This window comes from Pseudomonas sp. SDO5271_S396 (assembly GCF_054071795.1).
On record NZ_JBSVWB010000018.1, the window covers coordinates 1 to 55,240 of the forward strand.

55 protein-coding genes and 1 tRNA gene are annotated in these 55,240 nt (G+C 61.6%); 19 read left to right on the forward strand and 37 right to left on the reverse strand.

The annotated features are described in order from the left end of the window. Positions 1–237: 237 nt before the first annotated feature. The 11 genes from tcyJ (at position 238) to ACW9IN_RS14395 (ending at position 10,873) form a co-directional block, all read left to right on the forward strand. On the forward strand, positions 238–1,032 hold the full coding sequence (tcyJ, locus tag ACW9IN_RS14345; protein WP_457366499.1) for a cystine ABC transporter substrate-binding protein: 795 nt from the start codon (positions 238–240) through the stop codon (positions 1,030–1,032). After that, on the forward strand, positions 1,032–1,697 hold the full coding sequence (gene tcyL, locus ACW9IN_RS14350) for a cystine ABC transporter permease (protein WP_457366500.1): 666 nt from the start codon (positions 1,032–1,034) through the stop codon (positions 1,695–1,697). Before tcyJ ends, tcyL begins: the two co-directional genes overlap by 1 nt. 3 nt (positions 1,698–1,700) lie before the next feature. Further along, entirely contained in the window at positions 1,701–2,447 is a 747-nt protein-coding gene (gene tcyN / locus ACW9IN_RS14355; protein WP_457366501.1) for an L-cystine ABC transporter ATP-binding protein TcyN, read from the forward strand. A gap of 372 nt (positions 2,448–2,819) precedes the next feature. Then, a complete protein-coding gene (locus ACW9IN_RS14360; protein ID WP_457366502.1) occupies positions 2,820–3,584 on the forward strand; it encodes a hypothetical protein in 765 nt (254 codons plus the stop codon). Between the two features lie 185 nt (positions 3,585–3,769). After that, on the forward strand, positions 3,770–5,011 hold the full coding sequence (locus ACW9IN_RS14365; protein WP_457366503.1) for an SfnB family sulfur acquisition oxidoreductase: 1,242 nt from the start codon (positions 3,770–3,772) through the stop codon (positions 5,009–5,011). 24 nt (positions 5,012–5,035) lie between these two features. Then, entirely contained in the window at positions 5,036–6,229 is a 1,194-nt protein-coding gene (locus ACW9IN_RS14370; protein ID WP_457366504.1) for an SfnB family sulfur acquisition oxidoreductase, read from the forward strand. Continuing rightward, positions 6,229–7,584 (forward strand): LLM class flavin-dependent oxidoreductase, encoded by a 1,356-nt coding sequence (locus ACW9IN_RS14375; RefSeq protein ID WP_457366505.1) that lies wholly within the window; start codon positions 6,229–6,231, stop codon positions 7,582–7,584. Before ACW9IN_RS14370 ends, ACW9IN_RS14375 begins: the two co-directional genes overlap by 1 nt. Before the next feature lie 41 nt (positions 7,585–7,625). Beyond that, positions 7,626–8,441 carry a MetQ/NlpA family ABC transporter substrate-binding protein gene (locus ACW9IN_RS14380; RefSeq protein ID WP_457366506.1) on the forward strand — a complete coding sequence of 272 codons (816 nt, stop codon included), beginning with the start codon at positions 7,626–7,628 and terminating at the stop codon, positions 8,439–8,441. Continuing rightward, positions 8,438–9,553 carry a methionine ABC transporter ATP-binding protein gene (locus tag ACW9IN_RS14385; RefSeq protein WP_457366507.1) on the forward strand — a complete coding sequence of 372 codons (1,116 nt, stop codon included), beginning with the start codon at positions 8,438–8,440 and terminating at the stop codon, positions 9,551–9,553. The genes ACW9IN_RS14380 and ACW9IN_RS14385 overlap by 4 nt, the downstream gene beginning before the upstream one ends. Beyond that, complete coding sequence (locus ACW9IN_RS14390) at positions 9,543–10,187, forward strand: methionine ABC transporter permease (protein WP_457366508.1); 645 nt, start codon at positions 9,543–9,545, stop codon at positions 10,185–10,187. Before ACW9IN_RS14385 ends, ACW9IN_RS14390 begins: the two co-directional genes overlap by 11 nt. A gap of 59 nt (positions 10,188–10,246) precedes the next feature. Beyond that, the gene (locus tag ACW9IN_RS14395; protein WP_457366509.1) at positions 10,247–10,873 is read left to right on the forward strand and encodes a class I SAM-dependent methyltransferase; all 627 of its coding nucleotides are present in this window, start codon (positions 10,247–10,249) and stop codon (positions 10,871–10,873) included. 96 nt (positions 10,874–10,969) lie between these two features. On the opposite strand, the gene ACW9IN_RS14400 is transcribed toward ACW9IN_RS14395, so the two are convergent. From ACW9IN_RS14400 to ACW9IN_RS14410, 3 genes are read right to left on the reverse strand one after another with little or no spacing between them, the layout of a single operon-like run. Further along, on the reverse strand, positions 10,970–14,035 hold the full coding sequence (locus tag ACW9IN_RS14400; protein ID WP_457366510.1) for an efflux RND transporter permease subunit: 3,066 nt from the start codon (positions 14,033–14,035) through the stop codon (positions 10,970–10,972). Continuing rightward, on the reverse strand, positions 14,032–15,102 hold the full coding sequence (locus ACW9IN_RS14405) for an efflux RND transporter periplasmic adaptor subunit (RefSeq protein ID WP_457366511.1): 1,071 nt from the start codon (positions 15,100–15,102) through the stop codon (positions 14,032–14,034). Before ACW9IN_RS14405 ends, ACW9IN_RS14400 begins: the two co-directional genes overlap by 4 nt. Then, positions 15,099–16,181 (reverse strand): efflux RND transporter periplasmic adaptor subunit, encoded by a 1,083-nt coding sequence (locus ACW9IN_RS14410; protein ID WP_457366512.1) that lies wholly within the window; start codon positions 16,179–16,181, stop codon positions 15,099–15,101. The genes ACW9IN_RS14405 and ACW9IN_RS14410 overlap by 4 nt, the downstream gene beginning before the upstream one ends. A gap of 173 nt (positions 16,182–16,354) precedes the next feature. Between ACW9IN_RS14410 and ACW9IN_RS14415 the strand changes: the two genes are divergently transcribed. Next, positions 16,355–17,515: an AAA family ATPase gene (locus ACW9IN_RS14415; RefSeq protein WP_457366513.1), complete on the forward strand. Its 1,161-nt coding sequence runs from the start codon at positions 16,355–16,357 to the stop codon at positions 17,513–17,515. A gap of 64 nt (positions 17,516–17,579) precedes the next feature. Here ACW9IN_RS14415 and ACW9IN_RS14420 read toward each other — a convergent pair whose 3' ends face one another. The 13 genes from ACW9IN_RS14420 to ACW9IN_RS14480 all read right to left on the reverse strand — a co-directional run bounded on the left by ACW9IN_RS14420 (position 17,580) and on the right by ACW9IN_RS14480 (position 29,760). Then, positions 17,580–18,434, reverse strand: a complete 855-nt coding sequence (locus ACW9IN_RS14420) for a transporter substrate-binding domain-containing protein (RefSeq protein WP_457366514.1) — start codon at positions 18,432–18,434, stop codon at positions 17,580–17,582. Then, complete coding sequence (locus ACW9IN_RS14425) at positions 18,431–19,207, reverse strand: amino acid ABC transporter ATP-binding protein (RefSeq protein WP_457366515.1); 777 nt, start codon at positions 19,205–19,207, stop codon at positions 18,431–18,433. The genes ACW9IN_RS14420 and ACW9IN_RS14425 overlap by 4 nt, the downstream gene beginning before the upstream one ends. Then, on the reverse strand, positions 19,204–19,863 hold the full coding sequence (locus tag ACW9IN_RS14430) for an amino acid ABC transporter permease (protein ID WP_457366516.1): 660 nt from the start codon (positions 19,861–19,863) through the stop codon (positions 19,204–19,206). The genes ACW9IN_RS14425 and ACW9IN_RS14430 overlap by 4 nt, the downstream gene beginning before the upstream one ends. Continuing rightward, a complete protein-coding gene (locus tag ACW9IN_RS14435; RefSeq protein WP_457366517.1) occupies positions 19,844–20,509 on the reverse strand; it encodes an amino acid ABC transporter permease in 666 nt (221 codons plus the stop codon). Before ACW9IN_RS14435 ends, ACW9IN_RS14430 begins: the two co-directional genes overlap by 20 nt. Positions 20,510–20,682: 173 nt before the next feature. After that, the gene (locus ACW9IN_RS14440; protein ID WP_457366518.1) at positions 20,683–20,805 is read right to left on the reverse strand and encodes a hypothetical protein; all 123 of its coding nucleotides are present in this window, start codon (positions 20,803–20,805) and stop codon (positions 20,683–20,685) included. Between the two features lie 171 nt (positions 20,806–20,976). Continuing rightward, on the reverse strand, positions 20,977–21,759 hold the full coding sequence (locus ACW9IN_RS14445) for a MetQ/NlpA family ABC transporter substrate-binding protein (RefSeq protein WP_457366519.1): 783 nt from the start codon (positions 21,757–21,759) through the stop codon (positions 20,977–20,979). Between the two features lie 126 nt (positions 21,760–21,885). Next, positions 21,886–22,812: a sigma 54-interacting transcriptional regulator gene (locus ACW9IN_RS14450; RefSeq protein WP_457366520.1), complete on the reverse strand. Its 927-nt coding sequence runs from the start codon at positions 22,810–22,812 to the stop codon at positions 21,886–21,888. Between the two features lie 51 nt (positions 22,813–22,863). Further along, the gene (locus tag ACW9IN_RS14455) at positions 22,864–23,445 is read right to left on the reverse strand and encodes an alpha/beta hydrolase (protein ID WP_457366521.1); all 582 of its coding nucleotides are present in this window, start codon (positions 23,443–23,445) and stop codon (positions 22,864–22,866) included. Positions 23,446–23,639: 194 nt separating this feature from the next. Continuing rightward, positions 23,640–26,465, reverse strand: coding sequence for a glycosyltransferase family 32 protein (locus ACW9IN_RS14460; RefSeq protein WP_457366522.1), 2,826 nt, complete (start codon positions 26,463–26,465; stop codon positions 23,640–23,642). A 207-nt stretch (positions 26,466–26,672) separates the two neighbouring features. Further along, positions 26,673–27,074, reverse strand: a complete 402-nt coding sequence (locus ACW9IN_RS14465) for an ExbD/TolR family protein (protein ID WP_457366523.1) — start codon at positions 27,072–27,074, stop codon at positions 26,673–26,675. 1 nt (position 27,075) lies between these two features. Then, entirely contained in the window at positions 27,076–27,795 is a 720-nt protein-coding gene (locus ACW9IN_RS14470; RefSeq protein ID WP_457366524.1) for a MotA/TolQ/ExbB proton channel family protein, read from the reverse strand. Positions 27,796–27,849: 54 nt separating this feature from the next. Then, on the reverse strand, positions 27,850–28,668 hold the full coding sequence (locus ACW9IN_RS14475; protein ID WP_457366525.1) for an energy transducer TonB: 819 nt from the start codon (positions 28,666–28,668) through the stop codon (positions 27,850–27,852). A gap of 240 nt (positions 28,669–28,908) precedes the next feature. Beyond that, positions 28,909–29,760 carry a LysR family transcriptional regulator gene (locus ACW9IN_RS14480; RefSeq protein WP_457366526.1) on the reverse strand — a complete coding sequence of 284 codons (852 nt, stop codon included), beginning with the start codon at positions 29,758–29,760 and terminating at the stop codon, positions 28,909–28,911. A 105-nt stretch (positions 29,761–29,865) separates the two neighbouring features. Between ACW9IN_RS14480 and ACW9IN_RS14485 the strand changes: the two genes are divergently transcribed. The 3 genes from ACW9IN_RS14485 (at position 29,866) to ACW9IN_RS14495 (ending at position 32,537) form a co-directional block, all read left to right on the forward strand. Then, complete coding sequence (locus tag ACW9IN_RS14485; RefSeq protein ID WP_457366527.1) at positions 29,866–30,327, forward strand: nucleoside deaminase; 462 nt, start codon at positions 29,866–29,868, stop codon at positions 30,325–30,327. Continuing rightward, positions 30,314–31,483 carry a CynX/NimT family MFS transporter gene (locus ACW9IN_RS14490; protein ID WP_457366528.1) on the forward strand — a complete coding sequence of 390 codons (1,170 nt, stop codon included), beginning with the start codon at positions 30,314–30,316 and terminating at the stop codon, positions 31,481–31,483. The genes ACW9IN_RS14485 and ACW9IN_RS14490 overlap by 14 nt, the downstream gene beginning before the upstream one ends. Positions 31,484–31,580: 97 nt before the next feature. Further along, positions 31,581–32,537, forward strand: coding sequence for a LysR family transcriptional regulator (locus ACW9IN_RS14495; RefSeq protein WP_457366529.1), 957 nt, complete (start codon positions 31,581–31,583; stop codon positions 32,535–32,537). A 22-nt stretch (positions 32,538–32,559) separates the two neighbouring features. Here the strand turns inward: ACW9IN_RS14495 and ACW9IN_RS14500 are convergent, their stop codons facing one another. Then, positions 32,560–33,246 carry a Crp/Fnr family transcriptional regulator gene (locus ACW9IN_RS14500; protein WP_457366530.1) on the reverse strand — a complete coding sequence of 229 codons (687 nt, stop codon included), beginning with the start codon at positions 33,244–33,246 and terminating at the stop codon, positions 32,560–32,562. Positions 33,247–33,329: 83 nt separating this feature from the next. On the opposite strand from ACW9IN_RS14500, the gene ACW9IN_RS14505 reads away from it, so the two are divergent. Further along, entirely contained in the window at positions 33,330–33,857 is a 528-nt protein-coding gene (locus tag ACW9IN_RS14505) for an Mpo1 family 2-hydroxy fatty acid dioxygenase (RefSeq protein WP_457366531.1), read from the forward strand. A gap of 63 nt (positions 33,858–33,920) precedes the next feature. Here the strand turns inward: ACW9IN_RS14505 and ACW9IN_RS14510 are convergent, their stop codons facing one another. The 6 genes from ACW9IN_RS14510 to dibA form a co-directional block, all read right to left on the reverse strand. Further along, the gene (locus tag ACW9IN_RS14510; RefSeq protein ID WP_457366532.1) at positions 33,921–34,901 is read right to left on the reverse strand and encodes a sulfate/molybdate ABC transporter ATP-binding protein; all 981 of its coding nucleotides are present in this window, start codon (positions 34,899–34,901) and stop codon (positions 33,921–33,923) included. Between the two features lie 3 nt (positions 34,902–34,904). Further along, positions 34,905–35,777 carry a sulfate ABC transporter permease subunit CysW gene (cysW, locus tag ACW9IN_RS14515; protein ID WP_457366533.1) on the reverse strand — a complete coding sequence of 291 codons (873 nt, stop codon included), beginning with the start codon at positions 35,775–35,777 and terminating at the stop codon, positions 34,905–34,907. Between the two features lie 13 nt (positions 35,778–35,790). After that, a complete protein-coding gene (gene cysT / locus ACW9IN_RS14520; RefSeq protein ID WP_457366534.1) occupies positions 35,791–36,609 on the reverse strand; it encodes a sulfate ABC transporter permease subunit CysT in 819 nt (272 codons plus the stop codon). Between the two features lie 77 nt (positions 36,610–36,686). Further along, positions 36,687–37,697 (reverse strand): sulfate ABC transporter substrate-binding protein, encoded by a 1,011-nt coding sequence (locus ACW9IN_RS14525; protein ID WP_457366535.1) that lies wholly within the window; start codon positions 37,695–37,697, stop codon positions 36,687–36,689. Between the two features lie 67 nt (positions 37,698–37,764). After that, positions 37,765–37,947 (reverse strand): sulfur starvation response protein OscA, encoded by a 183-nt coding sequence (oscA, locus tag ACW9IN_RS14530; protein ID WP_003170956.1) that lies wholly within the window; start codon positions 37,945–37,947, stop codon positions 37,765–37,767. A 297-nt stretch (positions 37,948–38,244) separates the two neighbouring features. Further along, positions 38,245–40,161, reverse strand: coding sequence for a phosphodiesterase DibA (gene dibA, locus ACW9IN_RS14535; RefSeq protein ID WP_457366536.1), 1,917 nt, complete (start codon positions 40,159–40,161; stop codon positions 38,245–38,247). Between the two features lie 164 nt (positions 40,162–40,325). Between dibA and desA the strand changes: the two genes are divergently transcribed. Further along, positions 40,326–41,510 carry a delta-9 fatty acid desaturase DesA gene (gene desA, locus ACW9IN_RS14540; protein ID WP_457366537.1) on the forward strand — a complete coding sequence of 395 codons (1,185 nt, stop codon included), beginning with the start codon at positions 40,326–40,328 and terminating at the stop codon, positions 41,508–41,510. A 200-nt stretch (positions 41,511–41,710) separates the two neighbouring features. After that, a complete protein-coding gene (locus ACW9IN_RS14545) occupies positions 41,711–42,712 on the forward strand; it encodes a GGDEF domain-containing protein (protein WP_457366538.1) in 1,002 nt (333 codons plus the stop codon). Between the two features lie 130 nt (positions 42,713–42,842). Here the strand turns inward: ACW9IN_RS14545 and ACW9IN_RS14550 are convergent, their stop codons facing one another. The 11 genes from ACW9IN_RS14550 to ACW9IN_RS14600 form a co-directional block, all read right to left on the reverse strand. Further along, a complete protein-coding gene (locus ACW9IN_RS14550; protein ID WP_457366539.1) occupies positions 42,843–44,051 on the reverse strand; it encodes an HDOD domain-containing protein in 1,209 nt (402 codons plus the stop codon). Positions 44,052–44,188: 137 nt separating this feature from the next. Then, entirely contained in the window at positions 44,189–45,466 is a 1,278-nt protein-coding gene (gene gabT, locus ACW9IN_RS14555) for a 4-aminobutyrate--2-oxoglutarate transaminase (RefSeq protein ID WP_457366540.1), read from the reverse strand. A gap of 183 nt (positions 45,467–45,649) precedes the next feature. After that, complete coding sequence (gene gabD, locus ACW9IN_RS14560; RefSeq protein ID WP_457366541.1) at positions 45,650–47,092, reverse strand: NADP-dependent succinate-semialdehyde dehydrogenase; 1,443 nt, start codon at positions 47,090–47,092, stop codon at positions 45,650–45,652. A 295-nt stretch (positions 47,093–47,387) separates the two neighbouring features. After that, entirely contained in the window at positions 47,388–47,702 is a 315-nt protein-coding gene (locus tag ACW9IN_RS14565; protein WP_457366542.1) for a RebB family R body protein, read from the reverse strand. A 54-nt stretch (positions 47,703–47,756) separates the two neighbouring features. Further along, a complete protein-coding gene (locus ACW9IN_RS14570; RefSeq protein WP_457366543.1) occupies positions 47,757–48,071 on the reverse strand; it encodes a RebB family R body protein in 315 nt (104 codons plus the stop codon). 82 nt (positions 48,072–48,153) lie between these two features. Continuing rightward, a complete protein-coding gene (locus ACW9IN_RS14575; protein ID WP_457366544.1) occupies positions 48,154–48,606 on the reverse strand; it encodes a hypothetical protein in 453 nt (150 codons plus the stop codon). A gap of 28 nt (positions 48,607–48,634) precedes the next feature. Beyond that, positions 48,635–49,273: a hypothetical protein gene (locus ACW9IN_RS14580; RefSeq protein WP_457366545.1), complete on the reverse strand. Its 639-nt coding sequence runs from the start codon at positions 49,271–49,273 to the stop codon at positions 48,635–48,637. Between the two features lie 97 nt (positions 49,274–49,370). After that, entirely contained in the window at positions 49,371–49,943 is a 573-nt protein-coding gene (locus ACW9IN_RS14585) for a hypothetical protein (protein WP_457366546.1), read from the reverse strand. Positions 49,944–49,959: 16 nt separating this feature from the next. Then, entirely contained in the window at positions 49,960–50,187 is a 228-nt protein-coding gene (locus tag ACW9IN_RS14590) for a RebB family R body protein (RefSeq protein ID WP_457366547.1), read from the reverse strand. A gap of 103 nt (positions 50,188–50,290) precedes the next feature. Beyond that, a complete protein-coding gene (locus ACW9IN_RS14595) occupies positions 50,291–50,833 on the reverse strand; it encodes an RNA polymerase sigma factor (protein ID WP_457366548.1) in 543 nt (180 codons plus the stop codon). Positions 50,834–50,920: 87 nt separating this feature from the next. Continuing rightward, positions 50,921–51,637, reverse strand: coding sequence for a Crp/Fnr family transcriptional regulator (locus ACW9IN_RS14600; RefSeq protein WP_457366549.1), 717 nt, complete (start codon positions 51,635–51,637; stop codon positions 50,921–50,923). Between the two features lie 191 nt (positions 51,638–51,828). Here ACW9IN_RS14600 and ACW9IN_RS14605 point away from each other — a divergent pair. Next, positions 51,829–51,905 (forward strand) — tRNA-Arg (locus ACW9IN_RS14605). Between the two features lie 118 nt (positions 51,906–52,023). Here ACW9IN_RS14605 and ACW9IN_RS14610 read toward each other — a convergent pair. From ACW9IN_RS14610 to ACW9IN_RS14620, 3 genes are read right to left on the reverse strand one after another with little or no spacing between them, the layout of a single operon-like run. Then, the gene (locus ACW9IN_RS14610; protein WP_457366550.1) at positions 52,024–52,629 is read right to left on the reverse strand and encodes a hypothetical protein; all 606 of its coding nucleotides are present in this window, start codon (positions 52,627–52,629) and stop codon (positions 52,024–52,026) included. Then, positions 52,626–53,198, reverse strand: coding sequence for an RNA polymerase sigma factor (locus tag ACW9IN_RS14615; RefSeq protein ID WP_457366551.1), 573 nt, complete (start codon positions 53,196–53,198; stop codon positions 52,626–52,628). Before ACW9IN_RS14615 ends, ACW9IN_RS14610 begins: the two co-directional genes overlap by 4 nt. A 20-nt stretch (positions 53,199–53,218) precedes the next feature. Next, the gene (locus ACW9IN_RS14620) at positions 53,219–54,880 is read right to left on the reverse strand and encodes a vWA domain-containing protein (protein WP_457366552.1); all 1,662 of its coding nucleotides are present in this window, start codon (positions 54,878–54,880) and stop codon (positions 53,219–53,221) included. Positions 54,881–55,240 lie beyond the last annotated feature (360 nt).

Below are 55,240 nucleotides of genomic sequence, written 5' to 3' on the forward strand. Positions count from 1 at the left end.
GCGGTCTATCAGCGAGCAATGTACTGACTGGTCCACCGCTATCGCAGGCAAGCCAGCTCCCACATAAGACGACTATTTATTCTTTAATGGAATATCAGATTTAATTTATATTATTTTCAAGTCTTAAAAACCCGCTCTATCATCGCGCCGTAGGCGAAGACGCGCTACGCGCTTTAAGGCAGGATACGACTACCGCGTCACCTGCTTCGCTCAACATAAAAAACACAGGGGCTCTTCATGACTATTTCTGTATTGCGTCGCACATTGCTGGTTGGCACTTTAGGCCTGGCACTCGGGGCTGGCCTGATGGGCCAGGCGGTCGCAGGTGAGCAGTTGGACAGCATCAAAAAGGCAGGCGAGATCAAGATCGGCCTGGAAGGCACCTACCCACCGTTCAGCTTCGTCGACGAAAGCGGCAAGCTCAGCGGTTTCGAAGTGGAGCTGTCCGAAGCGCTGGCCAAGGAGCTGGGCGTGAAGGTCAAGCTGCAAGCCACGCCATGGGACGGCATCCTCGCCGCCCTGGAATCCAAGCGTCTGGACGCTGTGGTCAACCAAGTGACCATCTCTGAAGAGCGCAAGAAGAAGTACGACTTCTCCAAGCCCTACACCGTCTCCGGTATTCAGGCGCTGGTACTGACCAAGAATGCCGGCACCATCAAGACCGCCGACGACCTGGCCGGCAAGAAAGTCGGCGTGGGCCTGGGCACCAACTACGAGCAATGGCTCAAGGACAATCAACCTAAAGCCATCATCAAGACCTACAACGACGACCCGACCAAGTTCCAGGACCTGCGCATCGGCCGTATCGACGCCATCCTGATCGATCGTCTGGCCGCGCTGGAATACGCCAAGAAAGCCAAGGACACCTCGGTGGCCGGTGATGCCTTCTCCCGTCAGGAAGCAGGTATCGCTCTGCGCAAAGGCGAGCCGGAACTGCTCGACGCAGTGAACAAGGCCCTCGACAAACTGCGCGCCGACGGCACCTTGAAGAAGCTGTCCGAGAAGTACTTCAACGCTGACGTCACTCAATAATGGAAGCAGGTTTCCAACTCGCGCTGGACTCCGCGCCCTTTCTGCTCAAGGGCGCGTACTACACGGTGATCCTCAGCCTCGGCGGGATGTTCTTCGGTTTGCTGCTGGGCTTCGGCCTGGCCTTGATGCGCCTGTCGCGCTTCAAGTCGGTGAGCTGGCTCGCCCGAGTCTACGTGTCGTTCTTTCGCGGCACGCCCTTGCTGGTGCAGCTGTTCCTGATCTACTACGGCTTGCCGCAAGTGGGCATCGAGCTGGATCCGATCCCGGCGGCCATGATCGGCTTTTCGCTGAACATGGCCGCCTACGCCTGTGAAATCCTGCGCGCCGCCATCGGTTCCATCGAGCGCGGCCAGTGGGAAGCCGCAGCCAGTATCGGCATGACCCGCGCGCAGACCCTGCGCCGGGCCATCCTGCCGCAGGCGATGCGCACGGCGCTGCCACCGCTGGGCAACAGCTTCATTTCGCTGGTCAAGGACACGGCGCTGGCCGCCACCATCCAGGTGCCCGAACTGTTCCGCCAGGCGCAACTGGTGTCGGCGCGGACCTTCGAAATCTTCACCATGTATCTCTCTGCTGCCCTGATCTACTGGATTTTGGCGAGCATCCTGGCGCATTTGCAAAATCGTCTGGAAGACCGGGTCAACCGGCATGACCTGGAGTCTTGAAGCATGATCGTGGTTGAAAAACTGACCAAACAATTCAAGGGTCAGGTGGTGCTCAACGGCATCGACCTTGAGGTCAAGGAGGGCGAAGTCATCGCCATCATCGGCCCCAGTGGTTCCGGCAAGACCACCTTCCTACGCTGCCTGAATTTCCTCGAACAACCCACCAGTGGCCGCATCAAGGTCGGTGACATCGAGATCGACAGCAGCAAGCCACTCAACCAGCAACAGGGCCTGGTACGACGCCTGCGTCAGCACGTGGGCTTCGTGTTCCAGAACTTCAACCTGTTCCCGCACCGCACCGCGCTGGAGAACGTCATCGAAGGCCCGACCGTGGTCAAGAAGGTACCCCGCGAAGCCGCTGTGGTCCTGGGCCGCAAGCTGCTGGCGCGGGTGGGCCTGGCGGGCAAGGAAGACGCCTACCCCCGGCGTCTTTCGGGCGGTCAGCAACAACGCGTGGCGATTGCCCGGGCGCTGGCCATGGAGCCGGAAGTGATTCTGTTCGACGAACCCACCTCCGCCCTCGACCCCGAGCTGGTGGGCGAAGTGCTGGCGGCCATTCGCAGCCTGGCCGAAGAAAACCGCACCATGGTCATCGTCACACACGAGATGAGCTTTGCGCGGGACGTGGCCAATCGGGTGATCTTCTTCGACAAGGGCGTGATCGTCGAACAAGGCGAAGCCAAGGCCCTGTTCGCCAACCCGCGGGAAGAGCGCACCAGACAGTTCCTGAGCAAATTCCTCGCCCACTGACACGCTCTTTGTAGGAGCAGGCTTGCCTGCGATGCAGACACCTCGGTGTATCAGTCACACCGCATGGATGCCATCGCAGGCAAGCCAGCTCCCACACAAACGCGTTCCTACAATGAGGCCTCATTCCAGACGGTAAAACACACCGTCCCAACCACCTGAATATCCCCGCACCGGTCAGACCCTTCTGAATCTCCCCAAACCCGCCGTTTAGCCCTTTGCCGCCATTGACGCTCCCTGCCTAACGCTCTTATCTAGCGTCCAGAGGATTGGATCCTATCCCGGCTACTCACTGAATCGTTCTGTTCGGTCCGCCGCGCATACCCGCGCCAAAGCCCGGAACGATGGCTGCTGGCTGCATCAAGGAGATGACTTATGACGCCCCCCCTGCTCACCGCCCCGACCCTGCCCCAGGCCATTGGCAATGGCATCAATGCACTGGCCGCCACCCACTTGCAGGTCGACATCGCGCCGTATCCCGGCATGGATGAAGGTGACCTGATCGAACTGTTCTGGAACAACTGCTTTGCCGCCGCTCGCCGGGTGACCGCTGGCAAGATCGGCACGCCCACCCATCTGCGAGTGCCCGAGAGTTTCGTACTCGATGGTCCCGCGCAGGTCCATTACCACGTCATGCAAGTCGGCCATGGCGCGGCCTGCTCAGCCGTGACCCGAGTACGGGTGAAGACCCACTGCCCTGGCGGCCAGCCTTCGCGCCTGTACCACGACGAAAACCAGAACCTCGCCCCCGTGGGCCTGCCCGAGGCCATCCGCCGCAACGGGGTCAATGCAAGCCAGGTAAGACGCGGCGTGCCTCTGACCATCGAGCCCTACCTGAATATGGCCAGCGGCGACGCCATCACCCTGCGCTGGGGTGATGCCCGCATGGACCTGCCGAAAATCGGGCCCCGGGAGGTGGGGGTGGCGATACAGGTCTGGGTGCCCTCCACGCTGATTATCGAAGGTGGCGACGACTGTCGGCTCGAAGTGACCTACTGCATCCTGGACCGCGTCGGCAACAATTCACGCTGGGCACCCGCACGCACGCTGCGCATTGCCGCCGCTGTGCCGCCTCCGGCGCACGGGATCGCATCGACCTATCAAGCGCGCCCCCTCGGTTCACCCTGCGAGCCGGGATGAGCGCCCTTCTATGCATATTCCTATAAGTTAGTTTATTTAAAAATTTAACACGCTTAGGGTATATGCACCGGACCACCGGACATCTCTGATTTTTGTTTTTATTTCATTGAATGCGAGGTCGGTATGGTCAGAATTACCCCGGTGCATAACGCCAGGGCATTACGTGCAGCCAAGGAGCGGCGCTGATGTCTAACTTGGCTCTAACACCCCCCCAGAGTGATCTGGATATTGCTCCTCTGCTGTTGCCGGCCACCGTGCTGCGCAACGATGCAGAGGCGCTGGACGCCGCCCGCGAGCTGGCCCGGGCCGCGCGCCTGCAAGCCGCCAGGCGTGACCAGCAACGCCAATTGCCGTGGGCGCACATCGAGCAGTTCACCCGCAGCGGCCTGGGCAGTATTTCCATCCCCCGCGAATACGGCGGACCGCAGGTATCGTTCGTGACCCTGGCCGAGGTGTTCGCGATTATCAGCGCGGCAGACCCGGCCCTCGGGCAGATCCCGCAGAACCATTTCGGCATCCTGCATCTGTTGCAGGGCGCCGCCACCGAGCGCCAGAAAAAGCAGCTGTTCCAGAGCGTCCTCGACGGCTGGCGCATTGGTAATGGCGGCCCGGAACGCGGCACCAAAAACACCCTGGAGCTCAAGGCGCGCATCACGGCCGCAGGCGATGGCTATGTGATCAGCGGCCAGAAGTTCTACTCCACCGGCGCGCTGTTCGCGCATTGGGTTGCAGTCAAAGCGCTGAACGATGACGGCAAGCAGGTCATGGCGTTCGTGCGCCGTGGCACTGAAGGGCTGCGCATCGTCGATGACTGGTCCGGCTTTGGCCAACGCACCACGGCCAGCGGCACCGTGCTGCTGAACGAGGTGCCGGTGGACGCCGAACTGGTGGTCGACAACTGGCGCCTCGGCGAAACCCCGACCATCCAGGGCGCGGTCTCGCAGCTGATCCAGGCCGCCATCGACGCGGGCATCGCCCGTGGCGCCCTCGACGACACCATCGCCTTCGTGCGCGAACGCTCGCGCCCGTGGATCGACGCCAACGTCGAGCGGGCCAGCGATGACCTGTATGTGATCGCCGACATCGGCAAGCTGAAGATCGAACTGCACGCCGCCGAAGCGCTGCTGCGCAAGGCCGGCCAAGTGCTCGACCAGGTCAACGCCGCACCGATCACCGCCCAGTCCGCCGCACGTGCATCCATCGCCGTGGCCGAGGCCAAGGTGCTGACCACCGAAGTGTCGCTGCTGGTCAGCGAAAAGCTCTTCGAACTGGCCGGCAGCCGCGCCACCCTTGCCGAATTCAACCTCGACCGTCACTGGCGCAACGCCCGGGTGCACACCCTGCACGACCCGGTGCGCTGGAAGTATCACGCCATCGGCGCCTATCGATTGAACGGCACTTTACCTGCTCGTCACTCCTGGATTTAACCGACCAGACAGCTGGAGAACATCATGACTTTCTCTAACCCCGTCGCGGTCATCACCAGCGACGAACAAGCCCTTATTGTCGCCAGCGACCTGGCCGAAGACTTTCGTCGCGACAGCGCCCAGCGCGACCGCGAGCGCCGCCTGCCGCTGCCCGAACTGGAGGTATTTTCGCGCTCCGGGCTGTGGGGCATCAGTGTGCCGAAGGCCTATGGCGGCGCTGGCGTTTCCAATGTCACCCTGGCCAAGGTGATCGCACTGATCGCCCAGGCAGATGCGTCGCTGGGGCAGATTCCTCAGAACCATTTCTATGCCCTGGAAGTGCTGCGCGTGAACGGCAGCCCCGCGCAGCAGAAACGCCTGTACGCCGAGGTATTGGCCGGCCAGCGCTTCGGTAACGCCCTGGCGGAACTGGGCACCAAAACGGCCCACGACCGCGTCACCTCAATCACCCGCGACGGTGACGGGTTCCGTATCCGTGGCCGCAAGTTCTATTCCACCGGCGCGATTTACGCCCAGCGCATTCCCACCTCGGTGGTGGATGAACAGGGCGTGCAGCAACTGGCCTTCGTCCCGCGTGACAGCGAAGGCTTGAGCGTGATCGACGACTGGAGCGGCTTCGGCCAGCGCACCACCGGCAGCGGTTCGGTGGTATTCGACAACGTGTGGGTCGCCGCCCAGGACGTAATTCCGTTTCAAACGGCGTTCGAGCGCCCGACCACCGTCGGCCCTTTGGCGCAGATCCTTCACGCCGCCATCGACACGGGCATCGCCCGCGCGGCGTTCGAGGATGCGCTGCACTTCGTGCGTACCAAGACCCGCCCGTGGATCGACGCCGGCAGCGACAAGGCCACCGAAGACCCGCTGACCCTGAAGAGCTTCGGCCACCTGAGCATTCGCCTGCATGCCGCCGAGGCACTGCTGGAGCGCTCCGGCGAGGTCCTCGACCGCGCCCAGGCCGACAGCAATGCCGACACGGTAGCGGCAGCCTCCATCGCGGTCGCTGAAGTCCGCGCCTTGAGCACCGAAATTTCCCTGGCCGCCGGCAGCACCCTGTTCGAACTGGCCGGCAGCCAGGCAACCCTGGCCGAGCACGGCCTGGACCGCCACTGGCGCAACGCCCGGGTGCACACCCTGCACGACCCGGTGCGCTGGAAATATCACGCGGTGGGCAATTACTACCTCAACGATGCAAACCCGCCACTGCGGGGGACGATCTGATGAGCAAAAAGAAGATCCTGCTCAATGCCTTCAACATGAACTGCATCGGGCATATCAACCACGGCCTGTGGACGCATCCGCGGGATACCTCGACCCAGTACAAAACCCTCGAGTACTGGACCGAGCTCGCCAAGACCCTGGAGCGCGGGCTGTTCGACGGGCTGTTTATCGCCGATATCGTTGGCGTGTACGACGTCTACCAGAACTCCATCGACGTGCCGCTCCAAGAGTCGATCCAATTGCCGGTGAATGACCCGTTGCTGCTGGTCTCGGCCATGGCGGCGGTGACTGAACACCTCGGTTTCGGCCTCACCGCCAACCTCACTTACGAGCCGCCCTATCTATTCGCCCGGCGCATGTCCACGCTGGATCACCTCAGCCGTGGCCGGGTGGGCTGGAACATCGTCACCGGCTACCTCGACAGCGCCGCCAAGGCCATGGGCCTCACCGAGCAGGTCGAGCATGACCGCCGTTACGACCAGGCCGACGAGTACCTGGAGGTGCTCTACAAACTCTGGGAAGGCAGCTGGGAAGACGGCGCCGTGCTCAACGATCCGCAGGCGCGGGTGTATGCCCGGCCGGGCAAGGTGCACAAGGTCGAGCACCATGGCGAGTTCTATCAGGTCGAGGGTTATCACTTGTGCGAACCCTCGCCGCAACGCACGCCGGTGCTGTTCCAGGCCGGCAGTTCGGATCGCGGCTTGCTGTTCGCCGGGCGCCACGCCGAGTGCGTATTCATCAGCGGGCAGAACAAGGCCGCGACCAAGGTGCAGGTGGACAAGGTGCGCGCCAGCGCCGTGGCCGCCGGGCGCAACCCGGATGACATCAAGGTGTTCATGGGCCTCAACGTGATCGTCGGCGTCACCGAGGAACTGGCCTGGGCCAAACACGCCGAATACCTGAGCTACGCCAGCCCGGAAGCCGGCGTGGCGCACTTTTCGGCGTCCACCGCCATCGATTTTGCCCAGTACGAACTGGACGAACCGATCCAGTACGTGAAGAGCAACGCGATCCAGTCGGCCACCAGGAACCTGCAGAACAACGACTGGACCCGACGCAAATTGCTGGAGCAGCACGCGTTGGGGGGTCGCTATATCACCCTGGTCGGCTCACCCGAACAGGTGGCGGATGAGTTGGAGTCCTGGATCAGCGAGACCGGGCTGGATGGCTTCAACCTGACGCGCATCGTCACGCCGGAAAGCTACGTGGACTTCATCGACCTGGTGGTGCCGGAGTTGCAGCGCCGTGGTTCCTACAAAACCGCGTATGAGAGCGGGACGCTGCGTGAAAAGGTTTTCCACAACAGCGCGCGTCTGCCCGAACAACACACCGGATCCACCTACCGCCACAGTTGACCGCATTGTTCTTACCAACACCTTATGACTGGAAAAACATGATGAAAACGACCTTACTCACCCACCCAGTCAAAGCACTGGCCCTGGCCTTCGGCCTGTTCAGCTCGGCCGTATTCGCCGCCGATGCACCGTTGAAGATCGGCACCACCGCCGCCTTCGCCATTCCGTTGGAAGCCGCCGTGACCGAGGCTGGCAAACAAGGCCTGAACGTCGAGCTGGTGGAATTCACCGACTGGATCGCGCCCAACGTCAGCCTGGCCGCCGGCGATATCGACGTGAACTACTTCCAGCACATCCCCTTCCTGGAAAACGCCAAGGCCGCCGCCGGTTTTGACCTGGTGCCGTTCGCACCGGGCATCATCAACAACGTCGGCCTGTATTCGAAGAAATACAAAAGCATCAACGACCTGCCCGAGGGCGCCAGCGTGGCGATTGCCAACGACCCGATCAACAGCGGGCGCGGCCTGCAATTGCTGGCCAAGGCCGGGCTGATCACCCTCAAGCCGGGCGTGGGCTACAAGGCCACCGAAGACGACATCGTCAGCAACCCGAAGAAGATCAAGATCCTGCAAGTCGAGGCCGTCCAACTGGTGCGTGCCTATGACGATGCCGACCTGGTGCAGGGCTACCCGGCGTACATCCGTTTGTCGAAGACCTTCGATGCCGAGTCGGCGCTGCTGTTCGACGGCCTGGATCACCCGGAATACGTGATCCAGTTCGTGATACAGCCCAAAAGCAAAACCGACCCGCGCGTGATCAAGTTCGTCGATATCTACCAGCATTCGCCGGTGGTACGCGCTGCCTTGGACAAGTCCCTCGGCAAGCTCTACCAAGTCGGCTGGGAAGCCAAAAAATGACCGCCGCCAACGCCCGACTGCGCGACCTGGGCGTACTGCCAAGGGACGCCGAACAGACCGAACTGCACCCGGACCTGAACCGTGCCCATGTGCGCTTTATCAACCTGGGCAAAACCTACGACGGCAACGTGCATGCGCTGCAAGGTATCGACCTGGCGATCCAGCGCGGCGAGGTGTTCGGCATCATCGGCCGCAGCGGCGCCGGCAAGTCGTCACTGATCCGCACCATCAACCGACTGGAGCAACCCAGCAGTGGCCGGGTGCTGATCGATCAAGTGGACATCGGCGACTTCGACGAAGACCGCTTGGTGGAACTGCGTCGACGCATCGGCATGATCTTTCAACACTTCAACCTGATGTCGGCCAAAACGGTGTGGCAGAACGTCGAGCTGCCGCTGAAAGTCGCCGGCGTGCCCAAACCGCAGCGCGAGCAGAAAGTGCGTGAGTTGCTGGAGCTGGTGGGCCTCAAAGACAAACACAAGTCTTATCCGGCGCAGCTCTCCGGTGGGCAGAAACAGCGTGTGGGCATCGCCCGCGCGCTGGTGCACGACCCCGAGATTCTGCTGTGCGACGAGGCCACCTCGGCGCTCGACCCGGAGACCACCCAGTCGATCCTCAGCCTGCTGCGCGAAATCAACCAGCGCCTGGGCCTGACCATCGTGCTGATCACCCATGAAATGGCGGTGATTCGTGAAATCTGCGATCGCGTAGTGGTGCTGGAACACGGGCGCATCGTCGAGCAGGGCCCGGTATGGCAAGTATTCGGCAACCCACGGCACGCGGTCAGCAAAACCCTGTTGGCTCCGCTGCAACACGGGCTGCCGCCGGAGTTGCAAAACCGTTTGCAGGTCAGCGCGCCGTCTTCCGACGCAGCGGTGGTACTGCGCTTGCAGTTCACCGGCAGCGACACCGACGAGCCTGACCTGGCCGCACTGTTCAGCGCCCTCGGCGGACGCGTGCGTTTGCTGCAAGGCGGCGTGGAACGCATCCAGGGGCATGCGCTGGGGCAACTGCTGCTGGCGGTCAGTGGCTCGCCCCACGGCACCGAAGAATTGCGCAACCACGCCGCGAACTGGGCGCAACAGGTGGAGGTGCTGGGTTATGTGGGCTGATCGTTTACTGCAAGGCGCCATCGACACCTTGTTGATGGTCGGCGTGTCGTCGCTGATCGCGTTGCTGGCGGGAATCCCGCTGGCGGTGTTCCTGGTGACCAGCGACAAGGGCGGCATTTACCAGGCACCCGCGCTGAACCGCGTGCTGGGGGCCTTCGTCAACCTGTTCCGCTCGATTCCGTTCCTGATCCTGATGGTGGCGCTGATCCCGTTCACGCGGCTGATCGTCGGCACCACCTATGGCGTGTGGGCCGCCGTGGTCCCGCTGACCATCGCCGCCACGCCGTTTTTTGCGCGGATTGCCGAAGTCAGCCTGCGCGAGGTCGACCATGGCCTGATCGAAGCCGCTCAGGCCATGGGTTGCCGGCGCTGGCACATCATCTGGCACGTGCTGTTGCCGGAAGCGCTGCCGGGGATTGTCGGCGGGTTCACCATCACGCTGGTCACGATGATCAACTCGTCGGCCATGGCGGGAGCGATTGGCGCGGGTGGCCTGGGTGACATTGCCTATCGCTATGGCTATCAGCGCTTCGATACGCAGATCATGCTCACGGTGATCGTGCTGCTGGTGGTGCTAGTGGCGGTGATCCAGTTGGGCGGTGACCGGTTGGCACGGGTGCTCGACAAGCGCTGATCGTGGGAACGATCAGTTGGGGTATAGTCGCGGCATCTCAGCGCCCGGTATCAGTTGCCATGCCCCTCCAACCCGACGACCTCGACCAGATCACCTCCACCACCCTCGGCCACTACAACAAGGTGGCCGAGGACTTTCGCGAAGGCACCCGCGACCACGATGTGAGCCAGAACATCGACGCACTGCTGCGGCATATCCAGGGCAGCGCGCCGTTTACCGTGCTGGATTTCGGCTGCGGACCAGGGCGGGACTTGCAGACCTTCACGCGCATGGGGCACATCGCCGTGGGGCTCGATGGCTCGGAGCGGTTTGCGCAGATGGCGCGGGAAGACAGTGGCTGCGAGGTGTTGCAACAAGACTTCCTGAAGCTGGACCTGCCCGCCGAGCGCTTCGACGGGATCTTCGCCAATGCCGTGTTGTTTCATATTCCCAAGCAGGAATTGCCCCGCGTGCTCAAGCAGTTGCACGGGGCATTGAAGCCTGGGGGCGTGCTGTTCAGTTCCAATCCACGGGGTGAGAACCAGGAAGGCTGGAATGGACCGCGCTACGGCTCGTATCACGACTTGACGGCGTGGCAGGCGTTGCTCGCCGATGCCGGATTTGAAGAGCTGGAGCACTACTACCGCCCCGCTGGGCTGCCTCGTGACCAGCAGCCTTGGCTGGCCAGCGTCTGGCGCAAGTCTTAGGCTTTCGGCGCCTGGTCTGGCCTTATCGCAGGCAAGCCAGCTCCCACAGGAGATTGCATTTCACATGTGGGAGCTGGCTTGCCAGCTCCCACAGGTTTAACCGCGTTTTTCCTGTTGATCCTGCTTCGGTTCGCGGATCTTGTACCAGGCCACATACAGCGCCGGCAGGAACAGCAGGGTCAGTAGCGTGGCGATGATGATCCCGCCAATCATCGCGTACGCCATCGGCCCCCAGAACACTTCGCGGGCGATGGGGATCATGCCCAGGCTCGCTGCGGCGGCGGTGAGCAGGATCGGTCGGCGCCGGTGCTCGGTGGCTTCCACCACCGCGTCCCACGGCGTGTAGCCGGCCACTTCATATTCGTGAATCTGCGTCACCAGGATCACCGAGTTGCGGATGATGATGCCGATCAGCGCCAAAATCCCCAGAATCGCCACGAAGCCCATGGGCGTGCCCGTGGGGATCAGCGCCAGCACCACGCCGATCAGCCCCAGCGGAGCGACGCTGGCCACCAGGAACATCTTCTGCACGCTGTGCAGCTGGATCATCAGGAAGGTCGCCATCAGAAACAGCATCAACGGCACCACACTGGCAATCGGGCCCTGAGCCTTGCCGCTTTCTTCCACGGTGCCGCCGGTGGCGACCTTGTAGCCCACCGGCAAGTTGGCGCTGAATTTATCGATCTCGGGCTTGAGCTGTTTCACCAGGTCCGTCGGTTGCATCTCGTCACGCACCGAGGCCTTGATGGTGATGGTCGGTTTGCGGTCGCGACGCCAGACCAGCGGCTGCTCCAGTTCATAGCGTACGGTGGCGAAGGCCAGCAGCGGGATCGACGTGCCGTTGGGTGTGACGATCTGCAAATTCTGCAGGGTTTCCGGCGTGCCGCGCTCGGCGTCTTCGGCGCGCCCGACCACGTTGATCAGGTAGATGTCATCGTGCACCTGGGTCACCGAAGCGCCACTGACCACACTGTTCATCAATTGCGCCACGTCTTCCGACGACAGCCCCAGTTGCCGCGCCTTGTCCTGGGCGATATCCACGCGCAGCACTTTGCCGGGCTCGTTCCAGTCGTAGATGATTTCGCCCAGGTGGGTATTGTTATCCAGCAGGGTAGCCAGCTCGATAGCGTGCTTGCGCACCTGGTCGGTGTCTTTGCCCGATACGCGATATTGGATCGGCCTGCCCACCGGCGGGCCCATTTCCAGTGGCTGCACAAAGCTGCCGATACCCACGAAGTCATCACGCAGGCGTTTTTGCAGGCGCGCGATCAGCTCGCCGCGCTCTTCCAGGCCCTTGCTCACGATGACCAACTGCGCGTAGTAGGGGTTTTCCAGTTGCTGGTCGAGGGGCAGGTAGAACCGGATCGCGCCCTGACCGATATAGGTGCTCCAGCGCACGATGTCCGGATCGTCCTTGATGATCGCTTCCAGGCGATCGACCGCCTTGCGGGTTTCGTTGATCGAGGCGTTCTGCGGCAGGTTCAGGTCCACGAGGATCTCGGGCCGGTCCGAGGAGGGAAAGAACTGGTTCTGCACGAACTGCATGGAAAACACCGACGCCACGAACAGCCCCACGGTGATACCAATCGCCCACCAGCGGTTGCGCATGGCCCACAGCATGCTGCGATTGAATCCGCGGCCAATGCGCCCGGGCTCCGCGTTGTGAGCCTTCACGTTGGCGCTGAGGATGTGCACGCCGATCACCGGCGCAAACAGCACCGCCACGACCCACGACACCAACATGGCCACGGCAATCACCGCGAACAGGGTGAAGGTGTATTCGCCCGCCGAACTGGCGTTGAGACCGATGGGCACGAAGCCGGCCACGGTCACCAGCGTACCGGTGAGCATCGGGAAGGCTGTAGAGGTGTAGGCGTAGGTGGCGGCCTGTTCCTTGGTTTCGCCTTTTTCCAGGCGCGTGATCATCATCTCCACGGTGATCATCGCGTCGTCCACCAACAGGCCGAGGGCGATGATCAGCGCGCCCAACGACACCCGCTGCATGGTGATGCCGCTGTACTCCATGAACACGAACACCAGCGCCAACACCAATGGAATCGAGCAGGCCACCACCAGGCCTGCGCGCATGCCCAGGCTGATGAAGCTCACCACCAGCACGATGATCACCGCTTCGAACAGCGCGCTGGTGAAGCCGCCGACGGCCTCTTCCACCACTTCCGCCTGGTCGGATACCTTGTGCACGCCCACCCCCACCGGCAGGTCGGCGGTCAGTTCGTCCATGCGCTCGTGCAGGGCCTTGCCGAACGACTGGATATTGCCGCCTTTCTGCATGGCGATGGCCAGGCCGATTGCGGGCTTGCCGTTGAAGCGGAACAGCGGCCGCGCCGGGTCGACGTAGCCACGGCTGATCTCGGCGATGTCCGCCAGGCGATAGAAACGGTCGTTGAGCCGCAGGTTGACGTTGGCCAGGTCCTTCTCCGAGGCGAACTGCCCGGAGGTGCGCACCGAAATCCGCTCGGGCCCGGCCTCGATCACTCCGGCAGGGGTCACGGCGTTCTGCGATTGCAGGCTTTGCACCACCTGGCGCTGATCGATACCCAGGGCAGCGAGTTTGCGCGTGGAGAAGTTCAGGTAAATCACTTCGTCCTGCTGGCCGATCATCTCGACCTTGCCCAAACCCGGTACCGAGCGGATTTCAGCGCGCACCTGCTCCACATAGTCGCGCAACTGGCGCATCGACAGGCCGTCGCCGGTAAAGGCGTACACCGAACCGAACACGTCTCCGAATTCATCGTTGAACGACGGCCCCTGCAGCCCCTGGGGGAAGGTGCCGCGAATGTCGTCGATCTTCTTGCGCACCTGGTACCAGATTTCGGGAATCGCCTTGGCGCTGGTGGTGTCCTTGAGGAACACGAACACCGTCGATTCGCCGGGCCGGGTGTAGCTTTTCACATAGTCGAGGGCATCCAGCTCTTCGAGTTTTTTCTCGATGCGGTCGGTGACCTGCTTCAGCGTTTCTTCCTGGGTCGCGCCGGGCCAGCGGGTCTGGATCACCATGGTCTTGATGGTGAACGAGGGGTCCTCCTCGCGGCCCAGGTTCATGTAGGAGAACACGCCCATCAGCAGTGCGACGAACATCAGGTACCAGACGAAGGACTGATGCTTGAGGGCCCAGTCGGATAAGTTGAAGCTCCCTTTCATCGCGGGCTGTCCTCGTCGATTTTGACTTTTTGCCCGGGTTTCAGGCTGTTCACCCCGGCGGTCACCACACGCTCGCCAGGTTTGACGCCACCGTTGAGCAACGCCGTGTCGGCATCCCGGCTGATCACTGTGATGTCACGCGGTTGCACGGTCTGGCTCTGGGTATCGAGCAGCCAGATGCGGGTTTTGCCGTCAACGTCCTGCAAGGCGCTCAGGGGCAGTTCGATGCGCGGCGCAATCGCGGTGCTCAGGCTTACGCTGATGGCCGTGCCCAGGCGAAACGCCGGCGGCGTCTCGGTGAGGGTCAACCGTGCACGACGGGTGCGCGTGGCGCTTTGGGCCTGGGGTTCGATCTCGCGCACGATGGCGGTGGTGTTGACGCTCGGGTCCAATTGCCCGGCGACGAGAAACACCACGTCATGGGGCAGGCGCTCGGCCAGGCCGGCGGGCAGGTCGATCACCGCTTCCTTGATGTCCGGGCGCGCCAGCGTCACCACTTGCTGGCCGGCGCTGACCACCTGGCCGGCCTCGGCGTTCCAGGCGGTGACAATGCCGCCGTGGTCGGTGCGCAGTTCGGCGTAGTTGAGCTGGTCCTTGGCCTGGTTGACCGAGGCCTGGGCCTGGTCGAGGGACGCCTGGGTGGTTTTCAGGTCGGTCTGGGCGATATCCAACTGGGCCTGGGCGCCAACGCCACGGTTGAACAGCTCTTGCTGGCGGCGGGCATTGGCTTGGGCGTTGATGAATTGCGCCTGTACGCGAGCCAGGTCGCCCTGGGCCGCGCGCAACTGATTCTGCTGATCGGTGGGGTCGAGCACGGCCAGCAAGGCGCCCTGCTGCACTTCAGCACCCACGTCCACCGCGCGGCGGGCGATACGGCCAGGCACGCGAAAACCCAGGTTGCTCTCGTAGCGGGCCTGGATGGTACCGGCGAAACGGCCGAGGTTTTCCTGGTCTTCGGCTTTGACTTCCATGGACAGCACCGGGCGTATGGGCTCGGGCGGCGCTTCTTCCTTGGAGCAGGCCGCCAGCAGCAGGCCGGCGGCGAGCAGCAGCGTCAGGCGCTTCATGGCTGGGCTCCTGACTGGGCGATTTCGACGAGCATGCCGGGGTGCAGCAATTGCCCGCCGGCCACCACGACCTTTTCACCGCCCTTGAGGCCTTCACCGATGATGACTTTGCCGGTGAGGTAACGGGCCACGGTGACCTTGTGCAACTGCGCCTTGCCGTCGGCATCGACCAGCCACACGGCGGGCTCGTCGAGGTCCTTGGTCAGCGCCGCCCATGGCAGCTCGATGCTGGGCTTGCCCGGGCCATTGGCAGTGGCGCTGACCACCGAGCCCAGTTCCATGCCCTTGGGCAGCGCGTCCAGGGCGATCTTGACTTGCACGGTGCTGGTATTGGCCGCGACGGCGGGGGTGACTTCCCGCACTTTGCCCTGGGCCTTGATGTTCGGGTTATCCAACAGGCTGACGGTGATCGCGGCCTGCGGCGGCGGCTCCACCAGCAGTGATTCATAGACGTTGAACACCGCATCCCGCTCGCCATCCCGGGCCAGGCTGAAGATCGGCAGGGTGGCCTGCACCACCTGGCCGACTTCGGCCTGGCGCGCGGTGATCACGCCAGGCGCTTCGGCAACCAGCGCGGTGTAGCCCAGTTGTTCGCGAGCGTTGGCCAGTTGCGCCTGGGCGGCGGTCAAGGCGCTCTGGCTGCTGCGCAGCGCGGCCTGGGCCGAATCGTATTCGCTGCGGCTGGTGTAACCCTTGGGCAGGAGTTTTTCCTGACGCACGAAGGCCGCCGCCGTCTGCTTGACCCGCGCCTGCTCGGCCACGACCTGGGCCTGGGCGGAGTCGACATTGGTCTGCAGGTCCTTGGGATCGAGCTTGGCCAGCACTTGCCGGGCGCTGACGCGATCACCGACGTCGACCATGCGCTGGATGATCTTGCCGCCGACGCGGAACGACAGGTCGGTCTGGACGCGGGCCTGGATATCGCCGGTCAGCGTCACCGCCGCGGCAAAGTCCGTCGGCTGCACGGTCTGCACGAACACCCGAGAGTGGGCCTTGGGTTCGGCCTTCTCCTGACCGCATCCGCCGACCAGCGCCAACAGGCCAAATCCGAAAATGAAAGTGGAAATACGACCGCCCATGCAGGCTCCTTGTGCGTGATTCCTTATACCCGGTGTGTATGCGACTTTGAGCTTAGTTCAGGGTTCCACAGGTGCATGCTTTCCATCTATAACGCTGCACTGCGGTTATGATCCTTGTGCAGGCCGTCAGGGCCTCGCGCGGGACAAGCCCGCTCACAACAGGTGCGTGACTGATGTTGAAAACCCTCGCGGTGGCCAATTACCGTTCGATCAACAAATTGGTGGTACCTCTGGGCCGGTTGAACCTGATCACCGGCCCCAACGGCAGCGGCAAATCCAACCTGTACCGCGCGCTGCGCCTGCTGGCGGAAACCGCCCAGGGCGGCGTGATCAATGCGCTGGCGCGCGAAGGCGGGTTGGATTCGACCTTCTGGGCCGGGCCGGAGAGCATCAGTCGACGCATGCGCAACGGCGAGGTGCCGATCGAGTCCACTGTGCGCCGAGGCGTAAAGCGCCTGCGCCTGGGTTTTGCCGGGGACGATTTCAGCTATGCCATTTCCCTGGGGCTACCGGAGAAAACCCTGTCGTTTTTCTCTCTGGACCCGGAAGTGAAAAAAGAATGCATCTGGGCCGGCCACACTTACCGCCCGGCCAGCCTGCTGGTGCAGCGCTCCGGGCCGATGGTGCGCGCCCGCGACGGTCGCAACTGGGATGTACTGGCCCAGCACACGCCCAACTACCACAGCCTGTTCGATCAGGTCGGCAGCCTGCGCGGCTCGCCAGAGGTGCTGATGCTGCGCGAAAGCATTCGCGGCTGGCGCTTTTACGATCACTTTCGCAGCGATGTAGACGCACCCGTGCGCCAACCGCAGCTGGGCACACGCACGCCGGTGTTGCATCACGATGGGCGCGACCTGGCGGCGGCGTTGCAGACCATTCGTGAAATCGGCGATCCCGAGGCGTTGCAACGGGCGGTGAGCGATGCCTTCCCCGGTGCGCGCCTGAACATCCAGCCGTTGCAGGGCGGGCGCTTCGCAATCGAGTTCTTCCAGGAAGGTTTGCTGAGGCCCTTGTCGGCAGCGGAGCTGTCGGACGGCACCTTGCGTTACCTGCTGCTGATCGCAGCGCTGCTGACGCCACGGCCACCGACCATGATGGTGCTGAACGAACCTGAGACCAGCCTGCATCCGGACCTGTTGCCGGCATTGGCGCGCTTGATCATCCAGGCCTCCATGCAGTGTCAGGTGTGGGTGGTGTCCCACGCCAGCCGCTTGATTGCGGCGTTGCAGCAGGATGAGGAGTGCAATTCGATCGTGCTGGAGAAGGTGCTGGGGGAAACCCAGGTGGTGGGGCAAGGGATACTGGATGCACCGGCGTGGCATTGGCCGGAGTAGAGCGGACGCGGAGCGTCCCGGGCTACATTCCCACGCGGAGCGTGGGAACGATCAAATTAGCTGATCAACCTTGCCACTTGCCGCCTTCGACAATCACGCTCTCAGGCTTGGTGTCATCGCTCAGCTCTTTGCGCACGTATTGGTCATACAGCTTGAGCAGGAACTTCTCTTCACCCAGCTTGGCCAATTCGGCGTTCACCCAGTCACGCAGTTCGGTGTTGCCCTTCTTCACCGCCGGCGCAATCGGCGCTTCGTCGCCGAGTTTTTCATCCAGCACACGGTAGCCCGGGTTCTGCTTGGCCCAGCTGAACAGCACCAGGTTGTCCTGGGCGTAGGCATCGCCACGGCCTGCCGACAGCGCTTGCAGCGACTCGGAGTTTTTCTCGAACTTGAGCAGCTTCCAGTCCGGGTGGTTCTTGGTCAGCCAGATGTCAGCCGTGGTGCCAGTGGTAACGATGGTGGTGCGGGTGGCCAGGTCATCCAGGCTTTTGACTGCGCTGTCCTTGGGCACCAATGCCTGTACCGCGACTTTCAGGTTGGGGTTGGTAAAGTCCACCGCTTCCTTGCGCTCCGGCGTCACGGTCATGTTGGCGAGGATCAGGTCGACCTTGTCGCTTTGCAGGAACGGAATGCGGCTGGCCGGCTCGACCGCGACGAACTCGACTTTGTTTTCATCGCCCAGCAGGTCCTTGGCGAATTGGCGGCCGATGTCGGTATCGAAGCCCACGTAGCGACCCGCTTCGTTCACGAAGCCAAACGGCGGCTTGTCGGTGAACACGCCGACGATCAGCTTGTCGCGCGCCTTGATCTTGTCGAGATAGCTCGCTGCGGCAGCGGCAGGCTTGGCAGGCTCTTCGGCCTTTTTATCGCAGCCGGCCAGCAAGGCGACGGCAAACAGTGGCAGCAGTAATTTTTTCATATCGGTTCCAGTTCCTTGGGTGTCTTGGGCAGTGTTGAAACAAAGGAGAACTTCTCCAGGAACTGCTGCGCGCGTGCGGTTTGCGGGTTCGTAAAGAATGCCTCGGGGGTGTTTTGCTCGAGGATGTGACCGGCCTCCATGAACACCACGCGGTCGGCGACGGCGCGGGCAAAGGCCATTTCGTGAGTGACGATCAGCAGGGTCATGCCATCGCGGGCCAGGCCCTGGATCACTTCCAGCACCTCCTTGACCATTTCCGGATCAAGGGCGGCGGTGACTTCGTCGAAGAGCATGACCTGGGGGTTCATGCACAACGAGCGCACGATGGCGATGCGTTGCTGCTGGCCGCCAGAGAGCTGGCGCGGGAAGGCATCGCGCTTGTCGGCCAGGCCCACCCGCGCCAGCAGTTTTTCGGCCTGGGCACGGGCCTCGCCAGGGTCACGTTTTTGCACTTTCAGCGGGCCGAGCAGGATGTTGTCGAGCACGCTCATGTGCGGAAACAGGTGGTAGCTCTGGAACACCATGCCGATGTCCTGGCGCACCTGGCGCCAGTCGGTTTTTTTATCCAGCAGCTCATTGCCGGCAAACCGCAGGCTGCCGCTGTGGGCCACTTCCAAACCGTTGAGGCAACGCAGCAAGGTGCTTTTGCCGCAACCGCTGGGGCCGAGGATCACCAGCACTTCGCCGCTGTGCACCCGCAGGTCGATGCCCTTGAGCACCTGATGTTCGCCAAAAAACTTGTTGAAACCCTGGAACTCGATCAATGCGCTCATGCTTGGGCCCAGCGCCGTTCCAGCACCTTGGAGGCGGCCGACAACGGGTAGCAGATAAAGAAGAAAAACAGGAACAGCACGCCGTAGATCAACACCGACTCATAGGTGCGCTCGATGATTTGCTGGCCGACCTTGATCACGTCCACCACGCCGATCAGCACCGCCAGCGAGCTGGTCTTGATGATGCGCGTGTAGACGTTGATGGTCGGCGGCGTCATGCGCTTGAGAGCCTGGGGTAGCAGCACGTAACCGTAGAGCTGCGGATCGGACAGCCCAATCGACAACCCCGCCTCGCGCTGGCCACGGGGCAGCGAGTGCAAGGCGCCGCGCACCACTTCGCCCACTTCACTGGAACCCCACAACGACAACACCAGCACGGCGCACCAGAAGCTCGGGATGCTCAAACCGAAGAAAATCGGCAGGCCGAAGAACAGCAGGTACAGCCACACCAGCACCGGGATCGCGCGGAACAGCTCCAGGTACACCCGCAACACGGCATTGATCAACCGGTTGTTCAACGTACGCAGTACGCCATACAACACGCCGCCGACCGTGCTGAAAGCGATGCTCAGGAAGGAAATCGACAGGGTTTGCGCAGCGCCCTTGCCCAATTGCGGCAACGACACCCACAACAACTCAAGACCCGAACTGGCCATGCTGGAGCCTCCTTTCCAGGCGGCTGAGCAGCAGCGACAACGGCAGGAACAGCAGCACGCAAATCAGCGTCAGTACGGCGAGCATTTCGTAGGTCTTGTAGTAGAGCGCGATGTAGCTCTTGGTGGTGTAGAGAATTTCCGGCACCGCCACGGCGGAGACCACGGTGGTCTCCTTGAGCAGGAAGATGAAGTTGGCGAACAACGCCGGCAGGCTGAGGATGCCGGCCTGGGGCAGGATCACGTGGCGCAGCAATTGCCAATCCGACAGGCCGATGGACTTGCCCGACTCGATCTGCGCCAGCGGCACCGCCTCCACACCGGCGCGCAGCACTTCGGTGAGGTAGGCGCCTCCGAGGAACGTCATGGTGATGATCGCCGCCCAGAACCCGGAGATATTGAAACCCAGGGCCGGCAGCGCGAAGTACACGAAGAACAGTTGGATCAGCAGCGGTGTGTTGCGCGCCAACTCCACATACAGCGCCACCAGGCGCGACAGGTACGGTGTGCGAAACACCAGTAATGCAGCATTGAGCAAGGCCACCAACAGTGAGGTGGCGATGGCGATCAGGCCCACTTGCAGCGTCACCCCCACGGCGCTGAGAAACGCCGGCAAGGTGCTGAGGATAAAAGCGAAATCGAAGGTCATTGACAGTCCATGACGCCGCAGGGGTAATGCAGCGAGCGCAATCCGGGCCGACGTGGATAACGTCGGGTAGCGCGAACTTTAAAGGTATAAAAAATAAAATTTAAATACCGAAATAGCATATTGATATCACCCAAAAAGATAACCGCCGGATTCGCGGGTCGGGTCGGTGACGGCTATGGTTGAGGGGTCTGGAATTCGAGGGATTGAACGATGAACGAAGGAAAAGCGATGGACCCGCAGGAACTGGTGAAGTGGTTGATGGCGTTGCGCAGGGCGATCAATAGCCGTTGAGCCATGATCGTTCCCACGCTCCGCGTGGGAATGCAGCCGGGGGCGCTCTGCGTCCCAAAGCGTGACGCGGAGCGTCACAAGAGGCATTCCCACGCAGAGCGTGGGAACGAGAATAAAAAACGCCGATGCCAAACAAGCCATCGGCGTTGAAACCTTGAAGGGGGTTTTGGCTTACATCAGAACGCCGGCACGACCGCGCCGTTGTACTTCTTCTCGATGAAGGCTTTGACTTCCGGGCTGGTCAGGGCCTTGGACAGTTTCTGCAGGGCGTCGCTGTCCTTGTTGTCCGGACGAGCCACCAGGAAGTTCACGTACGGTGACTTCGCGTCTTCGATGATCAGCGCGTCTTTCGCTGGGTTGAGGCCAGCTTCCAGCGCGTAGTTGGTGTTGATCAGGTCCAGGTCGACCTGATCCAGCACGCGTGGCAGCAGGGCCGATTCCAGCTCCTTGAATTTCAGGTGCTTGGGGTTGTCCTTGATGTCTTTTGGCGTAGCCAGCGCATTGCTCGGGTCTTTCAGGGTGATCACACCGGCTTTTTGCAGCAGCAACAGGGCGCGGCCACTGTTGGAGCCTTCGTTCGGAATGGCTACGGTGGCGCCGTCTTTGAGTTCAGAAATGTTCTTGATCTTCTTCGAGTAGCCGCCGAAGGGTTCAACGTGCACACCGACCACAGTCACCAGGTTGGTGCCCTTGCCCTTGTTGAAGTTTTCCAGGTACGGCAGGGTCTGGAAGTAGTTGGCGTCCAGACGCTTCTCGGCCACTTGCACGTTCGGTTGCACGTAGTCGGTGAAGACTTTGATTTCCAGATCCACGCCTTCTTTGGCCAGGGTCGGCTTGACCAGTTCGAGGATCTCGGCGTGCGGGATCGGCGTGGCGGCCACCACCAGTTTCTCGTTGGCCTGGGCGAAGCTTGCAGTCAGGGCAGCCGCCAGTGCGGTGAACAACAGAACCTTTTTCATGCAGTGTCCTTATCGAAATTCCGGGGCGTCTCTGACGACCGTTTTTATAGGGGGTGCCAGCGAAATGCTATCGCGGCATGGGGGTGACAATACCTAGATTTTTTATTCCCGAACAATATCTTTTCTTCACGTTGATATTCCATTTTCTTCAAGCAGGAATTTCCGCAACAGCGCCTGCTCGGTCGGGCTGGCACGCTGAAAAATCCGCTGTACCTGCTCCAGGGGTGAACCCGCCACCGGCAAATTCAAATGCTCGGGCAAAATCTCGTCGCCGCTGCTCACCAGCAATGCGAAGTGAATGACGTTTTCCAACTCGCGGGTATTACCCGGCCAGCTGTGCTGCTCCAGCACCTGCTGGGCGGTTTCGCTGATCAACGGCACCGGCAGGTCCAGGCGCTGGCTGTAGATGCCGAGGAAATATTCAGCCAAGGACAGGATGTCGCCCACACGCTCGCGCAACGCCGGCAATTCCAACTGGCCCTCGCTCAGGTAATGGAACAACCGCTCGTGAAACTTGCCCGCCGCCACCGCCTGGGCCAGGTCGATGCTGGTGGCCGCCACCAAACGTACATCCACCGGGCTGGGCTGATGGGCACCGACCCGGGTGACTTCATGATTTTCCAGCGCGGCAAGCAACTTGACCTGGATCGGCAACGGCAAGTCGCCAATCTCATCCAGGTATAGGGTGCCGCCATTGGCCGAACCAAACCACCCGGCGCGGCTGCTGGCTGCGCCGCTGTGGGCCCCGGCGGCATAGCCGAACAGTTCGGCATCGGCATACGTGGGGCTGATCGCGCCGCAATTGACCGAGACAAACAAACCGGTGCGGTCGCTGCCCCGGTGGATGTGCCGCGCCAGCAATTCCTTGCCGCTGCCGGTTTCGCCACGAATCAATACGGGCAAGGCACGGGGCGCAAGGTTTTCCAGGTCTTCACGCAGTTGACGGGAACGGGGGTCGACGAACACCAAGGCCTTGGCGCGAATGCTCAGCGGGCTTTTTTCGGCGTCGGGGAAGGTCAGCAAGGGCTGGCCGTAGGTTTCATGCAGACTCATGGCAGGCTCCCGCCCCAGATCCACTCAAGGGACGGGGCGTTGAAAGATGTTTTAGGCACTGCGCCGAGCGTGGTGCTCGAGGCGATTTTGCAGGCGATAGAGGTAGGCGAAGCCCTGCTCCCAGCGCTGGTGGCCGGATTTCACATTGATATGGCCGGCGCCTGCGAGGATGCCGGCTTCAGCGCCCCAGTTACGCGCCAGTTCCAGGGCCCGGGGGGCACTGACGGCGCTGTCGTTATCGGAACTGACCACCTGACTGGGAAACGGCAACAGGTCAGTGGGAATCGGCGCAAAGTTGCGCAGGGCGGGGGCACAGGCCGGGCGTTCGACATCGGCGGGCGCCACCAGCAAGGCACCGCGCACCTGACGCAGAAACTGCACCGGCGCGGTGGCGGCCCAGTGCGCCACCGTGATGCAACCCAGGCTATGGGCGATGAGAATCACAGGGGTGCTGTCGGCCGCGATGGCCTCGGCCAGCGCCGCAACCCAGTCTTCGCGACGGGGCGTCAGCCAATCGGCCTGCTCGACGCGGGCGCTGTTGGGCAGGCTGTTCTGCCAATGGCTTTGCCAATGATCTTCTGGCGATCCTTGCCAGCCCGGCACGATCAGATAACGAATCGACTTGCTGTGCATGGGTGTGCCCTCCTGCAGCGTTTAACGTTGCTGACCAGTATAGGGACGGGGTTTATATTCGTTAAGGAATAAGAAGCTATTTATTAATAACCAAAAACCCAATCTTCTTTACTCACTCCGCCACCCACTGGTGCAGCTTGCGCGAACCCGGCACCTGAGTGCTGGAGGCAAAAATCCCGAAGATGCACGCCGACTCAACGGGAATGGCGCATGGAATGCTCTGCTCCGATATCGACTCCAAATTTCCGATCCATGGGCAGGTAGTATTCCTGTGCTTGCTGCAGCTTTCGGATGTAGCCATCGGGCGCTATAAGCCGCCCACTCAGTACCTCAGACAAATCGTCGAGAACAGGGAGAAGCCCATATTTTTCTTGTTTGAGGACGTCATTGAACATGACAGGACCTGTCACCTCAAAAATTTTCTTCTCATATGCCTTGTACGCATCCAACTCGGCCTCAGTCGGATTTTCTCCGATGAAGGGCCGATTGGCATCCAACCAAATTTTATTGGCTTTAAAACGCCGATCGATTTCCTCGAGTATTTTGTCAAAGACAGAATTATTCGCGTGGCTCGCAAAGTTGCTGGTATTTAGCCCGGAAAAATCAGCCTGTGCGTAAGTAACAGGAGAACTTAACAAAACATCATTGGGTGTAGCTGAGAGAGCGATTTCACCTACGCCATGGGTGAGTGCATCGTCCGTATCCAAATAAATACCACCGTAGCGTTTTATCAATACCGCACGCATGACATCTGACGACGCGGCCAGATTCTGCCCTTGCCCTGATCGAAAATATTGATACAGCTCAGCATATTTCCCGGCGTTTAACTCACGAAAAACTTCATCGGCTTTCATGTCGTGCACTTCAAGACCACCCACCTTGTGATCGAGGGCGTCTTTCACCGCGGAAAAAACACTTTGATTATTGGCATCGACATGCACAATTGATTTGTAACCCGGACTTTTACGAGCGTTCTCCATTATATTTTTCACGAGGTGATCGGGCATTTCATTTCCGGCCCAAAAATAATGTATTACCTTGGGTATTTCCGTAGAGCTCGACGGCACTGACGGCAACACAGGCAACGTTACAACTTTTTTCTTAACCGACGGCAGCCTCTTCTCGGCATTGGCCAACATCTGCGCTTTTGTACCCGACGTCCATTCTCCCTTGACTTCTCGCCAATAAAAAATATCCGCCGCATTACCGTCTAAATCGACACCTCGCCATGCGCCGGCCTCCAAGTCATAAATCGCGGGTGCCAAGTACCCATTTACAGCCACCGAGTACGTTGCCAATGGTGAAACCATCACATCATCCATTGGTATATCAAAGCTTTTAAATAAAGCAGGTGCTTCAACAGGCCCCATCGGATAGCCAATCTGACCGTTGACACGTTGTGGCGCCCTGAGAAATGGCTGCGCCGTTTCATCGATGGGGATTGAATGGGCAACCGCCGTGCTTTCCGGTTTCAATGCCCTGGCAAGCGCGCCGCCTCCATGCGCCACCACTGGTGGTACCGCGTTCAATACGCCAAACACAATACGGTCGGCTCCCGTGGATTTACCCTTGGCTACATCGTCAATGCCAATAGTTGTTTCGGTGATACCCGCCCCCAGGTAGAACGCATCCATCGCCAGCGCAACCTCCGGCATGGCGAGCGCCAATGGCGTCATGAAAAGCGCCACTTTCGCGGCTTCCTCCAAGCCTTGGGTTATCTTCGCCTTTGTATAGTCGCTGTCACTCACAATCGCATTGTCTGCGTCCGAGAAAGACCGCGCCTTTTGCAGAGTCATCACCTCCTGAAACGGGTCGCCGCTCAACGGAGAAACGTTGATGTATTGTTCGGGCAACCAAGCATTGATCTTGGAAGGGCTGAACGCTTGCGCTTCCTGCGCCGTGGACCAGGCACCTAAGCCTTGCAAAGACTGATGCACGCCATCGGAAAAAGTCTTGTCTGCCTGGTCTTCAAGGGAGAAGTGCGTCATGAGCGCAACGCGCTTGTTCGGGTCGGCGGCTTGCTTGGCCAACCACACCCCCATTTGCTGAGGATTATCAAAACGGTGCAGGGGCGAAGAGTTGCCGGGCACATACAACAATGTCAGCTGTGTTTTCTTGTCCGTCACACACAGCAAATCTGTCGACTTCATACCGTTTACGCTGACAAGGCCGATATCCAGGTCCGGGTCCTGCAACGTGCGTTTCTCAAAGTCTTGAACACTCAGTTCAGTCCATGGCTTCTTGGCAAAGGGCCCTATTGCACGCTGGGCCAGTTCTACCGCCTCCGGCCCCAGGCTCCCCTCCAGACTCTGAAATTTGATGGCCTTGACGAAAGCCATCCGACTCAGGGTCGTATAGGCGTCGGATTGCTTCTCCCAAAAAGTGGTGAGCGCATTTTTGTATAGCTGGGGCCGGTCTGTATCCCATACCAGGGTTTTAAAGTCGGCGACAGGTATGTCGACACGCGTGGACTCGCTGTAGGGCTGAACCGCTGCAGATGCCGGGTCATGATAGATGCCTTGTTCGGCGCGCGCAGATTCAACCACCTCCTCCACTTTATTGTAAGCAAATATCAGGGGTGAAACGTATTGGCCAAACTTCTGAAGCCAGTTCTTATTATCTTCGACCGGAACCCCCTGGAGATTTTTCAACGCTGCCTGAGTCAACGTCACTTTTTCTACAACATTTTTCTCAGTACGCGCTGAATCCTCGAATGTCACCAGGTATGTTTTATCCGGATCAGTATTTAAACCCCAACGTTGATTTATTTTACTTGCCAGGATTTTTGAAACTTCGCTTTCTGGTGTTATTTGCCTGAAAGCATGCGACTTCAGATAAGACTCGATTTGGTCGTTTTTCCCCAACAGCGGTTGGTCGGGCACTGTCGAGAAGGATATCTGACCGGGCGCTTCAGAAGAGGGGATCGCATCTTCATGGCTGGGGGGATTGTTGGTTTTTTTGTCTTCAATGACGGGCTTGTTCAATATACTGACAAGATCAACGGGAAACCGAATGGCCATCTGATTTATCCTTCTATGAAATCACTATTTACTCCTCCGAAAAATAATAAAACCTCCGACAATTAGCACGCTCGGAAACACTAAAAAACAACAGTAAATTTTACAGACATCACAGTATCTACATACATCCATACATACATTTCGAGAATAAAAAAAGGCCGCACCCTGCCAAGGAGACGGCCAAAAAATTGTCGAGGCATTTGCAACTCAACGTGCGGTAATCACCGACAGCTTGGTAATGCCCGCGCGCTCGATAGACGCCATGGCTCGCGCCACTTCGCCGTAGTTCGCTCCATCGTCAGCCTGCAGTTGCACCCGCACATCGGGGTCCTTGGCCTTGGCCGCCTGCAGGTTGAATTCCAGCAGGTCCGGCTGGATTTCGTCCTTGTTGATAAACAGTTTGCCGGCGCCGTCGATGCTCACCACCAGCGGGTCTTTCTGCTCCACCGGGGCCACGGCCTGGGTCTTGGGCAGGTTGATCGGTATGGCGTTGGTCAGCAGCGGCGCGGTGACGATAAACACCACCAGCAGCACCAGCATCACGTCCACCAGGGGCGTCACGTTGATCTCGCTCAGCACCTCATCGCTGTCTTGCGTGGAGAAGGCCATCTCAGGACGCCTCCTTCACTTTTTGCGGGTTGCCGGCAGTTGCCTTGCTCAAGGTTGGGTGCAGCAGCACGCGGAACGAGTTTTTCTGCGCCAGGCTGTAGAAGTCGTGGGCGAAGTCATCCAGGTCGGCGGCGGTCAGCTTCAGGCGGCGCAGGAAGTAGTTGTAGACCAGCACCGCAGGCACGGCGACAGCGATGCCCACGCCAGTGGCAACCAATGCGGCACCAATCGGGCCGGCCACGGTTTCCAGGCTGGCGGAACCGGCGGCGCTGATCCCCTTCAGCGCTTCCATGATGCCCCACACGGTGCCGAACAGACCGATGAACGGCGAGGTGCTGCCGATACTGGCGACCACGGCCAGGCCGGTTTCCAAAGAGCGACGTTCACGCACGATCTGCTGGCGCAGGGCACGTTCGAGACGGTCCTGGTGATTGATGGCCTGGCTCAAATCCGCAGCATGTGGCGCTTCACCCACCTGGATCGCGGCGTATCCGGCCTGGGCCACGCGGGCCGCCGCACCGGGCTGGGTTTCGGCCAGCTCGGCGGCAGAGTCCAGGCTGGACGCCGCCCAGAACTGTTTATGGAACTTGCGATCCTGCGCCTTGAGGCGACCGAACTGCACGCCCTTGAGCAGGGCCAGGCCCCAGGTGGCGACCGAAAAAGCCACCAGCAGCCAGATCACCGCGCTTTCGATGGATTCAAGTGGAGATGCTAATGCCATGATGTTTTCCCTCTGTGCAGGTCGCGGCGTGTGCAACACACCGCAGCCGAATAGTTAGTGAATCTTGAAGTCGATCGGCACGCTGACCCAGCCGTCCTGGGCTACGTCGCCCTGCTTGGCCGGCACGAAACTCCAGCGCTTCACGGCGGCCAGTGCGGCGTCGTCGAGCTGTTGGCGACCACTGCTTTTCTGGATCTGGATCTCACCCGGCTTGCCGCTGGCCAACACATGCACCCTGAGCAACACCGTGCCTTCCCAACCCCGGCGCTGGGCCAGTGACGGGTATTCCGGCGCCGGGTTCTTCAGGTACGCGGCGTTGGCCGAAGCCGGTGTCACAGGGGCCGGCGACGGCGGTGCGGCCGGCGCAGGTGGAGCCGGTGGCGCTGGCGTCGGCGACGCAGGAGGCTGCTCGACCGGTTTCGGCGCGGGCTTGGGCTCAGGTTTCGGCACTGGCTTCGGCTTGGGTTTGGGAATCGGTTTGGGCGCAGGTTTGGCGGCCAATTCGTCCACCACCGGCGGCGGAGGCTCGATCACGGGCGGCGGCGGTGGTGGCGGTACCGGCGGTGGCGGCTCAACCACAGGCGGCGCCGGTTGGGAGAATTCGATGGTCATCGGCGGGATTTCCGGCGGCACCACGGGCAACACCGGGGTCGGCTTCTGGCTCACCCAATAGATCACCGCGCCGTGCAAGGCCAGCACCAGCAGCCCCAGCAGCAGCCCTTCGCGCCGGCTCGAAAAACGCTTGGGGGTTTTCTGCAAGCGCAACTGCCCCAACGGCGCGCGGTGCGGCCGGCCAAGGTCGACCAACTCACCACCCGGTGCCTGGCGCCACGGCGCCTCGTGTGCACTGGCGGCGGTCTGGACATTGCCCATTGATTCACTCCCTACGGTTTTGAAACAAAAAAACCGACAGGCCTGCGTGGGAGGCCGTCGAGGGCTGAATCATCGGGGCCAGACGCTTATCTCTTAAAGTAATCTTTAAAGTTATACATAGATTAAAAACGAATAAATGGTATATCCCGAAACACCAAAGCCACGTCCTCCGCGGCCTGGCGCGCAGGTGCTATTTTTCGATGCTTTTACGGCATAAAAAATATTCGGCAAAGGCATCGCTCAGGCCGGGCTGTTTGCGCACAAATCGAGCAATTGGCGTTGCAAGGTCTGTCCCGCCGGGCCCAGGCCACTGCGGGCATACAGGGCCAGTCGCACGCCCTGTACGGCGGGCAAACCGCTGTCTGGCCCCAGCACCACATGCCCCGCCTGCACGACCCTTTCGGGCAGCAGGCTGATGCCCAGCCCTGCGGCCACCGCCGAACACACGCTGGCCAGGCTGGCGCTGGAATAGCCGATACGCCACCGCCAGCCGCCCACTTCCAGGTGTTGCAGCATTTCGTTGCGGTACAGCCCCCCCACTGGAAACGCCACCAACGGCAACGGGTCGCGCCCCAGGGACGGCGTGCTGCGGCTATCGACCCAGCACAAGGGTTCCGGCCAGGACGCAAGGCAGTCATCGCTCTCCCCCATCTGCTTCACCAACAGCACATCGAATTCACCGCCACGGTACTGGCGCTGCAGTTCCGGCCCCAAGCCACTGGTGACCTCCAGGCGCACCCGGGGATGCGCGACCACAAACGCCGACAGCAACGGCATCAGGCGTTCGGCCGCGAAGTCCTCCGGTACTCCCAGGCGCAACACGCCGTCGCTCTGCTGATTGATCAACACGTCGGCGGCCTCTTCATGCAGCGCCAGGATGCGTCGCGCGTAAGCCAGCAAGCGTTCCCCTTCGGCGGTGGCGACCACCCGGCGCTGGTCGCGGTCGAGCAGTTGGCACGCCACGGCGTCCTCCAGACGGCGGATCTGCTGGCTGACGGTGGACTGGGTCAAATGCAGGCGCTCGGCGGCGCGGGTGAAATTGCCGCAGTCCACAACGGCGACAAAGCTGCGCAGCAACACGGGATCGAACATGGGTATCACCATTCCATTTGCCACTGATTGGCATGGTTATATTTAATTTCAGAATACCTTCAGGGCTACCCATACTGCACCTTTGATCCTGCCCGGGAGGCTTCCATGACCGACGATCTCCAGCACTTGCAACGCGCTGTCGCCTTGGCCCACGCCAACGTCGCCGACGGCGGCCGACCGTTTGGCGCGGTACTCACACATAACGGCAACGTGCTGGTGGAAGCCGTGAATGAAATCCACCTGACCCAGGACCCCACCGCCCACGCCGAGCTGTTGGCGATCCGCGCCGCCAGCCGGCAACTCGGCACACGTCTGGAAGGCTGTGTGATCTACGCCAGCGGTCAACCCTGCCCGATGTGCCTGAGCGCCCTGTACCTGTGCGGCGTGGAGCGGGTGGTGTTTGCGGCCAGCAACGCCATGGCCGAGCCGTTCGGCTTGTCGACGGCGGCAATTGGGCAACAGGTCGGCTTGCCGCTGGAGGAGCAACGCCTGCCGATCCGGCACCTGCCAGACCCGGCCATGACCACCCTCTACCATCAGTGGAAAACCCTGCATGCCCCTCACTAAATCCTTCGCCGGCTGGGGACTGCTGGTGGTGCTGGGGCTGAATCTGCGGCCGATTCTCAGCTCCATCAGCCCGCTGCTGGGCGAGATCCGCCTGGCCACCGGCTTGAGTTTCCAGAGCAGCGCCCTGCTCACCAGCCTGCCCGTGGTGTGCATGGGGCTGGTGGCCCTGGTCGGTGTGCGCGTGGAAGCCCGATTGGGCGAGCGGCGCGGTATCGCCCTGGGCTTGATGATGATTCTGCTGGCGTGCCTGGCGCGCTGGCTGATGGGCCAGGGCTCGGCGCTGCTGGTCACGGCCCTGCTGGGGGGCGCCGGGGTGGCGCTGATCCAGGCGTTGGTGCCGGCGATGATCAAGCGCGAGTTTCATCACCGCGTGCCGGTGGCGATGGGCGTGTACTCGGCGTCGCTGATGGCCGGCGGCGGGCTGGCCGCCTTGCTCAGCCCGGTGGTGGCCACGCACTTCCAGCAGTGGCAGGCGGGGCTCGGGATCTGGCTGTTGCCGGCGCTGGCCGCATTGCTGCTCTGGGCGTTCGTGCCGCTGGGTGCGCCCAGAAGCGCCTCTGTGATGCCTGCCTTCAAGGGCTTGCGCAACCGCCGCGCATGGCTGCTGGCGCTGTATTTCGGCCTGGTGAATTGCGGCTACATGAGCATGGTGGCGTGGCTGCCCGCGTACTACCAGCAACTGGGCTGGGGCGTGTTGCCGAGCGGTTCGCTGCTGGCGTTCATGACCATCTTCCAGGTGATCGCGGCGTTGCTGATGCCGGTGCTGGCCCAGCGCGGCGTCGACCGTCGCCCCTTGCTCGGCATCAGCCTGCTGGCGCAGACCGTGGGTTACCTCGGCTTGCTGATGGCCCCCCAACAGCTCCCCCACCTGTGGGTTGCGTTGATCGGCTTCGGCCTGGGCGCGTGTTTCGCCCTGAGCCTGCTGTTGACCCTCGACCACCATCGCGACCCGCGCCAAGCCGGGCAACTGGCGGCGTTCGTGCAGGGCGTGGGCTTTTTGATCAATGCGGTTTCGCCGTGGATGACCGGCTGGTTGCGTGAGCTGACCGGCAGCTTTGTCAGCGCCTGGGCGGTGTTGACGGTGACCGTGGTGGCCATGCTGCTGGTGACGCGGGTTTTCAGCCCGGCCACCTACCGCACGGTGCCTGCTCTATAGATATGCATTTAAGGTCTAGATAAAACAAACAAGCTTCATTGACGGAATAAGCAAGCCCCTTAAAATCCCGGTTTCCCTCTTGGACGCCGGGCGCCCCATGGATCTCCGTCAGCTGCGTTATTTCATTGCGCTCAACGAGCACCGCAGTTTTGTGCGCGCCGCCGACGCCATGGGCATCACGCAGCCGGCATTCAGCCGCAGTATCCAGGGCCTGGAACAGGAATTCGGCTGCGTACTGGTGGACCGCGCCCACAAGGACCTGCGGCCCACCCCCGAAGGCCAGGTGGTGCTGCAACATGCCTTGAGCCTGGTCCAGGGCGCCGCGCTGCTGAGCCATGAGGTCACGCGCATGACCAAGCTCGACGCCGGCGAAGTGCGTCTGGGCAGCGACGCCGTGGCGGCCGTCAACCTGGTGCCCCAGGCGATGGCGCGGTTCGTCACCACCTATCCCAAAGTGCGCACCGCGTTGCAGGTGGATAACTGGGAAAAACTCGGGCGCAGCCTGAGCCGCGAAGAGATCGAATTCTTTATCGCTGACGTGCGCCACTTCGAGGCCGATCCCAACTTCCAGATCCAGGCCCTGACGCCCCGGCGCAGCGTATTTTTCTGCCGGGTCGGGCACCCGCTGCTGGCCAAGGACAGCCTGTCCACCAACGACCTGTTCGGCTTCCCGCTGGCCACGCCGCTGATTGCACCGGGCATTCGCAAACTGCTCGCCAACCTCAGCGGGCGTATCGATTTTGCGCCTGCCATCGAGCTTGAGCAGTTTTCGACGCTGGCCACCATCGTGCGCCAGTCCGACGCCATTGGCCTGGGCGCCGAAGAAGCCTTTGTCGATGAGCTGGCCAGCGGTGCGCTGAAGGTGCTGCACTGGCGCAACGTGCCCCACAGCCTGGACAGCCTGAACAACCGCTGCGGGATCATCAGCCGGACGGGGTTTCGGCTGTCACCTGCGGCGAAGGCGATGATCGAGACACTGTTGGCGGTGGAAAACCAGGCCGATTGGCATTGGAAGGGAATGACGCCGGAGCAGTCCAGCGACGGGCTGCGCTAGAGTCTGTATGAGTCGGGCCCCTTCAGGTGTGCGCCGCCCCACGCAACCGTTGCAGATCCAGCACTTCAATCTCACCGTAGCCCAGACGCACGATGCCCTGGGCCTGCAAATCCTTGAGCAAGGCGTTGGTGGTCTGGCGCGACAGGCTCAACATCGCCGCCAGGTCTTCCTGGGGCAGTTGCAGTACCTTGCGTGAGTGCTCCATGTCGCCATAGCCCTCACTGATCATCAACAGGCGATGGGCCAGGCGGACGGAAGCGGGCATCAGGCTGAGCTGTTCAAGGCCGATGAAACTCAGGCGCAGTTTCTGGCTCATCAACAGCGCCAGGTCACGCCAGTACCGGGGCGTTTCATCCAGCAGCTTGAGCATCGCCTGTTGCGGCACCTGCAACAGCGTGCACGGCCCGACCGCGCAGGCGTCGTGAGTGCGGGGCAGACCGTCGAACAGGCAGATTTCGCCAAACCAGTACGGCAACTCCACCAGGCTCAACACCGCTTCTTTGCCCTGCTCATTCACCGCGCTGATGCGCAGCGTGCCTTCCAGCACCGCATACAGCCCGCAGGGCGGGTCGCCGCGCTTGAACAGGTATTGCCCCGCCGTCAGCTGCCGCAACCGGGCGCTGGCCAGCAAACTATGCTGAAACGGAACAGGCAAGTGGCTGAACCAGTAACCGGTGGCCAGCCGGGGCAGCCATTTCTCTGTGTCCATGAGAACTCCGAAGATTGTCGCCCAGCTGACAGTTGCTCAAAGGCTGACAGGGCATGATCAAACATCCTACAGGAGGAACAACAATGAAAAGCCTCGTCGACCACCTCAGTCAATACGCCGCCTACCACCGCGACCCGCGCAATATCGCCAGCCACTTTATCGGCATTCCGCTGATTGTCGTCGCGGTGGCCGTGCTGTTGTCACGTCCCGAATGGGTGGTGGGCGGCCTGTGGATTTCACCAGCGGTGATTGTCGCGCTGATGGCGGCGTGGTTTTACCTGCGCCTGGAACTGGCGCTGGGCGTGCTGATGAGCGCGCTGATGGCTCTGTCGGTGTGGGCCGGACACGCGCTGGCGGCGCAAAGCACGATGGTGTGGCTTGGCAGCGGCATCGGGATGTTTGTGGTGGGCTGGGTGATTCAGTTTGTCGGGCACTATTACGAAGGCAGGAAGCCGGCGTTCGTGGATGACGTCTCGGGACTGATCGTCGGGCCGTTGTTTGTAGTGGCGGAACTGGCGTTTCTGGTGGGGTTGCGCCATGACCTGAAGCAGCAGATCGAGGAGCGCTCGGGGCCTGTGACCCGCCGTGATCTGAAGCCGAGCAAGATCTGAATGTGGGAGCTGGCTTGCCAGCTCCCACACAAGCCCAGCTCCCTCAGGGTGTATGGGCTGGGCTTAGGCTTTCTGCCAGACCTTGGGTTTGAAGAACAACGTTTCGCCACGCGCCAGACCGGTGAGGCTGTCGTGGTCTTTCACCACTTCGGCTTCGATCAGCTCGCTCTGGCCTTCCACTTTCAACGTCACGCGGGTGGTCGCGCCCAATGGGCGGATGTCGCGTACTTCGGCGGCGTGATGGTCTTCCAGTTCATGGCGCGACAGCGACACTTCGTGGGGGCGGAACAGCACGTGGTTGTCTTCGCCCAGGTGCAGGCGGTTGGAGTCACCGAGGAAGTGGTAAACGAAATCGCTGGCCGGGTTTTCATAGACTTCGCCCGGTGAGCCGATCTGCTCGATCACACCCTTGTTCATCACCACGATGCGGTCGGCGACTTCCATGGCTTCTTCCTGGTCGTGGGTCACGAACACCGAGGTCAGGTTGATGTCTTCGTGCAGGCGCGCCAGCCAGCGGCGCAGCTCTTTACGCACCTTGGCGTCGAGGGCGCCGAAAGGCTCATCCAGCAGCAGCACTTTCGGTTCCACCGCCAGGGCACGGGCCAGAGCGATACGCTGGCGCTGGCCACCGGAGAGTTGTTCCGGGTAGCGGTCCGACAGCCAATCCAATTGCACCATGTTCAGCAGCTCATGCACCTTGCTGGCGATCTGGCTTTCGCTCGGGCGCTGGTTCTTTGGCTTCATGCGCAGGCCGAACGCGACGTTATCGAACACGGTCATGTGGCGGAACAACGCATAGTGCTGGAACACGAACCCGACGTTGCGATCACGCACGTCGTGACCGGACACGTCTTCACCGTGGAACACGATGTTGCCGTCATCCGGGGTTTCGAGACCGGCGATGATGCGCAACAAGGTGGTCTTGCCGCAGCCGGACGGGCCAAGCAACGCCACCAGCTCGCCACTCTGGATGTCCAGATTGATGCTGTTCAGGGCCTTGAAGGCGTTGAAGTTCTTGCTGACATTACGGACTTCGATCGACATGACTTATTCCTCACCGGCACTTTTGCGCAGGCGGTTGATACGGTTCTCGCTCCACTGCTTGAGCAGCAGGATGAAGAGCGCCAGGATCAGCAGCAGGCTGGCCACCGCAAACGCGGCGACATGGTTGTATTCGTTATAGAGAATCTCGACGTGCAGCGGCAGGGTATTGGTTACGCCACGGATGTGGCCGGACACCACCGACACCGCACCGAACTCACCCATGGCCCGCGCGGTACACAGCACCACGCCGTAGATCAGGCCCCATTTGATGTTCGGTACGGTCACGTGCCAGAACATCTGCCAGCCGTTGGCCCCCAGCAGGCGCGCGGCTTCTTCTTCCTGGGTGCCCTGCTCCTGCATCAGCGGGATCAGCTCACGGGCCACGAACGGCACGGTGACGAAGATGGTCGCCAGCACGATGCCCGGCAGGGCGAACACGATCTGGATGTCATGGTCGGCAAGCCAGGGCCCGAAAAAGCCCTGGGCACCGAACATCAACACGTAGACCAGGCCCGCGATCACCGGCGACACCGAGAACGGCAGGTCGATCAGCGTCACCAGGATGCTCTTGCCACGGAACGAGTATTTGCTCACGCACCAGGCGGCGCTGACGCCGAACACCACGTTGAGCGGCACCGAAATCACCACGGCGATCACCGTGAGTTTCAGCGCCGACAGCGCGTCCGGCTCAAGGATCGCGGTGAAGAACGCGCCGAGGCCGTTCTTCAAGCCCTGGGTCACCACGATCAACAGCGGCAACAGCAGGAACAGTGCGAACACCAGCCAGCCAAGGCCGATCAGGATACGTCGCGATGCGGCGCTGCCACGGCGGGCAGCATTGGCCGAAGACGCGGCGGAAATAGACGATTGGGACATGTTCCGCGCCTCCTTATGGACGTTCGATGCGCCGCTGCAACAAGTTGATCAGCAGCAGCAGGACAAAGGAAACCACCAGCATCAGCACACCGATGGAGGTGGCACCGCGGTAGTCGTATTGATCGAGCTTGACCATGATCAGCAACGGCAGGATCTCGGTCTTCATCGGCATGTTGCCGGCGATGAAGATCACCGAACCGTACTCACCCACGCCACGGGCGAACGCCAACGCGAAACCGGTCAACCAGGCAGGCAGCAACGCCGGCACGAGGATATGACGGAACACTTGCAGCGGCTTGGCGCCCAGGCAGGCGGCGGCTTCTTCGACTTCCCGCGGAATGTCGGCCAGCACCGGCTGCACGGTACGCACCACGAACGGCAGCGTGACGAAGGTCAGCGCCAGCGTAATGCCCAGCGGTGTGTAGGCGATCTTGAAGCCCAGGTCAGCCGCGAACTGGCCGACGAAACCGTTGGGTGTGTACAGCGCAGTCAGCGCGATACCGGCCACGGCCGTGGGCAGCGCGAACGGCAGGTCGATCATCGCGTCGATGACCTTGCGCCCGGGGAAGGTGTAGCGCACCAGCACCCAGGCGAGCAGCGTGCCGATCACGCCATTGATCAACGCGGCATACAGCGCGGTGCTGAAGCTCAGTTGCAACGCCGCCAGCACGCGCGGTGCGGAGATGATGTTCCAGAACTGATCCCAGGTGAGTTGAGCGGCATGTACGAACATCGCCGCAAGGGGGATGAGTACGATCAGGCTGAGGTACACCACGGTGTAGCCCAGCGTCAGCCCGAAGCCGGGTATGACGGGGGAGATACGACGCGACATAAGAGTCCTTGGTCAAGGGAACTGACACACAAAACCCGCAGGTGAATGCGGGCTCTGTGGGCGGGTTGTTGCTCGGCTTACTGCGCGGTGTAAATCTGGTCGAACACGCCGCCGTCGTTAAAGAATTTCGGTTGGGCAGTTTTCCAGCCGCCGAAGTCTTTGTCGATAGTCACCAGGTCCAGTTTCGGGAACTGCTGGGCGTATTTGGCGGCCACTTTTTCATCACGCGGGCGGTAGAAGTTCTTCGCCGCAATTTCCTGGCCAGCCGGGCTGTACAGGTGCTTCAGGTATTCGGTGGCGATTTCGGTGTTGCCCTTTTTCTCGGCGTTCTTGTCGACCACGGCCACCGGCGGTTCGGCGAGGATCGACAGCGAAGGCACGACGATATCGAACTTGTCGGCACCGCCGTCTTCTTTCAGCGCCAGGAAGGCTTCGTTTTCCCACGCCAGCAACACGTCGCCCTGACCGTTGTTGACGAAGGTGATGGTCGAACCGCGAGCGCCGGTGTCCAGCACAGGCACGTGCTTGAACAACTCTTTCACGTACTCCTGGGCCTTGGCTTCGCTACCGCCGGATTTGAGGCCGTAGGCCCATGCGGCGAGGAAGTTCCAGCGGGCACCGCCGGAGGTTTTCGGGTTGGGCGTGATCACGGACACGTCTTTCTTGATCAGGTCGCCCCAATCCTTGATGCCTTTAGGGTTGCCCTTGCGCACCAGGAACACGATGGTCGAGGTGTACGGGGTGCTGGCTTCCGGCAGGCGGGTTTGCCAGTTTTCCGGCAGGGTCTTGCCCAATTTGGCGATTTCGTCGATGTCACCGGCCAGGGCCAGGGTGACCACGTCGGCGCGCAAGCCGTCGATCACGGCGCGGCCTTGCTTGCCCGAGCCACCGTGGGATTGCTGGATCTTGACGTTGTCGCCCGGGTGGGACTGTTTCCAGAACGTGGTGAACTCAGCGTTGTAGTCCTGGTACAGCTCACGCGTAGGGTCGTACGAGACGTTGAGCAACTCGTAGTCCTTGGCCACGGCAGAACCTGCAAACACGGCGCTGGCCAGGGCGGCCAGGGCGTAACGGCGAATCGACGACATAGAAGCTCCTGAAAATTCTGGGGTGTTGGCTTTTTTCTTATGGTTGCGGGTCTATCGCCGTGGCTGCTTAGCTCGGTTTGTTGCCCGGGTTCTGCAGACGGAATTTTTCCTTGCGTTCAATCTGTACCACTTGAGCGTTGTGCACAGTGATTTCCACCGCGCCAAACCGCAGATCGCGCAACGCGCTCTGGATCTCACGCAAAATGGCTGCTTCGTCCTGGCCGTCGACGCTACGTAGAGATGCGCTCATGGTCTCGCTCCTGAAATGAATAGTGCCCGGCAGTGGCGGCACTGCTTGCGGCGTGAGGGCGATAGTAGATAAGCGCGGATATTCTTAAAAATACTATTTAAGAATGTTTATATAACTGGAAAGAATTTTCTGACGGGGCGTGGGGTTGCAAGGGTTTCAAGCATGAAAATACTGTTGTCAGGACGCTGCTGAACCCTGTGGGAGCCGGGCTTGCCCGCGATAGAGTTGTGTCAGGCCCCCAATATTTCGAATGCAAGACCGCCATCGCGGGCAAGCCCGGCTCCCACATTGACCGCGTTATGCCTGCCGAATTGCGGGGGCTCGCAGCCAATCAACGTCCCCTGCCGGCACCGGCCGACCAAACCAGTACCCCTGCCCCATGTCGCAGCCGTGGTCCAGCAGGAACAGTGCCTGCTCCCGCTGTTCGATGCCTTCGGCGTGCACCTGCATGCCCATGCTTTTGGCCAGGGCGATGACTACGCGCACGATGGCGGCATCGTCTTCATCCCACGGCAACCCGGCCACGAACCCCTGGTCGATCTTGAGTTTCTGCACCGGCAGGCGTTTGAGGCGCAACAAGGACGAATAGCCGGTGCCAAAGTCATCGATGGCCAGGCGCAAGCCCAGCTCGCGCAGGCGGTGCAGTTGCTCCAGCGCCACCTCGGGGTCATCCATTACCGCACTTTCGGTGACTTCCAGTTCCAGAAACGCAGGGTCCAGGCCGGTGTCATGCAGCACCTGCGCCACTTGCTCGTACAATTCGCGCCGAGCGAACAGGCGGCTGGAAACATTCACCGCGATAAAGCTCAACGACACACCCTCCGCCAGCCACCGGACCATCTGACGGCAGGCCTGGTCCATGACCCAGGCGTCGATATCGGCGATCAGCCCGGTACGTTCGGCGATGGGGATAAATTCGCCGGGCGGCACCAGCCCGCGTTCCGGGTGCTGCCAACGCACCAACGCTTCGACACCGATCAGACAGCTGCCCTCCAGGCCGTACACGGGCTGGTAATGAAGGCGCAGCTCATGCTGGTCGAGGGCGCGGCGCAGTTCACTGGCGATTTCCACGCGATGCTGGGCGTGGGCGGTAAGTTCTTCGGTGTACAGCGCGTAGCCTTCGCGACCGGCGCTCTTGGCTTTGAACAGCGCGGAGTCGGCGTTGCGCAACAATTGCTCGGCACTCAGGGCATCGCTGGGGAACAGGCTGATGCCAATGCTGGCGCTGATAAATAGCTGGTGGCCATCAAACACGAACGGCTGCTTCATCGCCTCCAGAATGCGCTGGGCCAGAGCCGCGGCTTGCGCCACCTGCGAACAGCTTTCCGCCAGCACGGCGAACTCATCACCCCCCAAACGCGCCAGGGTCATGCCGGGACCGAACAGGCCCTTGAGCCGCTCACCCACGACCTTGAGCAATTGGTCGCCGACGTTATGGCCCAGGCTGTCGTTGATGATCTTGAAATGGTCCAGGTCCAGCAGCAGCAGGGCACAACCGCGCTTGTGCACTTGCGCGGAAGCCAGTGCCTGCTCGGCGCGGTCGCTGAACAACAGACGGTTGGGCAAGTCAGTCAGTGGGTCGTGATGGGCCAGGCGAGCCAGTTCATGTTCGGAGTCCTTGATGGCGCTGATGTCGGAAAATACGGCGACGTAGTGGCTGATCTGCCCCTGATCGTCCCGGATCGCGCGAATGGTTTGCCACTGCGGGTAAATTTCGCCGCTTTTACGCCGGTTCCAGATCTCGCCGCTCCACTCGCCCTCGCGCGCGAGGGTCTGGAACATCTGCTGGTAAAAATGCGACGAATGGCGCCCGGATTTGAACAGGCTCGGCTGCTCGCCCATGACGTCTTCACGCCGATAGCCGGTGATCGCCATAAAGGCCCGGTTGACATGCACGATCAGGCCGTTGGCGTCCGTGACCAACACCCCTTCGCGGGTGCAGTCGAACACGGCGGCGGCCTGACGCAAACGCTCGCGGTTTTCCTTCAGGGGTTGCTGCAACCGAGTGGTCCGCGCAGAACGGGCGCAAATCAGGTAAATGAACGCAGCGCTCAAGACCACCCAGGCATAGCTGCTTACCTGCAGCCAGCGGTTCAGTTGAGCCGGGTCATCGAGAAACTTGATCAATACGTGATCAGTGAGCCCGATCCAGGCACTCGAAACCAGCAGGTATACCAGCCCCGCACACAGGGCACCTCGGTACGAAAACAGCATACGGTCAGTAATCCTTACCAAAAACACAGAATCGCCCTACAAAGGCTGCGGATTATAGATTAAGAAACATCCAGTCACTCCTATCTGAAACGTCGGCTGGTTTTCTGTGTGTGCTGAGTGATAATGCGTGCGTTGTTTTTCTTTATCTGAGGGCCATACAGCCTATGTGGTACAACGGTTTTCTTGACTTGTCGGCCTGGCAACTGGTGGCAGTCACTCTGTTGATGACCCACGTGACCATCGTTTCGGTCACGGTTTATCTGCATCGTTATTCGGCCCACCGCTCCCTGGAGCTCAACGGTGGCCTCAAACACGTCTTCCGCTTCTGGCTGTGGTTGACCACTGGCCAGAACACCCGCGAATGGACCGCCATCCATCGTAAACACCACGCCAAGTGCGAAACCATCGACGACCCGCACAGCCCGGTGATCAAGGGCCTCTCCACAGTCATGCGCAAGGGCGCCGAACTGTACCGCGCCGAGGCCGAGAACCCGGAAACCCTGCGCATCTACGGCAAGAACTGCCCCGAAGACTGGATCGAGCGCAAACTCTATACGCCCTACCCGCTGCTGGGCGTGGCGATCATGGGCGTGATCGACCTGCTGCTGTTCGGCACCATCGGCATCACCATCTGGGCCATCCAGATGATGTGGATTCCGTTCTGGGCCGCCGGCGTGATCAACGGCCTGGGGCATGCGTTCGGCTATCGCAATTTCGAATGCCGTGACGCGGCGACCAACCTGATCCCGTGGGGCATCATCGTTGGCGGCGAAGAGCTGCATAACAACCATCACACCTACCCCAACTCCGCCAAGCTGTCGGTGAAAAAATGGGAGTTCGACATGGGCTGGGCGTGGATCAAGGTGTTCAGTTTCCTGCGCCTGGCCAAGGTGCAGCGTGTGGCGCCGATTGCCCACCGCGTCGAAGGCAAGGGCCATCTGGACATGGACACCGCCATGGCGATTCTCAACAACCGCTTCCAGATCATGGCCCAGTACCGCAAGCTGGTGATCGGCCCGCTGGTCAAGCAGGAGCTGGAGAAAGTCGATCACTCGGTGCGCCACCAGTTCCATCGCGCCAAGCGCTTGCTGTCGCGGGAAACCAGCCTGCTGGATGACCGTCACCATGTGCGCATCCAGGGCATGCTGGAACACAGCCAGGCCCTGAAAGTAATCTACGAAAAGCGCCTGGCCCTGCAACAGATCTGGCTCAAGACCAGTGCCAACGGCCATGACATGCTGGCGGCCATCAAGGAATGGGTGCACGAAGCGGAGGCCAGCGGCATTCAGTCCCTGCGGGATTTTGCCCACCAATTGAAGACCTATTCGCTGCGCCCTGCGGCGGTCTGATACAGCTGTGCGGGCGTGCTTCGGCAAGTCCGCATACCCTCGAATTTTCCCTGTCTCCGCTTTCTGACGTCATTTCTTAGTCGGCCCGTCGACGGAACTTCACCGCGATTCCTCTCTCTCAAAGAACACTTCGCCATCATGGTGGCCCCTTGTAGCGACCGCTGTTCCATCCTGCGGCGCGCCCAGAGAGAGTTGTGCCGATGGTCCATGACACCCCCTATTCAGCCGAACCCCCTGCCGTGGGGCATCCTCGCCCGGCAGCGGCGGCCACCCTGCTGGCGCTGATGCATGCCCAGGGTGAAGTCGAGCGCCTGAGTGAGCGTGAGCAACTGCTGAGTTCGCTGCTGGTTAGTGTGAACGCCGTGCTCTGGGCCATCGATTGGGATACACGTCGCGTGCTATACGTCAGCCCGGCTTACGAGCGGGTGTTCGGACGCCCCGCCGGCCTGTTGCTGGCAGACCATCGCGAATGGCGCAACAGCATCCATCCCGAAGACCTCGACTACGCCGAGCACAGCCTGGCCCGCGTGCTGGAACAAGGCGCAGTGGAAGACCGCGAGTACCGCATCATCACTGCCAACGGACAGATCCGCTGGCTGAGCGACAAGTGCTACATCAACCAACAGGCCTCACCCGGTGAGCCGGTGATCGTGGTGGGCATGGCCGAGGACATCACCGAGAAAAAAGCCCTTGAGCTTGAGCTACAACGCCTGGCCACCACCGACGCGCTGACCCAGAGCAGTAACCGCCGCCATTTTTTCGAGTGCGCCAACCAGGCGTTCGATACCGCCTGCGCCCAGGGCGCGCCGTTGGCCTTCCTGCTGCTAGACATCGATGACTTCAAAGACATCAACGACTCCTACGGCCATCTGGAGGGCGACCAGGTGCTGCGACGCATCGCCGAGAGCGGTCGAGGGGTTTTGCGCCGTGGCGATCTGTTCGGGCGCATTGGCGGCGAAGAATTCGCCGCCGTACTGCCAGGCTGCGTGCCGGAAATGGCTTTGCAGGTAGCCGAACGCCTGGGCAGGGAGATTCAGGAACTGGGTTTCAGCTACGAAGGCCAGGCGTTCACCGTGACGGTCAGCCAGGGCCTGGCAAGCCTGCGTGAAGAGGACTCGACCCTGGACAGCCTGTTCGCACGGGCGGACGCCGCGATGTACGAAGCCAAGCGCCAGGGCAAGAACCGCGTCATAGCGGGCTGAAATCTGCCGCAAACCATAAACCATGTGGGAGCGGGCTTGCCCGCGAAAGCAGTGGCTGAGCGACACATGTATCGACTGACACGGCGCTTTCGCGGGCAAGCCCGCTCCCACATTTGGACGTTGTCGCTTTCTAGGCCTTGCGCACCCGCGTGAGCTCCGACAAGCCCACCTTGAGCAGTCGCGCCGTCTTGCCCGCCGCCAGCGCCTCCAGCCCCTCATGCTCGGTCAAACGCGCCATCTGCGCGGCCAGGTTCACCACCAGCGCATCCCGCGCATACACGCCGCCCTCCAGGGAATAGATCGCTGCGATCAACTGACGCAGCTCCAACGGCAGACGCCAACGCGCACGCAACGCTGAACCGTAGGCGGCGCCAAAGGTGTAGAGGGATTCGCCGATCGTTTCGTCATCCAGCGCCCCGCCGCCCTGGCGCCAGTCCTCCAGGCAACGCAGCAGCGCCAGGTCGCCCAGCCGATGCAGGATGCCGGCGCTGTAGCAGCGCTCGTGGTCCAGATCCAGCATGCGTGCCAGGCGCTGCGCGTAGTCGGCGGTGTCCTGGGACACCTGCCAGTGACGCTCGGCATAGGCCACCAGGGCCGGATCGCCCAAGACCACGTTGTGTTTCAGCGCCAGGCCGAGGATCAGGTTCATGCTTTGCCCGGCGGCGAGCTTGTGCAACGCCTGCGTCAGGGTCTGGACCGGTGTGCCGTGATGGCCGGCGCTGTTGGCGGCGGCAATCAGCACCGCGGTGATTTGCGGGTCCATGCGCACCTGGTCTTCGAGGCGCTTGAGGTCCAGGCCCTCGGCCCCCAGGCTGTGTTGCACGGCGGCTTTCACATCGACCCGCAACGGTGCGCCATCGGAGGCCTCGCGGCGGCGCTCGAGGAACACCGGCAGGGTTATGCCGGGCGCCAGCGGCGGCACTTCGCAATACACGGTCTCGCCTTCGTTGAGCAGCAGGTCTTGCAGCCGCTGGGTCAGGCCTTCCATGTTCAAGGGTTTGGTGAGATACGCCGTGGGCGCCAGGGGCAAGGCTTCGCGCACGCTGGCGCTGTCGTTGCGACTGCTCAACAGAATGAACGGCAGCGCGGGGGAGCGACGCTGCTGGCGCAGGGTGCGCAGCAGGTTCAGGCCATCGATGCCCGGCAGTTCCCAGTCCGCGAGGATCAGGTCGTAGGTCTTGGCTTTCAACAGCGTGGCCGCCTGGTGCCCATCGGCACACACATCCAGCCGCGCATCACAGCGCACATTCAACAACACTTGCTTGAGCAGATCCCGCGACCAAGGGTCCGCCTCGGCAATCAACACTCTGGGTACAGCCGGCAAATCAACAGCAGTCATCCTGCACGCTCCATCGGGCAATGCTTGCAACCTTAGACAATGCGGCTGGCTACGTACAATGAACAACGCTGGAAAGTGCTGCAGCGCCCATAAAAAAACCCGCCGAAGCGGGTTTTTCCGTCGATACACCAGCCCGCTTACAGCTCTGCGAAGCACTCTTCGATGATCGCCAGGCCTTTGTCCAGTTGCTCGTCCGGCGAGGTCAGCGGGACCAGCACGCGCAATACGTTGCCGTAGGTGCCGCAGCTCAGCAGGATCAGGCCCTTCTCACGCGCCTTGGCCACCACGGAGGCAACGGCCGCCGCGTTCGGCTTGTGGGTGTCGCCGTCGTCGAACAGCTCGACTGCGATCATTGCGCCCAGGGCACGCACTTCGCCGATGATCGGGTACTTGGCCTGGATGGCCTTGAGGCCAGTCACGAGACGCTCGCCAACCGCCTTGCAGCGGTCCAGCAGGTGCTCTTCTTCGAACACTTCCATCACCGCCAGCGCGGCTGCGCAAGCGATCGGGCTACCGGCATAGGTGCCGCCCAGGCCGCCCGGAGCAATGGCGTCCATGTACTCGGCCTTGCCGCACACACCGGCCAGCGGGAAGCCGCCTGCGATGGATTTGGCGAAGGTGGTCAGGTCGGCGGCAACGCCCATCTGTTCCATGGCGAAGAAGGTGCCGGTACGGCCCGCACCGGTTTGCACTTCGTCGGCGATCAGCAGGATGCCGTGCTTGTCGCACAGTTCGCGCAGGCGCTTCATGAAGGCTTTGGGCGCGACGTAGAAACCGCCTTCACCCTGCACCGGCTCGATGATGATGGCGGCGATGTCACGCGGCTCGGCATCGTTCTTGAAGATGCGTTCGATGCTGGCGATGGAGTCGTCGATGCTCACACCGTGCAGTTCGTTCGGGTACAGCGCGCGGAACACGCCGCCGGGCATCAGGCCCATGCCGGCCGAGTAAGGCACGACTTTACCGGTGAGGCCCAGGGTCATCATGGTGCGACCGTGATAAGCGCCGGTAAAGGCGATCACACCAGCACGGCCAGTGGCGGCGCGGGCGATCTTCACGGCGTTTTCAACGGCTTCGGAGCCGGTGGTGACCAGCAAGGTCTTCTTGGCGAAGTCGCCAGGGACCTTGGCGTTCACTTTTTCGCACAGTTCCACGTAAGGCTCGTAGGCCAGGACCTGGAAGCAAGTGTGGGTCAGCTTGTTCAGTTGCTCGGTCACGGCCGCGATGATTTTCGGGTGCACGTGGCCGGTGTTCAGCACCGCGATGCCGCCGGCGAAGTCGATGAACTCGCGACCTTCAACGTCGGTCACGGTGGCGTTCTTCGCGCTGTCGGCGAAGATCGGGTGAATTTGGCCAACACCGCGGGGTACAGCGGCTTCGCGGCGTTTCATCAGGGAAGCGTTGGTCTTGCTCATAAAGTCCTCATTCGCCACTCATCGGGTGGCGTTGCTCAAGGAATACGTGGCGGGGAGGCAACTACGGCAGCATGCGATGATCGACTGCCACAGCTTTCCCGGCCACTGCGAATAACGAACGTAAAACACGCAAAGGGTCAGCGCTCTCGTGCCCTTTGCGTTTACCGCCTGCTCCGCCGGACCTTAGATGCCCAGGCAGAGGTATTTGATTTCCAGGTAATCCTCGATCCCGTACTTGGAGCCTTCACGGCCCAGGCCCGAGGCCTTGATACCGCCGAACGGCGCCACTTCGTTGGAGATCAGCCCGGTGTTGACGCCGACCATACCGTATTCCAGGGCCTCGGCCACACGGAACACACGGCCCAGGTCGCGCGCATAGAAGTACGAGGCCAGACCGAATTCGGTGTCGTTGGACATGGCGATCACTTCGGCTTCGTCTTTGAAGCGAAACAGCGGCGCCAGCGGGCCGAACGTTTCTTCCTTGGCCACGGCGGCGTCTTTGGGTACGTCCACCAGGATAGTCGGTTCGAAGAAGTTGCCCTCGATGAGCTTGCCGCCGGTCAGCAGCTTGGCGCCCTTGTTCACCGCGTCGTTGATGTGCTCCTGGACCTTGGCCACGGCTTTTTCGTCGATCAGCGGGCCGGTGGTGGTGCCTTCTTCCAGACCGTTGCCGATCTTGAGCTTGGCCACCGCCACCTTGAGTTTTTCGGCGAATGCGTCGTACACCGAGTCCTGGATGTACAAACGGTTGGCGCAGACGCAGGTCTGGCCGTTGTTGCGGTACTTGGAGATGATCGCGCCTTCGACGGCCTTATCCAGATCGGCGTCGTCGAACACGATGAACGGCGCGTTGCCGCCCAGTTCCAGGGAGACTTTCTTGATGTCCTTGGCGCATTCGGCCATCAGCTGACGACCGATTTCGGTGGAGCCGGTGAAGGACAATTTGCGCACGGTCGGGTTGCTGGTCAGCTCGCCGCCGATGTCGCCGGCGCTGCCGGTGACCACGCTCAGCACGCCTTTCGGGATACCGGCACGGTGAGCCAGCTCAACCAGGGCCAGGGCCGAGAACGGGGTTTGCGAGGCCGGCTTGATGACCATGGTGCAACCGGCGGCCAGGGCCGGGCCGGCCTTGCGGGTGATCATCGCCGCAGGGAAGTTCCACGGGGTGATGGCGGCGGTCACGCCGATGGGCTGCTTGATCACGATCAGGCGCTTGTCGGGCTGATGGCCGGGGATCACGTCACCGTAGATGCGCTTGGCTTCTTCGGCGAACCATTCGATGAAGGAGGCGGCGTAAGCGATTTCGCCCTTGGCTTCGGCCAGCGGCTTGCCTTGTTCGAGGGTCATCAGGCGGCCGAGGTCGTCCTGGTTTTCGATCAGCAGTTCGAACCAGCGGCGCAGCTTGGTGGCGCGTTCTTTGGCAGTCAGCGCGCGCCAGGCCGGCAGGGCCTTGTCGGCGGCTTCGATGGCGCGGCGGGTTTCGGCAGCGCCCATCTTCGGCACGGTGCCGAGAATTTCGCCCGTGGCCGGGTTGTTGACCTTGATGGTCTGACCATTGTCTGCATCGACCCAAGCGCCATCGATAAAGGCTTGCTGGCGGAACAACTGGGTATCTTTGAGCTGCATGTCGGGTTTCCTTAACAGCACCGCGCGCACGCGGAGCGAATTAGAGTTGTTGAAAGGCGCCTTGTGGGCTGCCGTCAGGGAAATCAGCCCCAGCACGCGAAAGACGATAAATAGCGCGCGGGAGACAGAGCGTTTGAAATCTCAAACGAATCCTAGGATCAATGGGGGGGCAGGGCAATAGTCTGTTCGAAAAAAAGAACGAAAACGGCGCATTTGTCTGGTCTTTCGGATCAACGTACAAACGACAACACCCCCGGCGCCGGGTGGGCGACGGGGGTGTTGGGGGACCTGCGGGTTACGACTGGAACGATTTGAGGATGGTCAACAGGCTGGTCAGGTTGTCGGCCACGCCGCCTTGGGCGACTTTCTCGGTGGCGGCGGCACCGGCGGTGGTGTCGACGCTGTAGATCTGCATTACGCCCTGGTTGGTCGCGGCCTGGGCCAGGGTGTTTTGCTGTTGCTGGGCCGAAACCGCGTTCTGGAACAGAATCGCCGTGGCCTGGCCAAGGGACTGGTAGATCGTCCCCATGGCAATGGCCGGAGCTTCGGCGACCACTTTGACGTTGGATTGGGTGACTGCGTCGGTGATTTGCGGGCTGACTGTACTCATGGTTGGAACTCCTGGTTTTCGATAAAAGAACAACATCCGTCAACGCTCAGCCGATCAAGGCTGGAACGACTTCAGCACGGTCAACAGGCTGGTGAGGTTGTCCGAGACGCCGCCCTGGGCGACCTTCTCGGTAGCGGCGGCACCCGCGGTGGTGTCGACGCTGTAGATCTGCATCACGCCCTGGTTGGTCGCGGCCTGGGCCAGCGTGTTTTGTTGCTGCTGGGCCGAAACCGCGTTCTGGAACAGGATCGCCGTAGCCTGGGCCATCGACTGATAGATGGTGCTCATCGCCATGGCGGGCGATTCGGCCACTACCTTGACGTTGGTCTGGGTGACCGCGTCCGTGATTTGCTCGTTTACAGTTGCCATGATCAATTTCCTTATTTGGTACACGGAGCATTCCGTGTTCATCAATGAACGTAGCAGCCGGCGGGCTGTGAACAACGACCGCTCAACCGCCGTTGCCACTACCGCCCGGCTGGCCCAGCGCCGCCTCGATCTTTGCGATCAGCCCGTTGAGCTGCTCGTCGATCGCCGCCTTGACCTCCGTCTGGATCAACGTCTTCACATCAGTCGACACCCCCGGCGCTTGCGGTTGCGCTTGCTGTGCCTTGAGCCATTGCTGGATCAGGGCTTCGCGCTGCGCGGCGCTTTGTTTCAGTGCGTTTTCACTGGCCTTGGCCTGGTCCAGTACCTCATTGGCCCGCGTACGCTCCTGATCGATCAGTTGGCGAGTCTGCTCACGCGCCTGGTCGATAACCGCCTGTGTGGTACCGGAAATACCGTGCGGCTGGCTGCGCAGCAGGGCTTCCAGGACTTGGCGGTCGCCGGGGGAAAGCGGCAGGTTGAGGGCTTCGGCCAGGCGATAGATATCCGCCACGGGGTTTTGCTCGGGTTGGGCCATGTCGGTCTCCTGATCCATGGACGGGCCGCTAAAGCCGCACCTCGGCACTGTCCTGCCAAAAGCCGGCGAAGAAGAACTTGCCGTCGCCGTCGCAGAACGAAGCAAGATCCCAGGGCGTGGTCGCCGTCGGGCGAATGTCGAATACCGGCGGTGGCGGCGGTACCAGATTGGCGTCGGTGTACAGGTTGCCGACTTCGTAGGCATTGGCCACGAACTGCGAGCAGAACGACGAATTGCCGATGGACACCGATTCGTTGATCCGGGCTTGCAAGCCCGGCGAATAGCTGGAGCGGCGGAACAGCGACAGAAACGCCTTCCAGACGCTGTAGCTGCCCTTGATATCGGTGCCCACCACATCCCTGTTGAACTGCGCGGCAGCCGTGGCGGCACCTTCGGCCAGCAAGGCGTCGTCGCAGGAAAACACGATGGCGACCCGTGGCGGAGTCTCCGTGGAAAGGTCCGTCACCTGGATGCCGCTGCCGACACTCTCGATGACACGGTTCTCATCGATGGCGATCGCGGCGTGTACCACCGGGACGTTGGGTGAAGCCTCCGCGAACGCCTTGGCCTTGACGTATTGCCCGGCACGAATGAACGCACGGGGAACACTGGTGGATAACGGATCGGTCCCTTGTGCCACTGAAAAAACAATATCTCCAGGCTGCATGATGTCGCTCCTCAATAAAGAAAAGTTGCTTTCCGGTTGCTCTTGCACAGCGCCAGGCGGCCCTGGCGCTCGATGCTCATGGCCGTGAGGCGTGAACTCAGGCGGCGGGCGCCGCGCGATTGGCCAGGGTGCTGCTGTACTTGGCGATGCTCTGGTCGATCTTGTCGATGGCCACGCTTGCGGCCTCGGCCTCCATCGCCCCGGCAGCGGCGGCAACGGCAGCGGCTGCTCCCACCAGCAAGTCGGTGGCCAGTGCGCCCAAGGCGTCTTCGGCCGCCTGTACGGGCTTGTCGGCGACGATGTTTTTGGTCATCTGCTCCAGCAATACCGCCTGCGCGGCCAGGGCGATCTTGCTGACGCCGTCGAAGTAGCTCGCCGCCGACTGCGCCACAAGACCGGCGGCCTGGCTGATCATCATGTCGGCGGGCACGGCGATCTGGGACGGCGCGTAGGACGCGGTCTGGGCATTGGTAAATTGCACGGCCTGCACGATCTGGCTGTTGAGTGCATCCGTGCTGTCGGTGGGTGGCGTACTGGCCTGGGCCAGCACATGCTCGTTCATCCGCTCCATGATCGACGGCCGGGCGGGCGCCGCCGGGCTGGCCGCAGCGGTGGGAGCATCGTCGGCGGCGGGCGGAGTAGCGGGTTTCTTTTTACTGAACCACGACATGGTCTATCCCCCGGAATCAGCCCTTCTCGCCGATCTGCATGATCAGGCTGACGGCCTTGGAGATCACGGCGTTGGAAATCTGATTCATCGCCTGCTGACTGCTGACCGCGTTCTGCAACGACAGGCCGGCGGAGCTGCTGGCCACCTGGTACAGCGACGCAATGGCCTGGGCCGGCGCTTCCGCAACCACCTTGACGTTGGTTTGGGTGACCGCGTCGGTGATCTGGCTGTTGACCTCTGTCATACATCTCTCCTTGATGAAGTGCACCCGGACGTGGGCGTATTGAGTGGCGGCGTGGCGTGCTCATAGAACTTGAACGCCCCCCGCCGACCGTTGTGAATAAAGTTCAGCGCAAGGCAATCCGCAGCAATTGCACACGCTTGCGCACCAACGGCAGTTTCACCTGCAACTCAGCGGCGATTTGCGGGTAAGGCAGCTCATCCACAAAGCGCATTTCGAACAGGCGCTGCTGTGAAACCGGCAACTGCGCCAGGTGCGCCTCGATCTGCTCCAATCGCTCATAACGCTCCACGCGCTCCAGCACCGAGGCGCAGGGAGCCGCGAGTTCGGCCAAGTGATCGTGCTCAAGCACCACCGAATCATCGAACACCCGCCCTTCGCGCTTGCTGCGCCGCAAGCTGTCAAAGAACACGTGGTCGAGTACCAGAAACAGAAACCCCTGGGGATCACGGATACGCTCCGGCGAACGCCGAAAAAACAGCAGGGCCTTGATGGCCGTCGCCGACAGCCATTCCTGGCCCTGATCCTGGTTCCCCTTGGCCCGCCGCAAGGCCCGGCGCTTGAGTTCCCCCTGTACCGCACGCCAACTCGCTTCGAACAACTGGTCGTCGGCCACAGCTACTTTATTGAACGGAAAAGTCATCCCCATCACGCGCACTCCCTTGCATTTTTGATGAGGGGCCAGTCTGAGAGGATTCAACGAAGCAACGCTGTTACCTGGGGAACACAGCACGAACTAATTCAACGAAAACGCCTTGCGCCGCAGATGCTCGAGGTCATTGATCACCATCCGCTCCAGGTTGCCGCTGATCAGGCCACTGCGGCGCCACAGTTGCAGTTGCACGTTCAGCTTGGGGCGACTGGTGTTGAGCATGGACGCCAGCACCCCCTGGCTGGCCGGCAACGACACGCTGGGCATGGCCAGGGCCAGGTCGATGTCGTCCATGTTCGCCAACAGAAACCGTGCCAGCCGCGACTCCAGCCGATGCAGGCTGACCAACTCCAGCAGCTCGATGACTTGCAGCAGACGCATCATCATCAACATCAGCAGGCGCCGCAGAAACACCGGCTCCTCGAACAACGCAGCAAAATGGCGGCTGCCCAACTGCAACAACCGCGTCTGGCCGCTGGCAAAGGTCGATGACTCGCGCCCGTGCCCCTTGATCAAGGCAGTCTCCCCCACCACCTGCCCGGCACCGACGCTGCCGATAATCTGCTCCCGGCCATCGGGGCCCTGCATCACCGAATAAATCCGCCCCTCCACCACCAGCGCGATGAATTCGAGGGTGTCGTCCTTGAAATAGAGCATTTCACGATCATCCAGCGTGCGCTCCACCATATGGGTCGCGACGTGGTGCAACAGGTGTTCCGGCATACCCCGAAACAAATCGGAACGGGCCAGCAGGGTTTGTCGCAACGGGAGATCGAGCATCACGGTTCCTTTGGAATGCATGCGTTCACCTGGTCTGACGGGAAAATGCTGCGCGCACGGCGCAGAGAGGCGCTTTAAAGCCAACGGAGCAAAGCAAACAAAGGGACGTCCGGCCGGCGGACTTGTGAATGCAGGGAAAACGCCAGCATTGGCGACACAAAACACCAGCGTGGACGCCTTGAACCGACATGGGTATGATGTCGCCCGCACAAGCATCCGTAGCTCAGCTGGATAGAGTACTGCCCTCCGAAGGCAGGGGTCGTGGGTTCGAATCCCGCCGGGTGCACCAGATACACACAAAAACGCCCCAAGTCGAAAGACTTGGGGCGTTTTGTTTGCGTGTGGGTAACGCAGAGCCTCCCCGGCGGCATTCCCACACGGAGCGTGGGAATGATCAGCGCGCGGGGTCAGGGTTTGTGCAAGGCTTCCAGCAGTGCGGGCAAGTCTTCCTGCGGGAAGCGTTTGTACAACGCCAGCAGTTGCTCATCCGCCTGTCGGGCCTGGCCGGCTTCCCGCAGCCTCACAATCTCCTGCAACCCCTGCTCCAGCGAAGGCAGTATCGGTGGGGCGCGTTTGCTGGCTTTGGCGGCGGACTCGTCCGCCAGCGACCCCATGATCTGCGCCTGGGCCGGTGCTCTTTCGGCCTTGGGTGCGATGGCCAGCCGGGCGACCGGGGCGGGGGCGGACATTGGGGGTGGAGCGGGCCGGGCGACGTCTTCGCGCAGCGCGGAGAAGGTCGCGGTGGAGATTTCCGGTTGTGGCACGGGCGAGCGCATGACCACGCCGATCATCAGCGCCAGGCCGGCCACGGTGGCGAATGCCATTTGCCAGCGCGGGCGCTGACAGGCGTGCAGCCAGCGTTGCCACAGGCTGGGTTGCGGCGCCGGGGCTTCGCGGCGGGCGGTAGCCAGGATAAAGGCGTCGAGGGACGCGGGCGGCTCGCCGGTGCTGTGTTGACGGAAATGCTCGATCAGCAAGTCGTCGGCATCGGGGATGTGTCGGGAGTCGGTCATGCGGGTATCTCCTCGGCCAGCAGGCGGCGCAGTTTCTGCTGGGCGTAACGCAGGCGGCTTTTGACGGTTTCCAGCGGGGCGCCGGTGAGCGCCGCGATTTGCGGGACTTCAAGGTCGCCGTGCAAGCGCAACAGGAAGACTTCGCGCTGGTCCTCGGGCAAGTCCTGCAGCGCGGCCTCGAGCCGCGCCTGATCGCGGCTCAGGCTCAGTTGCTGTTCGGGGCCCGCCGTGTCGTCGGCCTGGGCGTGCAGGTGCTCATCGTAGCTGTCGTGCAGCGGGTTATGCACGCCATGCTTGCGCCAGTGATCGATCAGACGGTTGCGGGCAATCTGGAACAACCATGTGCGAAAACTCGCGCGCCCCTGTGGCTGAGTGCTGCTGCGGATCAGGCTGAGCCAGGTTTCCTGATACACCTCCTCCGCCAGTTCGGCCTTGTTGCTCAAGGACACCAGAAACCGGTACAGGCCCTGGCGATGCCGCGCATACAAGGCTTCGAACGCAGCACCGTCGCCGGTTCGGTAGCGGGCCAGCAACGCCTCGTCGCTGGGTGAAACGTCTGGAGCGAGCATATCGATGGCAAACTCCTTGTTCAGTGTGTGGCCGGTGTCTTGAGACTCTGCGCCAGCTCCACCAGTTGCACGAACTCATTGCGCAGCCCGAACGGGTCATCCCCACGGGCCGAGCGCGCCAGCGCGGCGGTGTCTTGCAAGGTCATGCTGCCAGTGTAGCGGCCATCCCCCTTGAGCTGCTGGGCAAACGCGGCCACCGCGGCAGAGAAACGCAAGTCGTCGCTGGCCCGGGCGACGGCATTGCCGATGGGGCGCTCGATCAAGCGACTGTCCCCGCCCGCCGCAGGTTTGTAGCGCACACGCAACAGGGCCAGCTCATTGACCTTGCTGTCCGCTGAAGGTGCCGTGGCATAACGCAGCGGCTCCAGCCAGCCCGGCTCGCCTTTCGGAACAATTTCGTACAGCGCCGTCACCGTATGGCCCGCGCCGATTTCACCGGCGTCGACCTTGTCGTTGTTGAAATCCTCACGCTTCAAGGCGCGGTTTTCATAGCCGAGCAAACGGTACTCGCTGACCTGGGCGGGGTTGAATTCCACCTGCAACTTTACATCCCGCGCCACCACCGCCAGGGTCGAACTCAACTGGTCCACCAGCACTTTGCGCGCCTCACGCAGGTTGTCGATGTAGGCGTAGTTGCCGTCCCCTGCGTCGGCCAGTTGCTCCATCAGGTGTTCGTTGTAGTTGTCCACGCCAAACCCGAGGGTGGTCAGGGAAACCCCGCTTTTGCGCTGCCGGGCGGCCATCTGCTTGAGGCTGTCGAAGTCGCTGACCCCCACGTTGAAGTCGCCGTCGGTGGCCAGCAGAATGCGGTTGATACCCTTGTCGATAAACCCTTCGCGCGCCATCTGATAGGCCAGTTCGATACCGGACGCACCCGCTGTGGAACCGCCGGCGGTCAGTTGATCGATGGCGTTGCGGATCACGGCCTTTTCGCGACCCGAGGTGGGTTTGAGCACTACCCGCGATTCGCCGGCATACACCACCAGCGACACGCGGTCCTGGTCGCGCAGTTGATCCACCAGCAATTTCAGGGTGCTTTTCACCAGCGGCAAGCCTTCGCGACGATCCATGGAGCCGGACACATCCACCAGGAACACCAGATTGGCCGGTGCCAGGTCGGCCACGGCACGGTCGGAAGCCTTGATGCCAATGCGCAGCAGCCGGGTGTGCGGGTTCCAGGGCGTGGCGGCGACTTCGGTGGTCACGCCAAAGGGCGAGCCGTCGGTGGGCAATGCGTAGTGGTAGGGAAAGTAGTTGACCATTTCCTCCAGTCGCACAGCACCGTCAGGCGGCAGGCTGCCTTGGTTGAGGAAGCGTCTGACGTTGGCGTAGCTGCCGGTGTCGACATCCACGCTGAAGGTCGACACCGGCGTTTCGGCAACGCGATGAACCGGGTTGTCCGGCAGGTTTTCGTATTGCTCGCGAGGTTCGCTGCGATAGTCCATCGCCACCGAGTCCTGCGCCATCAGGCGCGCGGTCATCGGTGCAGGCATCGCCGTGCGCTTGGCCAGTGCGCCTTGCACTGGCACGCTGCTGAGTTCGTAGAGAGGCGCGGCAGGGGCCGGTTCGGCGGGCTTGGCTACATCGCGGGAAGATGACAGCCCGCAACCGGTGAGCGCCACGAGCAAACTAACGGCAAAGCCCTGGACGGCAGGACGCAGGAAGAGCAAGGAACGGGACATGGGCTGAACCTCGTGAATGAAGAGTCTGTTCATGGGTTCAGACGGAGGACGCTAAGACGGCGGGTTAACCGCGTGGATTTTTTCTGGTCAATGTCCGAGAAAAGCTCAGGCACTGTCGGACAGAAGAAAGAACCTTTCAAAACATAAGCAAGCCCATATTTCATGAGCGCCTGGCACTACCGCTCAATACACAGCCGTTGGAGGAAGCGGCCACACGATGAACATTCCAGCGTCACATCAAAAAATTTCCACACCCTGCCGGTTTTTGCCTGAAAAACCTTTGTCGTTGCAGGCCCGAAGCTCGGGATGCCAGCCTTTCAACCCTGCAAACGGAGCTTGCCTGCACGACACCAACACAAG

What these genes read in the sequence shown, in the direction of transcription:
- tcyJ (WP_457366499.1), top strand. Translation starts at nt 238, where the DNA reads ATGACTATTTCTGTATTGCGTCGCACATTGCTGGTTGGCACTTTAGGC.
- tcyL (WP_457366500.1), top strand. Translation starts at nt 1,032, where the DNA reads ATGGAAGCAGGTTTCCAACTCGCGCTGGACTCCGCGCCCTTTCTGCTC.
- tcyN (WP_457366501.1), top strand. Translation starts at nt 1,701, where the DNA reads ATGATCGTGGTTGAAAAACTGACCAAACAATTCAAGGGTCAGGTGGTG.
- ACW9IN_RS14360 (WP_457366502.1), top strand. Translation starts at nt 2,820, where the DNA reads ATGACGCCCCCCCTGCTCACCGCCCCGACCCTGCCCCAGGCCATTGGC.
- ACW9IN_RS14365 (WP_457366503.1), top strand. Translation starts at nt 3,770, where the DNA reads ATGTCTAACTTGGCTCTAACACCCCCCCAGAGTGATCTGGATATTGCT.
- ACW9IN_RS14370 (WP_457366504.1), top strand. Translation starts at nt 5,036, where the DNA reads ATGACTTTCTCTAACCCCGTCGCGGTCATCACCAGCGACGAACAAGCC.
- ACW9IN_RS14375 (WP_457366505.1), top strand. Translation starts at nt 6,229, where the DNA reads ATGAGCAAAAAGAAGATCCTGCTCAATGCCTTCAACATGAACTGCATC.
- ACW9IN_RS14380 (WP_457366506.1), top strand. Translation starts at nt 7,626, where the DNA reads ATGAAAACGACCTTACTCACCCACCCAGTCAAAGCACTGGCCCTGGCC.
- ACW9IN_RS14385 (WP_457366507.1), top strand. Translation starts at nt 8,438, where the DNA reads ATGACCGCCGCCAACGCCCGACTGCGCGACCTGGGCGTACTGCCAAGG.
- ACW9IN_RS14390 (WP_457366508.1), top strand. Translation starts at nt 9,543, where the DNA reads ATGTGGGCTGATCGTTTACTGCAAGGCGCCATCGACACCTTGTTGATG.
- ACW9IN_RS14395 (WP_457366509.1), top strand. Translation starts at nt 10,247, where the DNA reads ATGCCCCTCCAACCCGACGACCTCGACCAGATCACCTCCACCACCCTC.
- ACW9IN_RS14400 (WP_457366510.1), bottom strand. Translation starts at nt 14,035, where the DNA reads ATGAAAGGGAGCTTCAACTTATCCGACTGGGCCCTCAAGCATCAGTCC.
- ACW9IN_RS14405 (WP_457366511.1), bottom strand. Translation starts at nt 15,102, where the DNA reads ATGAAGCGCCTGACGCTGCTGCTCGCCGCCGGCCTGCTGCTGGCGGCC.
- ACW9IN_RS14410 (WP_457366512.1), bottom strand. Translation starts at nt 16,181, where the DNA reads ATGGGCGGTCGTATTTCCACTTTCATTTTCGGATTTGGCCTGTTGGCG.
- ACW9IN_RS14415 (WP_457366513.1), top strand. Translation starts at nt 16,355, where the DNA reads ATGTTGAAAACCCTCGCGGTGGCCAATTACCGTTCGATCAACAAATTG.
- ACW9IN_RS14420 (WP_457366514.1), bottom strand. Translation starts at nt 18,434, where the DNA reads ATGAAAAAATTACTGCTGCCACTGTTTGCCGTCGCCTTGCTGGCCGGC.
- ACW9IN_RS14425 (WP_457366515.1), bottom strand. Translation starts at nt 19,207, where the DNA reads ATGAGCGCATTGATCGAGTTCCAGGGTTTCAACAAGTTTTTTGGCGAA.
- ACW9IN_RS14430 (WP_457366516.1), bottom strand. Translation starts at nt 19,863, where the DNA reads ATGGCCAGTTCGGGTCTTGAGTTGTTGTGGGTGTCGTTGCCGCAATTG.
- ACW9IN_RS14435 (WP_457366517.1), bottom strand. Translation starts at nt 20,509, where the DNA reads ATGACCTTCGATTTCGCTTTTATCCTCAGCACCTTGCCGGCGTTTCTC.
- ACW9IN_RS14440 (WP_457366518.1), bottom strand. Translation starts at nt 20,805, where the DNA reads ATGGCTCAACGGCTATTGATCGCCCTGCGCAACGCCATCAACCACTTC.
- ACW9IN_RS14445 (WP_457366519.1), bottom strand. Translation starts at nt 21,759, where the DNA reads ATGAAAAAGGTTCTGTTGTTCACCGCACTGGCGGCTGCCCTGACTGCA.
- ACW9IN_RS14450 (WP_457366520.1), bottom strand. Translation starts at nt 22,812, where the DNA reads ATGAGTCTGCATGAAACCTACGGCCAGCCCTTGCTGACCTTCCCCGAC.
- ACW9IN_RS14455 (WP_457366521.1), bottom strand. Translation starts at nt 23,445, where the DNA reads ATGCACAGCAAGTCGATTCGTTATCTGATCGTGCCGGGCTGGCAAGGA.
- ACW9IN_RS14460 (WP_457366522.1), bottom strand. Translation starts at nt 26,465, where the DNA reads ATGGCCATTCGGTTTCCCGTTGATCTTGTCAGTATATTGAACAAGCCC.
- ACW9IN_RS14465 (WP_457366523.1), bottom strand. Translation starts at nt 27,074, where the DNA reads ATGGCCTTCTCCACGCAAGACAGCGATGAGGTGCTGAGCGAGATCAAC.
- ACW9IN_RS14470 (WP_457366524.1), bottom strand. Translation starts at nt 27,795, where the DNA reads ATGGCATTAGCATCTCCACTTGAATCCATCGAAAGCGCGGTGATCTGG.
- ACW9IN_RS14475 (WP_457366525.1), bottom strand. Translation starts at nt 28,668, where the DNA reads ATGGGCAATGTCCAGACCGCCGCCAGTGCACACGAGGCGCCGTGGCGC.
- ACW9IN_RS14480 (WP_457366526.1), bottom strand. Translation starts at nt 29,760, where the DNA reads ATGTTCGATCCCGTGTTGCTGCGCAGCTTTGTCGCCGTTGTGGACTGC.
- ACW9IN_RS14485 (WP_457366527.1), top strand. Translation starts at nt 29,866, where the DNA reads ATGACCGACGATCTCCAGCACTTGCAACGCGCTGTCGCCTTGGCCCAC.
- ACW9IN_RS14490 (WP_457366528.1), top strand. Translation starts at nt 30,314, where the DNA reads ATGCCCCTCACTAAATCCTTCGCCGGCTGGGGACTGCTGGTGGTGCTG.
- ACW9IN_RS14495 (WP_457366529.1), top strand. Translation starts at nt 31,581, where the DNA reads ATGGATCTCCGTCAGCTGCGTTATTTCATTGCGCTCAACGAGCACCGC.
- ACW9IN_RS14500 (WP_457366530.1), bottom strand. Translation starts at nt 33,246, where the DNA reads ATGGACACAGAGAAATGGCTGCCCCGGCTGGCCACCGGTTACTGGTTC.
- ACW9IN_RS14505 (WP_457366531.1), top strand. Translation starts at nt 33,330, where the DNA reads ATGAAAAGCCTCGTCGACCACCTCAGTCAATACGCCGCCTACCACCGC.
- ACW9IN_RS14510 (WP_457366532.1), bottom strand. Translation starts at nt 34,901, where the DNA reads ATGTCGATCGAAGTCCGTAATGTCAGCAAGAACTTCAACGCCTTCAAG.
- cysW (WP_457366533.1), bottom strand. Translation starts at nt 35,777, where the DNA reads ATGTCCCAATCGTCTATTTCCGCCGCGTCTTCGGCCAATGCTGCCCGC.
- cysT (WP_457366534.1), bottom strand. Translation starts at nt 36,609, where the DNA reads ATGTCGCGTCGTATCTCCCCCGTCATACCCGGCTTCGGGCTGACGCTG.
- ACW9IN_RS14525 (WP_457366535.1), bottom strand. Translation starts at nt 37,697, where the DNA reads ATGTCGTCGATTCGCCGTTACGCCCTGGCCGCCCTGGCCAGCGCCGTG.
- oscA (WP_003170956.1), bottom strand. Translation starts at nt 37,947, where the DNA reads ATGAGCGCATCTCTACGTAGCGTCGACGGCCAGGACGAAGCAGCCATT.
- dibA (WP_457366536.1), bottom strand. Translation starts at nt 40,161, where the DNA reads ATGCTGTTTTCGTACCGAGGTGCCCTGTGTGCGGGGCTGGTATACCTG.
- desA (WP_457366537.1), top strand. Translation starts at nt 40,326, where the DNA reads ATGTGGTACAACGGTTTTCTTGACTTGTCGGCCTGGCAACTGGTGGCA.
- ACW9IN_RS14545 (WP_457366538.1), top strand. Translation starts at nt 41,711, where the DNA reads ATGGTCCATGACACCCCCTATTCAGCCGAACCCCCTGCCGTGGGGCAT.
- ACW9IN_RS14550 (WP_457366539.1), bottom strand. Translation starts at nt 44,051, where the DNA reads ATGACTGCTGTTGATTTGCCGGCTGTACCCAGAGTGTTGATTGCCGAG.
- gabT (WP_457366540.1), bottom strand. Translation starts at nt 45,466, where the DNA reads ATGAGCAAGACCAACGCTTCCCTGATGAAACGCCGCGAAGCCGCTGTA.
- gabD (WP_457366541.1), bottom strand. Translation starts at nt 47,092, where the DNA reads ATGCAGCTCAAAGATACCCAGTTGTTCCGCCAGCAAGCCTTTATCGAT.
- ACW9IN_RS14565 (WP_457366542.1), bottom strand. Translation starts at nt 47,702, where the DNA reads ATGAGTACAGTCAGCCCGCAAATCACCGACGCAGTCACCCAATCCAAC.
- ACW9IN_RS14570 (WP_457366543.1), bottom strand. Translation starts at nt 48,071, where the DNA reads ATGGCAACTGTAAACGAGCAAATCACGGACGCGGTCACCCAGACCAAC.
- ACW9IN_RS14575 (WP_457366544.1), bottom strand. Translation starts at nt 48,606, where the DNA reads ATGGCCCAACCCGAGCAAAACCCCGTGGCGGATATCTATCGCCTGGCC.
- ACW9IN_RS14580 (WP_457366545.1), bottom strand. Translation starts at nt 49,273, where the DNA reads ATGCAGCCTGGAGATATTGTTTTTTCAGTGGCACAAGGGACCGATCCG.
- ACW9IN_RS14585 (WP_457366546.1), bottom strand. Translation starts at nt 49,943, where the DNA reads ATGTCGTGGTTCAGTAAAAAGAAACCCGCTACTCCGCCCGCCGCCGAC.
- ACW9IN_RS14590 (WP_457366547.1), bottom strand. Translation starts at nt 50,187, where the DNA reads ATGACAGAGGTCAACAGCCAGATCACCGACGCGGTCACCCAAACCAAC.
- ACW9IN_RS14595 (WP_457366548.1), bottom strand. Translation starts at nt 50,833, where the DNA reads ATGGGGATGACTTTTCCGTTCAATAAAGTAGCTGTGGCCGACGACCAG.
- ACW9IN_RS14600 (WP_457366549.1), bottom strand. Translation starts at nt 51,637, where the DNA reads ATGCATTCCAAAGGAACCGTGATGCTCGATCTCCCGTTGCGACAAACC.
- ACW9IN_RS14610 (WP_457366550.1), bottom strand. Translation starts at nt 52,629, where the DNA reads ATGACCGACTCCCGACACATCCCCGATGCCGACGACTTGCTGATCGAG.
- ACW9IN_RS14615 (WP_457366551.1), bottom strand. Translation starts at nt 53,198, where the DNA reads ATGCTCGCTCCAGACGTTTCACCCAGCGACGAGGCGTTGCTGGCCCGC.
- ACW9IN_RS14620 (WP_457366552.1), bottom strand. Translation starts at nt 54,880, where the DNA reads ATGTCCCGTTCCTTGCTCTTCCTGCGTCCTGCCGTCCAGGGCTTTGCC.